General features: G+C 69.6%; 47 protein-coding genes and 1 pseudogene (1 of these 48 cut by a window edge). 23 read left to right on the top strand and 25 right to left on the bottom strand.

Translation table 11 applies throughout. The annotated features are described in order from the left end of the window. Positions 1-78 precede the first annotated feature (78 nt). From ACZ7HQ_RS07185 to ACZ7HQ_RS07175, 3 genes are all read left to right on the top strand, one after another. The gene (locus tag ACZ7HQ_RS07185; RefSeq protein WP_470985856.1) at positions 79-849 is read left to right on the top strand and encodes a DUF4142 domain-containing protein; all 771 of its coding nucleotides are present in this window, start codon (positions 79-81) and stop codon (positions 847-849) included. A gap of 97 nt (positions 850-946) precedes the next feature. After that, positions 947-1,726 carry a TIGR04222 domain-containing membrane protein gene (locus tag ACZ7HQ_RS07180; RefSeq protein ID WP_470985853.1) on the top strand — a complete coding sequence of 260 codons (780 nt, stop codon included), beginning with the start codon at positions 947-949 and terminating at the stop codon, positions 1,724-1,726. 159 nt (positions 1,727-1,885) lie between these two features. Then, positions 1,886-3,535, top strand: a complete 1,650-nt coding sequence (locus ACZ7HQ_RS07175) for an alpha/beta hydrolase (RefSeq protein ID WP_470985850.1) — start codon at positions 1,886-1,888, stop codon at positions 3,533-3,535. A gap of 6 nt (positions 3,536-3,541) precedes the next feature. Here the strand turns inward: ACZ7HQ_RS07175 and hemQ are convergent, their stop codons facing one another. Both hemQ and hemG read right to left on the bottom strand, forming a co-directional pair. Then, complete coding sequence (gene hemQ / locus ACZ7HQ_RS07170; RefSeq protein ID WP_470985848.1) at positions 3,542-4,273, bottom strand: hydrogen peroxide-dependent heme synthase; 732 nt, start codon at positions 4,271-4,273, stop codon at positions 3,542-3,544. A gap of 5 nt (positions 4,274-4,278) precedes the next feature. Next, positions 4,279-5,754: a protoporphyrinogen oxidase gene (gene hemG, locus ACZ7HQ_RS07165; protein WP_470985846.1), complete on the bottom strand. Its 1,476-nt coding sequence runs from the start codon at positions 5,752-5,754 to the stop codon at positions 4,279-4,281. A 158-nt stretch (positions 5,755-5,912) separates the two neighbouring features. Between hemG and ACZ7HQ_RS07160 the strand changes: the two are divergent. Together ACZ7HQ_RS07160 and ACZ7HQ_RS07155 are read left to right on the top strand one after the other, a co-directional pair. Next, positions 5,913-6,876, top strand: a pseudogene (locus ACZ7HQ_RS07160) (DUF4349 domain-containing protein). Positions 6,877-6,922: 46 nt separating this feature from the next. Further along, a complete protein-coding gene (locus tag ACZ7HQ_RS07155; RefSeq protein ID WP_470985843.1) occupies positions 6,923-8,317 on the top strand; it encodes an FAD-dependent oxidoreductase in 1,395 nt (464 codons plus the stop codon). Here ACZ7HQ_RS07155 and ACZ7HQ_RS07150 read toward each other — a convergent pair. Beyond that, positions 8,314-8,583: a hypothetical protein gene (locus ACZ7HQ_RS07150; RefSeq protein WP_470985840.1), complete on the bottom strand. Its 270-nt coding sequence runs from the start codon at positions 8,581-8,583 to the stop codon at positions 8,314-8,316. The two genes, ACZ7HQ_RS07155 and ACZ7HQ_RS07150, sit on opposite strands and share 4 nt — an antisense overlap. Before the next feature lie 91 nt (positions 8,584-8,674). On the opposite strand from ACZ7HQ_RS07150, the gene ACZ7HQ_RS07145 reads away from it, so the two are divergent. Next, entirely contained in the window at positions 8,675-9,499 is an 825-nt protein-coding gene (locus tag ACZ7HQ_RS07145) for a rhomboid family intramembrane serine protease (protein ID WP_470985837.1), read from the top strand. A 1-nt stretch (position 9,500) separates the two neighbouring features. On the opposite strand, the gene hemE is transcribed toward ACZ7HQ_RS07145, so the two are convergent. After that, entirely contained in the window at positions 9,501-10,541 is a 1,041-nt protein-coding gene (hemE, locus tag ACZ7HQ_RS07140) for a uroporphyrinogen decarboxylase (RefSeq protein ID WP_470987118.1), read from the bottom strand. A gap of 104 nt (positions 10,542-10,645) precedes the next feature. Here hemE and ACZ7HQ_RS07135 point away from each other — a divergent pair, with 104 nt between their 5' ends. Together ACZ7HQ_RS07135 and ACZ7HQ_RS07130 are read left to right on the top strand one after the other, a co-directional pair. After that, positions 10,646-11,323 (top strand): DUF3000 domain-containing protein, encoded by a 678-nt coding sequence (locus ACZ7HQ_RS07135; protein WP_470985836.1) that lies wholly within the window; start codon positions 10,646-10,648, stop codon positions 11,321-11,323. 293 nt (positions 11,324-11,616) lie between these two features. Continuing rightward, complete coding sequence (locus tag ACZ7HQ_RS07130; RefSeq protein WP_470985833.1) at positions 11,617-12,273, top strand: LuxR C-terminal-related transcriptional regulator; 657 nt, start codon at positions 11,617-11,619, stop codon at positions 12,271-12,273. 44 nt (positions 12,274-12,317) lie between these two features. Here the strand turns inward: ACZ7HQ_RS07130 and ACZ7HQ_RS07125 are convergent, their stop codons facing one another. Both ACZ7HQ_RS07125 and ACZ7HQ_RS07120 read right to left on the bottom strand, forming a co-directional pair. Continuing rightward, positions 12,318-13,739 (bottom strand): tyrosine-type recombinase/integrase, encoded by a 1,422-nt coding sequence (locus ACZ7HQ_RS07125; RefSeq protein ID WP_470985831.1) that lies wholly within the window; start codon positions 13,737-13,739, stop codon positions 12,318-12,320. Next, positions 13,708-14,178, bottom strand: coding sequence for a helix-turn-helix domain-containing protein (locus tag ACZ7HQ_RS07120; protein WP_470985829.1), 471 nt, complete (start codon positions 14,176-14,178; stop codon positions 13,708-13,710). Before ACZ7HQ_RS07120 ends, ACZ7HQ_RS07125 begins: the two co-directional genes overlap by 32 nt. A 136-nt stretch (positions 14,179-14,314) precedes the next feature. Here ACZ7HQ_RS07120 and ACZ7HQ_RS07115 point away from each other — a divergent pair, with 136 nt between their 5' ends. The 6 genes from ACZ7HQ_RS07115 to ACZ7HQ_RS07090 all read left to right on the top strand — a co-directional run bounded on the left by ACZ7HQ_RS07115 (position 14,315) and on the right by ACZ7HQ_RS07090 (position 19,163). After that, entirely contained in the window at positions 14,315-14,497 is a 183-nt protein-coding gene (locus tag ACZ7HQ_RS07115; RefSeq protein ID WP_470985826.1) for a helix-turn-helix transcriptional regulator, read from the top strand. 65 nt (positions 14,498-14,562) lie between these two features. Beyond that, entirely contained in the window at positions 14,563-15,792 is a 1,230-nt protein-coding gene (locus ACZ7HQ_RS07110) for an AAA family ATPase (protein WP_470985823.1), read from the top strand. Positions 15,793-15,950: 158 nt separating this feature from the next. Continuing rightward, positions 15,951-16,316, top strand: a complete 366-nt coding sequence (locus ACZ7HQ_RS07105; protein ID WP_470985821.1) for a hypothetical protein — start codon at positions 15,951-15,953, stop codon at positions 16,314-16,316. Positions 16,317-16,497: 181 nt separating this feature from the next. Beyond that, positions 16,498-16,839: a hypothetical protein gene (locus ACZ7HQ_RS07100; protein ID WP_470985819.1), complete on the top strand. Its 342-nt coding sequence runs from the start codon at positions 16,498-16,500 to the stop codon at positions 16,837-16,839. A gap of 287 nt (positions 16,840-17,126) precedes the next feature. Then, on the top strand, positions 17,127-18,524 hold the full coding sequence (locus ACZ7HQ_RS07095; protein ID WP_470985817.1) for a phage major capsid protein: 1,398 nt from the start codon (positions 17,127-17,129) through the stop codon (positions 18,522-18,524). A gap of 3 nt (positions 18,525-18,527) precedes the next feature. Beyond that, positions 18,528-19,163: an HK97 family phage prohead protease gene (locus ACZ7HQ_RS07090; RefSeq protein WP_470985815.1), complete on the top strand. Its 636-nt coding sequence runs from the start codon at positions 18,528-18,530 to the stop codon at positions 19,161-19,163. A gap of 741 nt (positions 19,164-19,904) precedes the next feature. On the opposite strand, the gene ACZ7HQ_RS07085 is transcribed toward ACZ7HQ_RS07090, so the two are convergent. Then, entirely contained in the window at positions 19,905-20,108 is a 204-nt protein-coding gene (locus tag ACZ7HQ_RS07085) for a DUF7848 domain-containing protein (protein ID WP_470987117.1), read from the bottom strand. A gap of 515 nt (positions 20,109-20,623) precedes the next feature. Here ACZ7HQ_RS07085 and ACZ7HQ_RS07080 point away from each other — a divergent pair. Continuing rightward, positions 20,624-21,496 (top strand): helix-turn-helix domain-containing protein, encoded by an 873-nt coding sequence (locus ACZ7HQ_RS07080; protein ID WP_470985812.1) that lies wholly within the window; start codon positions 20,624-20,626, stop codon positions 21,494-21,496. Further along, complete coding sequence (locus ACZ7HQ_RS07075) at positions 21,493-21,681, top strand: DUF397 domain-containing protein (RefSeq protein ID WP_470985809.1); 189 nt, start codon at positions 21,493-21,495, stop codon at positions 21,679-21,681. The genes ACZ7HQ_RS07080 and ACZ7HQ_RS07075 overlap by 4 nt, the downstream gene beginning before the upstream one ends. A gap of 489 nt (positions 21,682-22,170) precedes the next feature. On the opposite strand, the gene ACZ7HQ_RS07070 is transcribed toward ACZ7HQ_RS07075, so the two are convergent. After that, the gene (locus tag ACZ7HQ_RS07070; protein WP_470985806.1) at positions 22,171-22,362 is read right to left on the bottom strand and encodes a hypothetical protein; all 192 of its coding nucleotides are present in this window, start codon (positions 22,360-22,362) and stop codon (positions 22,171-22,173) included. Positions 22,363-22,515: 153 nt separating this feature from the next. On the opposite strand from ACZ7HQ_RS07070, the gene ACZ7HQ_RS07065 reads away from it, so the two are divergent. From ACZ7HQ_RS07065 to ACZ7HQ_RS07055, 3 genes are all read left to right on the top strand, one after another. Then, a complete protein-coding gene (locus ACZ7HQ_RS07065) occupies positions 22,516-23,811 on the top strand; it encodes a ribonuclease D (protein WP_470985804.1) in 1,296 nt (431 codons plus the stop codon). Between the two features lie 291 nt (positions 23,812-24,102). Continuing rightward, the gene (locus tag ACZ7HQ_RS07060; RefSeq protein ID WP_470985803.1) at positions 24,103-25,323 is read left to right on the top strand and encodes a thiolase family protein; all 1,221 of its coding nucleotides are present in this window, start codon (positions 24,103-24,105) and stop codon (positions 25,321-25,323) included. Further along, complete coding sequence (locus ACZ7HQ_RS07055) at positions 25,320-27,449, top strand: 3-hydroxyacyl-CoA dehydrogenase NAD-binding domain-containing protein (RefSeq protein ID WP_470985801.1); 2,130 nt, start codon at positions 25,320-25,322, stop codon at positions 27,447-27,449. Before ACZ7HQ_RS07060 ends, ACZ7HQ_RS07055 begins: the two co-directional genes overlap by 4 nt. A gap of 61 nt (positions 27,450-27,510) precedes the next feature. Here the strand turns inward: ACZ7HQ_RS07055 and ACZ7HQ_RS07050 are convergent, their stop codons facing one another. The 7 genes from ACZ7HQ_RS07050 to ACZ7HQ_RS07020 all read right to left on the bottom strand — a co-directional run bounded on the left by ACZ7HQ_RS07050 (position 27,511) and on the right by ACZ7HQ_RS07020 (position 35,846). Next, positions 27,511-27,903 (bottom strand): hypothetical protein, encoded by a 393-nt coding sequence (locus ACZ7HQ_RS07050; protein WP_470987115.1) that lies wholly within the window; start codon positions 27,901-27,903, stop codon positions 27,511-27,513. 10 nt (positions 27,904-27,913) lie between these two features. Beyond that, positions 27,914-28,930 (bottom strand): PLL family lectin, encoded by a 1,017-nt coding sequence (locus ACZ7HQ_RS07045; protein ID WP_470985800.1) that lies wholly within the window; start codon positions 28,928-28,930, stop codon positions 27,914-27,916. 46 nt (positions 28,931-28,976) lie between these two features. Continuing rightward, positions 28,977-30,029 (bottom strand): NlpC/P60 family protein, encoded by a 1,053-nt coding sequence (locus ACZ7HQ_RS07040; protein ID WP_470985799.1) that lies wholly within the window; start codon positions 30,027-30,029, stop codon positions 28,977-28,979. Between the two features lie 38 nt (positions 30,030-30,067). Beyond that, entirely contained in the window at positions 30,068-30,550 is a 483-nt protein-coding gene (locus ACZ7HQ_RS07035) for a poly-gamma-glutamate biosynthesis protein PgsC/CapC (protein ID WP_470985796.1), read from the bottom strand. Further along, positions 30,547-32,124 carry a poly-gamma-glutamate synthase PgsB gene (gene pgsB, locus ACZ7HQ_RS07030; RefSeq protein ID WP_470985794.1) on the bottom strand — a complete coding sequence of 526 codons (1,578 nt, stop codon included), beginning with the start codon at positions 32,122-32,124 and terminating at the stop codon, positions 30,547-30,549. The genes ACZ7HQ_RS07035 and pgsB overlap by 4 nt, the downstream gene beginning before the upstream one ends. 6 nt (positions 32,125-32,130) lie before the next feature. Continuing rightward, positions 32,131-34,419, bottom strand: coding sequence for a HAMP domain-containing protein (locus ACZ7HQ_RS07025; RefSeq protein WP_470987113.1), 2,289 nt, complete (start codon positions 34,417-34,419; stop codon positions 32,131-32,133). Between the two features lie 209 nt (positions 34,420-34,628). Continuing rightward, positions 34,629-35,846 (bottom strand): CapA family protein, encoded by a 1,218-nt coding sequence (locus ACZ7HQ_RS07020; protein ID WP_470985791.1) that lies wholly within the window; start codon positions 35,844-35,846, stop codon positions 34,629-34,631. A gap of 20 nt (positions 35,847-35,866) precedes the next feature. On the opposite strand from ACZ7HQ_RS07020, the gene ACZ7HQ_RS07015 reads away from it, so the two are divergent. Both ACZ7HQ_RS07015 and ACZ7HQ_RS07010 read left to right on the top strand, forming a co-directional pair. Continuing rightward, entirely contained in the window at positions 35,867-36,841 is a 975-nt protein-coding gene (locus tag ACZ7HQ_RS07015) for a hypothetical protein (RefSeq protein ID WP_470985789.1), read from the top strand. Between the two features lie 39 nt (positions 36,842-36,880). Next, entirely contained in the window at positions 36,881-37,297 is a 417-nt protein-coding gene (locus ACZ7HQ_RS07010) for a PIN domain-containing protein (RefSeq protein WP_470985786.1), read from the top strand. A gap of 86 nt (positions 37,298-37,383) precedes the next feature. Here the strand turns inward: ACZ7HQ_RS07010 and ACZ7HQ_RS07005 are convergent, their stop codons facing one another. From ACZ7HQ_RS07005 to ngcE, 10 genes are all read right to left on the bottom strand, one after another. Next, entirely contained in the window at positions 37,384-38,844 is a 1,461-nt protein-coding gene (locus ACZ7HQ_RS07005) for a glycosyltransferase family 39 protein (protein ID WP_470985783.1), read from the bottom strand. Positions 38,845-38,917: 73 nt separating this feature from the next. Beyond that, positions 38,918-40,426 (bottom strand): amino acid permease, encoded by a 1,509-nt coding sequence (locus tag ACZ7HQ_RS07000; protein WP_470987111.1) that lies wholly within the window; start codon positions 40,424-40,426, stop codon positions 38,918-38,920. A gap of 153 nt (positions 40,427-40,579) precedes the next feature. Continuing rightward, positions 40,580-42,508 (bottom strand): 1-deoxy-D-xylulose-5-phosphate synthase, encoded by a 1,929-nt coding sequence (gene dxs / locus ACZ7HQ_RS06995; RefSeq protein ID WP_470985780.1) that lies wholly within the window; start codon positions 42,506-42,508, stop codon positions 40,580-40,582. Between the two features lie 134 nt (positions 42,509-42,642). Then, a complete protein-coding gene (locus ACZ7HQ_RS06990) occupies positions 42,643-43,953 on the bottom strand; it encodes a sugar ABC transporter permease (protein WP_470985777.1) in 1,311 nt (436 codons plus the stop codon). Continuing rightward, positions 43,950-44,750 (bottom strand): ATP-binding cassette domain-containing protein, encoded by an 801-nt coding sequence (locus ACZ7HQ_RS06985; protein WP_470985774.1) that lies wholly within the window; start codon positions 44,748-44,750, stop codon positions 43,950-43,952. Before ACZ7HQ_RS06985 ends, ACZ7HQ_RS06990 begins: the two co-directional genes overlap by 4 nt. Before the next feature lie 213 nt (positions 44,751-44,963). Next, positions 44,964-46,064 (bottom strand): sugar ABC transporter substrate-binding protein, encoded by a 1,101-nt coding sequence (locus ACZ7HQ_RS06980; RefSeq protein WP_470987109.1) that lies wholly within the window; start codon positions 46,062-46,064, stop codon positions 44,964-44,966. A gap of 133 nt (positions 46,065-46,197) precedes the next feature. Beyond that, positions 46,198-47,409, bottom strand: coding sequence for an ROK family transcriptional regulator (locus ACZ7HQ_RS06975; RefSeq protein ID WP_470985772.1), 1,212 nt, complete (start codon positions 47,407-47,409; stop codon positions 46,198-46,200). 186 nt (positions 47,410-47,595) lie between these two features. Beyond that, complete coding sequence (locus ACZ7HQ_RS06970; RefSeq protein WP_470985769.1) at positions 47,596-48,516, bottom strand: carbohydrate ABC transporter permease; 921 nt, start codon at positions 48,514-48,516, stop codon at positions 47,596-47,598. A gap of 15 nt (positions 48,517-48,531) precedes the next feature. Next, positions 48,532-49,467 (bottom strand): carbohydrate ABC transporter permease, encoded by a 936-nt coding sequence (locus ACZ7HQ_RS06965; RefSeq protein ID WP_470985767.1) that lies wholly within the window; start codon positions 49,465-49,467, stop codon positions 48,532-48,534. A gap of 74 nt (positions 49,468-49,541) precedes the next feature. Further along, positions 49,542-50,984 carry an N-acetylglucosamine/diacetylchitobiose ABC transporter substrate-binding protein gene (gene ngcE, locus ACZ7HQ_RS06960; RefSeq protein WP_470985764.1) on the bottom strand — a complete coding sequence of 481 codons (1,443 nt, stop codon included), beginning with the start codon at positions 50,982-50,984 and terminating at the stop codon, positions 49,542-49,544. Positions 50,985-51,346: 362 nt separating this feature from the next. Between ngcE and ACZ7HQ_RS06955 the strand changes: the two genes are divergently transcribed. Beyond that, complete coding sequence (locus ACZ7HQ_RS06955) at positions 51,347-55,150, top strand: GH92 family glycosyl hydrolase (protein WP_470985762.1); 3,804 nt, start codon at positions 51,347-51,349, stop codon at positions 55,148-55,150. 503 nt (positions 55,151-55,653) lie between these two features. Further along, positions 55,654-57,671: the 5' portion of a SpoIIE family protein phosphatase gene (locus ACZ7HQ_RS06950; RefSeq protein ID WP_470987108.1), read on the top strand. The gene runs 670 nt beyond the window's last position; the window shows 2,018 of its 2,688 coding nt (coding positions 1-2,018); its start codon is at positions 55,654-55,656; its stop codon lies off the right edge, out of view.

Here is a 57,671-nt window from a genome sequence, read left to right as displayed (position 1 = left end):
CCCATGGGGAACCCGCAGTAATATGCCAAGCCGCACCACCCCCTGCACACTCGCGTGCGGTGCGCTACAGGAGGCGCCATGCGACCCCGACCCCCGATCAAGGGCCGAGGCATATTCAGCGGCACCGGGCTCGTCATCGCGGCCCTCGCGGCGACCGCGGCGGCGCTGCTCTACCCGCTCTGGTCGTACGCCGGCCGGCAGAGCGCGGCCGGTGCGAGCGTGCTGAGCGCGCAGACCGTCACCACCCCCTTCGGCCCCCTGTCCACGCAGGACCGGGACTTCATCACCAAGGTGCGCCTGGCGGGGCTCTGGGAGCTGCCCGCCGGTGAGCTGGCGGAGCTGAGGGGCACCACGGCCGCCGTGCGCACCGCGGGCCAGCACCTCGTCGACGGCCACACCTCCCTCGACGCGCATGTGCGCACCGTCGCCACCCAGCTCGGCGTACCGCTGCCGAACGAGCCGAACGAGCAGCAGCAACAGTGGCTCGCCACCCTGAGGGCAGCCCGGGGGCAGGACTTCGACCGGCAGTTCGCCGGGATCCTGCGGCTCGCCCACGGCCGGGTGTTCACGCTGGTCGCCCAGGTGCGTGCCGACACCCAGAACTCCCTGGTGCGCGATCTCGCCGACGACGCCAACGCGACCGTCCTGGACCACATCAAGATCGTGGAGGCGACGGGGTACGTCGACTTCGCGGCGCTCGCGAGGGACCTGGCCGCCTCGCCCACCCCGGTGCCGACGCCGCCTGCGGCCGCCCCGGGCGCCGCCGTCGCCGTCCAGCCCTCGCCGAGCGAGTCGTACACCCTGCCGCCCGCCGCCGCCAGTCCGCCGCCGGTGACGAGCGCTCCCTGACCTGGACTCAAAACGGAACGTCACATACCGCTAACACTGTGTCCGGATGATGAACAGGGCATGGTGTTCACCCAGGCCTCTGGCATAGAAACACGTCATGTTCTGGGTCCTTCTGCTCCTTCTGGCCTGGGCTTTCGCCGGTACGGCGTGCACCCGGCTGTGCCTGGCCGCCCTCCGCGCCGCGGCCCTCGACACGGATGCCGCGGCGCCGGACCGGAAGCACGATCTGACGTTGTACGAGGCGGCCTTCCTCTCCGGCGGCCCGGCCCGGGTCGCCGACGTGACCCTGGTCTCCATGGCCCGCCAGCGGCGCCTGCTCCTCGCGCACACCGGCTGGGCCACGGTGGTGGACCCGCGGGGGCACGACGAGATCGAGCAGTCCGTCATAGGCGCCATAGGGCCTGAGGGGCAGTCACGGATCGCGCCCGTGCGGGCGCGGGCGGCCGGCGCCGAGGCCGTGCGGCGGCTCGCCGACCGGCTGGTGCGCGCCGGTCTCGCCGTCCCGGACGGCACCGGTACGACCGTGGGGGCCGCCGTCCGTCAGGTGCGTGCCGCCGCCCTGGCGGTGGCGGCGCTCGGCGTGACCGCACTACTGCTGCCCATCGAGACCGGGACGCCACGGCTGCTGGTCGGACTGTGGTTCGCTCTGCCGCTCGCCCTGTCCCTGAGCTGCCTCGCCATCGCCCGGTTCGAGGTGCACCCGTACTCGCGCTGGGCCTCTCCCGCCGGACAGCGGCTGCTGGGCGCGCTGGCGCGCGGGCCGGCCGGCGACGAGCGGTCGTTCCTCACCTCGGTCGCCGTGCGCGGGATCCGCGCGATCGGCGAGCCGCAGCTGCGCGCCGCCTTCACCCACCGCGATCAGCCCTGGCGGGAGTGAGGGCGCCCACCGGGTCACCGAGGGGCGCACAGGGGGCATTGGCGCCGACACCGGGCCGACGGTGCTTGCCTTCACCGACGGCCGTACGAAATATCCCTTCTGTTGTCGCCGGGCCGTGGCAGCCGTGCCATCGCCGCCGTTGCACCGAAGGGATACGCGATGAGAGCTGCCGCCCTGTACTCGGCCGCCGGGACCCTGCTGCTGACCACCCTGGCCGCGGCCCCGGCGGGCGGCACGCCCTCCGCCACGGCGTCCGGCGTCCCCGGCGCGGCCGAGCGGCGCGGCACCGAGGTGGCGGTGGCCCGCGCCCGGGAGGCCGGCATCGCCTTCGGCGCGTGCTCCTCCGCCGACGTGCCGGACGCGCCGAAGAACCTGCGCTGCGGCACGGTGAACGTGCCCCTCGACTACGCCCGCCCGAACGGCAGGCAGATCACCCTGACCGTCAGCCGGAGCCTGGCCACCCAGAAGGACCCGCACAACAGCAAGCGGAAGGTCCCACGGCAGGGCGCCCTCGTCTACAACCCGGGTGGCCCCGGCGCGTCCGGCATGCTCTTCCCGCTGGTCGGGGTGGCCCCGGAGTGGAAGCGGATCGCCGCCGCCTACGACCTGGTCGGCTACGCCCCGCGCGGCGTGGGCCGTTCGGCGCCGCTGTCCTGCGAGGACCCGAAGCGCTTCTTCAAGGCGCCCACCGCGTCACCGGCGCAGCCGTCGGAGACGTTCAAGCGCGCACGCATCGCCGAGGCCCGGGCGTACGCGCGCGGCTGCGCCCAGCGCGCCGGCGACAGGCTGCGCTTCTACACCTCCCTGAACAACGCCCGGGACCTGGACGTCCTGCGGGCCGCGCTGGGCGAGAACCGGCTGACCTTCGTCGGGGCGTCGTACGGCACCTACTTCGGCGCGCTGTACGCGACGATGTTCCCCGCGCACGTGCGGCGCATGGTGCTGGACTCGGCGGTGGACCCGGACCCGGCCAAGGTCTGGTACCGCAACAACCTCGACCAGTCGGCCGCGTTCGAGGAGCGCTGGGCGGACTTCCGGGACTGGATCGCCCGTCACGACGACGTGTACCGGCTCGGTGACACCGCCGAGAAGGTGCAGCGCAGCTACGACACCGCGCGGGAGCGGCTGGCCGGCAAGGCGGCCGACGGAAAGGTCGGTCCCGGCCAGCTGCAGAACGCGTTCCTGCGGGCCGGCTACTACGACGACTTCTGGCCGGGCCGGGCCCAGGCTCTGTCGGCGTATCTGCACGGCGACCCGAAGCCGCTGGTCCGGCTGGCGGCGCCGGACCTGAAGACGGCCGCGGAGGCGGAGAACGGCAACGCCGTCTACACGGCCGTGGAGTGCAACGACGCGCCCTGGCCGACGGACTGGAAGGTGTGGGACCGGGACAACACCCGGCTCGCCCGGGTGGCACCCTTCGAGACCTGGGACAACGTGTGGATGAACCTGCCGTGCGCCTACTGGCCGGCACCCCGCCAGCAGCCGCTGGACGTGCGGACCGGGCGCGGTGAGCTGCCGCCGGTGCTGATCCTGGCGGCCGAGCGGGACGCGGCGGCGCCGTACCCGGGCGCGCTGGAGATGAACCGGCGGCTGGCCGACTCGGTGCTGGTGACCGAGCGGGACGCGGGGACGCACGGGATCGGGGGCGGCGCCAACAAGTGTGTCAACGCCTACCTCGACGCCTACCTGCTCGAGGGCCGCGTCCCGGTGCGGCGCGCGTCGTGCGCGCCGCACCGGTTGCCTCCGGCGGTGGGACCGGACAAGGACGCCCGGCGGGACGCCCTCAAGGGCAGGAGCGGCCGGCGCTGAGCCTTCTCAGGCCAGCCCCGCCACCAGGTCCGAGATGTCCTTCCTGCGGCCCGTGAAGAACGGGACCTCCTCGCGGACGTGCATGCGGGCCTCGGAGGCGCGCAGGTGGCGCATGAGGTCGACGATGCGGTACAGCTCGTCGGCCTCGAAGGCCAGGAGCCACTCGTAGTCGCCGAGGGAGAACGAGGCGACCGTGTTGGCGCGCACGTCCGGGTAGCCGCGGGCCATCTTGCCGTGGTCGGCGAGCATGCGGCGGCGGTCCTCGTCGGGCAGCAGGTACCAGTCGTAGGAGCGCACGAAGGGGTAGACGCTCACGTAGTTGCGGGGCGTCTCGTCGGCGAGGAACGCCGGGATGTGCGAGCGGTTGAACTCGGCGGGCCGGTGCAGCGCCATGTTCGACCAGACCGGCTCCAGCGCGCGGCCGAGCTTCGTGCGGCGGAAGAGGTTGTACGCCTCCTGGAGCTGGTCGCTGGTCTCGGCGTGCCACCAGATCATGAGGTCGGCGTCGGCGCGCAGGCCGGAGAGGTCGTAGGTGCCGCGGATCGTCACGTCCTTGGCGGCGAGCTGGTCGAACAGCTCCTGGACCTCGTCGGCGTAACCGGCTCGGTCCTCCGGCAGCACGTCCTTCAGCTTGAAGACCGACCACAGGGTGTAGCGGATGACCTCGTTGAGGTCCTTGGCCAGCTTGCCCTTGTTCGGGATCCTGCCGGACTCGGTGGTGGGGGCGTCGTCACTCATGGTCCCTATTCTCCCGCTCCGCCGTGGAGGCTCTGCACCGGGTTGGCCGTGAGCTCCCGGACTCCGCCGAGGTCGCCGTCGAGCTGGTCGACGGCCGCGTACGCGCTCGCGATGCACGCCGGGATGCCGACGCCGTCGTACGGGGCGCCGCACACGGCGAGGCCGGGCAGCTTGGCGACGTGCTCGCGGATGCGGGCCACGCGCGCGTGATGCCCGACCGGGTACTGCGGCAGACCGTCGGTCCAGCGGGTGACGCGGGTCCCGACGGGTACGGCGGCCAGGCCGGTGGCCTCACGCAGGTCGCGCCGGGAGACCTCGACCAGGGCGGCGTCGTCCCGCTGGAGGATCTCGGTCTCGCCGTACCGGCCCACGGACGTGCGCAGGACGACCACGCCGGGGTCCTCCTCGGCGATCCAGCCCCACTTCTGCGAGGCGAACGTCGAGGCCTTGATGGTGCGTCCGTCGACGGGCGGCACGAGGAAGCCGCTGCCCTCGGGCAGGCTCAGGTCCCCGCGCCGGTAGGCGAGGGTGACCAGGGCCATCGAGGCGTACTCGACGGAGGCGAGTTCGGTCGCCGCGGCCGGGGCCTCGGCTCGCAGCAGGCCGGCGGCCGTGTGCGCGGGGACGGCGACGACGACCGCGTCCGCGTACAGCACGCGGTCACCGGCGACGACGCGCCACGCCGGGTCAGTGCCCTGGCCGCCCGGCTCCGCCGTCCCGCTCCGGCGCAGCTCGCGCACCGGCGTCCCGGTGAGGACCTCTCCCCCGCGCGCCCGCACCGACTCGCAGACCGCGAGCGGGAGGCTGCCCACCCCGCCCTCGATGCCCATGAACACGGGCCCGGTCTGCTGGGCGGCGGCGGCCTTCGCCTGGATGTCGCGGACGGCCTCGGTGAGGGACGCGTGGGTGCGGGCGGCCTGGAAGAGCTGCGGGACGGCCGAACGCATCGAGATGCGGTACGCGTCGCCCGCATACACCCCGCCGAGCAGGGGCTCGACCAGGCGGTCGACGACCTCGCGGCCGAGCCGGGCGGCCACGTACTCCCCCACGGCCACGTCGTCGCCGACCTCGGTGCGCGGCAGGTCGGCGTCGCGCTCGATCCGGGCGAGACCCTCGCCGGACAGCACTCCGGAGAGGGCGGCGGCGGTGCCGGGCACGCCCATGACATGACCCTTGGGCATGGGACGCAGGGCGCCCCGGGTCCAGATCGAGGCGGTGGCGGTGGCCGGCGACTGGAGCCGCTCGGTCAGGCCCACCTCGCGCGCGAGGGTCACCGCCTCGGGGCGGCGGGCGAGCATCGACTCGGCACCCAGATCGACCCGCACGCCCGCGATCTCGCCGGGCAGCAGCTTGCCGCCGACCCGGTCCGCAGCCTCCAGCACGGTCACGCGTGTGCCCCGCCCGAGCAGCCGGTGGGCGGCGGCCAGCCCGGCGATTCCGGCTCCGATGACGACGACGTGCCCCGTACCCGTTGCGCTCATGTCCCCCACTCTCTCAGACCCCACTGACACTCCCGGCGCGGCCCGGGCGCCGGGACGAGTCCGGACCGTGACCTCATCGGGACCGGTGCCGCCCAACGTTTCCGAAGGGCCCGGCGTCGAAGGAGCGTCACAGGTCACCGGCCTCGGGGGTACCGCCCATGCGCACATCACGTTCCGCACGCTCCGCCCGGCTCCTGGCCGGTGTCCTGCTCGCCGCCTCCCTCGCGCTCGCCGGGTGCGGCGCCGGGGACGATACGGGCGGCGGTTCGGCGAAGTCCGCCGCGGGCGCCGGGGCACAGCAGACCGGCGCCTCCGGCGGCAGGGCCGAGGGCACCAGGTCCGCCCACGCGACGCCCGCTCCCGCCCCGAGCGCGATCATCCGCACCGCGTCCCTCACCGTCGAGGTCAGGGACGTGCCCAGGGCCCTGGACGAGGCGCGGCGGACCGCCGAGACGGTGGGCGGGTACGTCGGCGAGGAGACCACGGGCCGGGACAGCGACGGCCACGAGCACGCGCGCGTGGTGCTCCGCGTGCCCACCGCGAGGTACGACGAGGTGATCGCCGGCCTGCAGGGCACCGGCCGGCTGGTCGACCGCACGGCCAGGGCCGAGGACGTCACCGACCAGGTCGTGGACGTGGACAGCCGCGTCAGGTCGCAGCGGGCCAGCGTGGACCGGATCCGCGCGCTGATGGGCCGGGCCGACCAGGCTGAGCGATGTGGTCTCGCTGGAGGGCGAGTTGAGCAGCCGCGAGGCCGACCTGGAGGCGCTGCTGGCCCATCAGGCGTCCCTGAAGGACCGTACGAACCTCGCCACGGTCACGCTGTCCCTGTCCGAGACGCCGGTGCGCAAGGCGGCCGGGGGCGGCTCGCCCGGCATCGGGGACGCGCTGTCGGGCGGCTGGCACGCGTTCGTCACGGTGCTGCGCTGGATCGTCCTCGCGCTCGGCGCGGTTCTTCCCTTCGCGGCCTTCGCGGCCCTGCTGACGCTGTTGTGGCTGCGGGTCGTACGGCCCCGGCTGCCGCGCCGCCGGGAGTCCGCGCCGGCGATGACCGCGGTGGGCCCGCTGCCGTCGGCCCGTCCCGTGCCGGAGTCCGCCGGTGAGCGGCCCGACCGGAACTGACCGCCCTCGCGGGACCGGCATGCCCTCGCCCCGTAGCGTGTTCATCATGAGCATGCGCGGTGGGCGGGGCGGGACGGAACGACTGGTCGTGATCGGCGGCGACGCCGCGGGCATGTCCGCGGCGTCGCAGGCGCGCCGGCTGAAGGGGCCGGGGGAACTGGAGATAGTGGCCTTCGAACGCGGCCACTTCACCTCCTTCTCGGCGTGCGGCATCCCCTACTGGGTGGGCGGTGACGTGCCCGAACGGGACCGCCTGATCGCCCGTACGCCCGAGGAACACCGCGCGCGGGACATCGATCTGCGGCTGCGTACCGAGGTCACCGAGATCGACGTGGCCGGGCAGCGGGTACGCGCGCGTGACGTCGACTCCGGCGCCGAGTCGTGGACGTCGTACGACAAGCTCGTCATCGCGACCGGCGCGCGCCCGGTCCGCCCCGACCTGCCGGACATGGACGCCCCCGGCGTGCACGGCGTGCAGACCCTGGACGACGGCCAGGCCCTGCTGGACACGCTGGCACGCACGCGTGGCCGCCGTGCGGTGGTCGTCGGCGCCGGGTACATCGGGGTGGAGATGGCCGAGGCGTTGATCAACCGCGGCTTCGAGGTCACGGTCGTCAACCGGGGCAGGGAACCCATGTCGACGCTCGATCCGGACATGGGCCGCCTGGTGCACCGGGCCATGGAGGGCCTCGGCATCACCATGGTGAACGACGCCGAGGTCACCAAGATCCTCACCGGAGCGGACGGCCGGGCCCGCGCGGTCGCCACGGAGGACGCCGAGTACCCGGCGGACCTGGTGGTCCTCGGCATCGGCGTCCGCCCGGAGACCGCTCTCGCCCGGGCCGCGGGCCTGCCGCTCGGCGCCCACGGCGGACTGCTCACCGACCTCGCGATGCGGGTGCGCGGCCACGAGAACATCTGGGCGGGCGGGGACTGCGTGGAGGTGCTGAACCTGGTCTCCGGCCAGGACCAGTACGTCCCGCTCGGCACCCACGCCAACAAGCACGGCCAGGTCATCGGCAGCAACGTCGGCGGCGGCTACGCGACCTTCCCGGGCGTGGTCGGCACGGCGGTCAGCAAGGTCTGTGACCTGGAGATCGCCCGCACGGGCCTGCGCGAGAAGGACGCGGACCGGGTGGGCCTGCGGTACGAGACCGTCACCATCGAGTCCACCAGCCGCGCCGGCTACTACCCCGGCGCCTCCCCGATGACGGTCAAGATGCTCGCCGAACGCCGCACGGGCCGGCTGCTGGGCGTCCAGATCGTCGGCAGGGAGGGCGCCGCGAAACGCGTCGACATCGCCGCGGTGGCGCTGACCGCGCAGCTGACGGTGGAACAGATGACGGCCCTGGACCTGGGCTACGCCCCGCCGTTCTCCCCGGTGTGGGACCCGGTACTGGTGGCAGCGAGGAAGGCGGCGGCGAAGGTACGCGTCTCCTAGGCCGTTCCGCTGATCCGGGGCAGAGCGGAGACGGCCGCCGGTTGCTCCCCGGAGGGCTTGGCGTGGCCTGCTGAGGCCGCGCGGGCAGACCGCAGCCGGTAGCTGACCGCCTCGTCCAGCGTCACCGGCCGCTGCATCTGCGAGGCGAGCCGCCCCGCCTCCTGACCGAGCCGGGCGACGTCCTCCCAGGGAAGCCGTACGACCAGGGAGATCTCCGCCTCACCGTCGGGCAGTGCATGCATCGGGGGAGTGACTCGTTCGCTCATCGCCTGTCCTCACGTCGGTTGCCAGGAGATACGCACGCCCGCTCCGCGCTGTTCACCGATTCGCGGGCCCCGTCCCGGGCACTACTTCTGTGTGGTCATCCCCGTTCATGACGTGAACCCGGTGCGCCGGACCCCCTGGGTGACGTACGCGCTGATCGCCGCGAACGTCCTCGTGTTCATCACGACGCCCGGCATGGCCGGCTCCGTGGCCGGCGGCAGCGATCTGGCACAGCTGTGCCATCTGCAGGCCTTCATGGACCGCTACGCGGCGGTCCCCACAGAACTGATCCACCATCAGATACCCGGGCTGGTCCCGACGGGAGACGTCGGCGTCGGCGCGCACGGCCCGGGCTGCGTCGTGGCCCCGCCGTCCTACGACAAGTCGCCGCCGCTGTCGGTCTTCACGGCGATGTTCCTGCACGGCAGCTGGCTGCACCTGCTCGGGAACATGCTCTTCCTGCTGATCTTCGGCAACAACGTCGAGGACCGGATGGGCCACATCCGCTTCTTTCTCTTCTACGTCGTCTGCGGCTATGCGGCCGGATACGGCTTCGCGCTGCTCAACGCCACGTCGGGGGATCCGCTGATCGGCGCGTCGGGCGCGATCGCCGGGGTCCTCGGCGCCTACATCGTGCTGTGGCCGCGGGCACGGGTCTGGGTTCTCGTCCCGTTCCTGGTCTTCCTGCCGCTCAGGCTGCCCGCCTGGCTGGTGCTGGGCTTCTGGTTCGTGCTGCAGGCGGTGTACTCGTCCGGGCACGGCCTGTCCGGGGCCGGCACGGTGGCGTACGCGGCGCACGTGGTCGGCTTCGTGGCGGGCATGCTGCTCGCCTGGCCGCTCAAGCCGGGCACGCCACCCCCGCCGGAGCCGCGCGGCCTGCTGTTCGGCAGGCGGGCCCGGCCCCGGTACACGTGGTGACTCAGCGCGCCGTCTGCGTGTGGACGTACTCCACGAGGCGGGTCAGCGCGTCCGGGTCGGTGTTCGGCATGACACCGTGGCCGAGGTTGAAGACGTGGCCCTCCAGACCGGCGGCCGCGTCGAGCACCTCGCGGGCCCTGGTCTCGACGGTGTCCTTGTCGGTGAACAGGACCGTCGGGTCGAGGTTGCCCTGCAGCGCCTTGCCGGGGCCGACGCGGCGCTGGGCCTCGTCCAGCGGGATGCGCCAGTCGGCACCGACGACGTCCGCGCCTGCCTCGCCCATGAGCTTCAGCAGCTCACCGGTGCCGACGCCGAAGTGGATGCGCGGGACGCCGTAGCCGGCGACGGCGTCGAAGACCTTCGCGGAGGCGGGCATGACCGAGCGACGGTAGTCCGCCGGGGCGAGGGCGCCGACCCAGGAGTCGAAGAGCTGGACCGCGCTCGCGCCGGCCTCGATCTGCACCTTCAGGAAGGCGGCCGTGATGTCGGCCAGGCGGTCCAGCAGGTCGGCCCACAGCCCGGGGTCGCCGTACATCATCGCCTTGGCGTTCTCGTACGTGCGCGAGGGGCCGCCCTCGACCAGGTAGCTCGCGAGGGTGAACGGCGCGCCCGCGAAACCGATCAGCGGGGTGGCGCCCAGCTCCTTCGTGAGCAGGCCGATCGCCTCGGTGACGTAGGGCACGTCCTCGGGGCGGAGGTCGCGCAGCCGGGCCAGGTCGGCGCGGGTGCGGATGGGCTCCTCGACGACCGGGCCGACGCCGGGCTTGATGTCCAGGCCGATGCCGATGGCCTTGAGCGGTACGACGATGTCGCTGAAGAAGATCGCCGCGTCCACGTTGTGCCGGCGCACCGGCTGCAAGGTGATCTCGGTGACCAGCTCGGGCCGCATGCAGGATTCGAGCATGGGGATGCCCTCGCGTACCTTGCGGTACTCGGGCAGCGAGCGGCCGGCCTGACGCATGAACCACACCGGGGTGTGCGGCACGGGTTCGCGCCTGCACGCCTTGAGGAAGGCGCTGTCGTACGTCGCTGTCGGCTGCATGCTGTCGTTGGCGGTCACGGGGCAAGTCTCGCACGACGGCGGCGGGCGACGGCGCGGGGTGTCTTGCCCTGCACAAGGCCCCGCTTCCCCTTACTCTTCCCCGCATGGCTGCGGCTCACGGACGAATGTCGGACAGCGCTGACGGATTGGACGACGTGAAGGACACCGAGGAGGCGGACCGACGCTCGAGCACTTCGGGTCCGCCGGCTTTCCGGGCCGCGGTCGACGCCCTGCGCAACTGCCGGCTGCGGCCGCAGGTCGAGGTGGAGCCCACGCCCGCCCCGCAGCGGCTCGCCCCGTACGCGTACGCGCTGGAGTCCGTGGTGGTCGACGGCGACCAGGAGCTCGCCGACGGACGGCTGGTGCTGCTGCACGACCCGGCGGGCCACGACGCCTGGCGCGGAACGTTCCGGCTGGTGACGCTGGTGCGCGCGGAGCTGGAGTCGGAGATGGCGGCCGATCCGCTGCTGCCCGAGGTGTGCTGGTCGTGGCTGACGGGGGCGCTGCAGGCGCGGGGGCTCGGCTACGGCGAACCGAGCGGGACGATCACCCGCGCGAGTTCGCACTACTTCGGCGGGCTCGCCGACCGCCCGTCGGCCTCGCAGATCGAGATCAGGGCGTCCTGGACGCCCCGCGAGGGGCTCGGGGGGGTGCCGGACACGGCCTCCCACCTGGCCTCCTGGTGCGATCTGCTGGCCCAGGTCGCGGGCCTGCCGCCGGCCGGTCCCGGCGACGCCTCGGTGGTGACACTGCCGCAGCGCAGGGGCCCGCAGTCACGGTGATGCCGCGGTGAGCCGACCGCCGGGTACCGGCGGCTTCATCCGCATGGGCGCCTTATTGACCATCCCTTTGTCGATACGGCCACTTTCCGACCCGGAATCGCATCCGCTCGGGCCGACTCGATCTTCGGATGATCGATCGCGTGTCCGAATTGCGCAGATTGTTACTCACTAGATCGTGATCATTCTCTAAAGGCGGCCGAGTTTGCTGCCGAAGACGACTGTGACCTTGAAAGCACGGTTCGTCCCGGCTTCCTCCCCCCAAGCCGGCCCCGTCCCCCCACCCAGGAGGCCTGGTGTCCGTTCTCCTCGAGCAGCCCGCAAGCCTGGTCGCCTACCGCCCGAACAAGCCGACCGCCATGGTGGTCGTGGCCGACCCGCGCGTCCGCTCCACCGTCACCCGCCATCTGTGGGCGCTCGGCGTGCGCGATGTCATCGAGGCGTCGTCCGTCGCGGAGGCCCGCCCCCGCATCGGCAACCCGCGCGACATCTGCGTCGCCGACGTCCACCTGCCCGACGGCTCCGGCCTGACCCTGCTGTCCGAGACCCGCGCCGCGGGCTGGCCCAACGGGCTGGCGCTGTCCGCCGCCGACGACATCGGCGCGGTGCGCAACGCCCTGGCCGGCGGGGTCAAGGGGTACGTCGTCACCGGCACCCGTACCAACATCGGCCTGCCCTCCCGGCCCGGCGCCGCTCCTCTCGGCGCCACCCGGATGCACCGCCGCCCCCCGGGCGCCCCGAGCCACCCGGGCGGCTACCGCGAGCTGTCCGGACGCGAGGTCGAGGTGCTGCGGCTGGTCGCGGAGGGCCAGTCGAACAAGGCGATCGGCGTCTCGATGGGCCTGTCCGCCCTGACCGTCAAGAGCCACCTCGCCCGCATCGCCCGCAAGCTGGGCACCGGCGACCGGGCCGGCATGGTGGCCGTGGCCCTGCGCACCGGGATCATCCACTGAGCCGTCCGGAGCAGCGGACGGCTCACTCACGTGAACCGCACCTTTCACCGGCCTGACTGGTTTACGACCCTCCGACGCCCGTCGACGGAACGTTCCGGCGACGGGTGCCGTCCACACACGGATACCCTTGAACTGTGTGCATCATTGCTCTCACCTGCACCTTTCAGGGTGTTGGAGGGGGTGGCAGGGCACATCGGGGGCACATCGCCTAGGACTGCCTCTACGGCGGCCCTGGTGGTGTCCTCGTCGTCCAGCCAGAGATGTGCGTACGTGTCGAGCGTGATCGACGGCTTCGAGTGGCCGAGCCGCTTCTGAACCGTCTTCACGGATTCGCGATGCTTGATCAGCAAGCTTGCGTAGTAGTGACGGAGGCTGTGCATGGTGGCCCCATCGGGCACCCTGGTCTCCGCCTCTGCGGCCTCAAGCGCCTTGTTGGCACGAGAGACCACTCCGGCCCATATTCGGGCCCAGGGAGAGCGCTGAAAGGGTCGCCCTACCGAGTTCGGGAACACCAGCGTTGCCATGCGCGGCACCGGCTTGCGCGGGTCCGTCCGGTCCCAGACTTCCACCTCCTTGGCTGGGTGCTGGGCGAGATACGCGGCCACAGCTTCCACGGCAGCCGCAGCGACGGGCACCGTCCGCACCGACTCGTGCGTCTTGGGTGGCCCGATGTAGAGGCCCGCGCTGCCCTTCCTGGTGATGTTGCAGAGCTGCTGCTCTACGCGAACTTCACGGCGCAGAAAGTCGATGTGGTGGAGTTCTAGGCCGAACAGCTCGCCCTGTCGGAGCCCAGAGGCAGCGGCCAGGAAGATCAGCGCTCGCTCCCTCGGCGTGGATCCAGCATCGATGAGAGCGCGCACCGCCGCATCACTGGGCGGAACGATCTCCGTACGGGGTCGCTTCGGCAGCCTCACTCCCGTGCACGGCGAAGCCTTGATGATCCCGTCCTCGACGGCCACGGACATCACCGTCTTGATAACGCTGTACGTGTTCTTCAGGCTCACCCACGCCAGAACCTCGGAGCGGTCCTTCATCCACGCCCGGATCTCGGACGGCTTGAGATCGCCGATAGGCCGGCTGCCCAAGGTGGGGTAGATGTGATTTTCCAGCCGCTGACGGACGCTGTCAGCCGTGGTGAGCCGGTGTATGGCGTTCGCCCGCCACCGCTCCGCGACATCCTTGAACGTCTCCCTCCCGGCGGACCGGTCGATGTACTCGCCCCGGTTCAGGTCGGTCTCGACAGCCGCCGCGCGGGCGTCCGCCTCCGGCTTGCGTGTGAAGTTCTCTTTCCGCTGGATCCCCTGGGCGTCCCGGTAGCGAACCTGCCACCGCTTGCCCTTGCCGTGGTCGGCTGACGGGACGAGCTTGCGCGTCTTGCTGGTGTGCTCCGCGCAAGGCTTGTCGTTGGCTGCCGGACGGGATTTGTGCCACCGGTCAACTACTGCGGCCATCTTGATCACCTCCATTCACGACGGCTTGCCCTTGGGGTGCGGGCTGAGAGAAGACGGCCATCCGCTCAAGTGCTTCGCCTGTCAGGTATGGCTGGTTCAGCGCGAGAAGCTCCAGGCGACTGGACGGGGCACTCTGCATGCCTTCGATGTGTAGATCCGTCTCGCCGCGCATCCAGAGCCAGGCAAGGTCCCAGCCGCCCACCACGGCCAGACGAGGGGCGAGCCGCACAGGGCCGCCCTGTGGGTCCTTACGCGGAAGCATCAGCGTGACCGGCGAGACGTTGAGTGCGGCGGCCAGGGCTACCAGTTCGTCAACCGTCACGCGGCGCCCCTGTTTCTCGATCTTGGTGACGGTTGATGCCGTCATAGGGATTCCGAGGTCCGATACCTCCTTGGCGAGTTGCTCTGTCGTCTTGCCGCGCACTGCTCGCATCAGGGACAGGTTCTCGGCCACGCGGGACCCAATGGGACCTGCCTTGCTGTACTTCCGCTCATCTGCCACACAGGCAGAATAGAACCCACTCTGGACGAATGCAAGCCCGCATGGCAGAATGGGCTGAGAACTTACAACTGAATGAAGGGAGCGGGAGATGCAGCAGCCCCCCGCGCTGGCCACCCCGCCGGACGTCGCCGCCTACCTCGGCGTGCCCGTACAGACGCTCGCCCAGTGGCGCTTCCTCTCGAAGGGCCCCAAGTCGATCAAGGTCGGACGCCACGTCCGGTACCGCTGGTCAGACGTCGAGGCGTGGCTGGACAAGAACGCCGCCGCCTGACAACAGACGAATGCCCTCGGCTACAGCACCAGCCGAGGGCATCGTTACAACTGAAAAAGGTTTTCATGACCAGCATACCACCCAACATCCTCCACTACCTGGCCGAACGGGGGGCTGACGACCCGGCAGCTGCCGACCAGATCCGCAGGGAGTTGACGCCGGAGCAGGCCACCCAGTTCGACCAAGTCCTCAACGTGGCGCAGTACCTTCGCGGCCAGGAGAGGGGCCCTGGGTTCGCCGTCCAGTCGCTGGCCGACGTCGCCGACGAGGTGGCAGCGGCAGGCGCCCCGCAATGGCTGTTCCGGCCCGTCATCGTCGCCGGTGACTACGGGATCCTGTCGGCGGAGAAGAAGGCCGGGAAGACGTGGGCGACCCTCGACGCAGCCGTCTCCTGCGCAGCCGGCGGGGCATGGCTCGGCCACTACCCGACCGGCGCCAGCGGCCCCGTCATCGTGTTCTACGGAGAAGGCGGCAAGCGGAAGCTGCTCCGCCGGATCCACGCCATCGGCGCGGCCAAAGGCCTTACCCGCGACGAGGTGAACGCCCTCCCGATCTTCCCGGAGTTCTCGGCGCCCAAGCTCGGCAACCCCGGCGACCTGGAACTGATCCGGCTGGCCATCGCGGAACGGCGGCCAGCACTCGTGATCGTGGATCCGCTGTATCTGTCCGCGTCCGGTGCCAGCGGCAGTGACCTGTACTCGATGGGCGCACTCCTCAACGGCGTCCAGAAGATCACGCAGGCCGCTGGGACGACGCTCCTGATCAGTCACCACTGGAATAAGGGCGGGACAGGCAACGGGCATGATCGCAGCTCGGGAGTCGGCCCGGCCGAATGGGGTCGCTTCCTGATCTCCGTGGCCGCGACCAGTAAGAGCACCGACCCGGTAACCCGCGAGACAACGGCCGTACTCAAGTGGTCGTTCGCGGGTGACGAGATCGCCGACGAGGAGACGACATTCATCCGCCGCGTACGGGCCGACAACCCCGACGACCTGAACAGCGACATGCAGTATGCGATCAGTGTGAGTGAGACCCTTAGCGAGGCCGGGACGGACGACGGATTCAGCCCTGCCGAAAGGAAGACACTCGCGGTACTGCGCTCCGACCAGGCCCTGACGGTGAAGGCGATCGGTGATCTGATCAAGGAGAAGTTCGGCCACGGGCTGACCCGTACGACGATCTCCGAGGCCCTCAACAAGATGGCCAGAGGGGGTGTCGCTGATCAGGTTGGGGGTGTCGGACCCGGCCAGCAGAAGACCTGGATCCTCCTCAACGACATCAACGCAGGTCAGTAGGGGTGTCGGGGTGTCGCGACGCGTCGGACGACACCTGGTGAGGGGGGTGTCGTCGGCGTCGGACCCCCTATAAGGGTCCGCCGTCCGACACCCTCACCCGACAGCTACACCGAAGGCGAAGGTAATAAGGCTTCGGTGAAGACCAAAGGCTAAGGCCCTTGCCCGGTCTGGTCGGCTCAGGGTCCGTCTCCGCTCAACATCAACAAGTGAAACAAATGTTTCAGATGTTGATCAGCCGCTCGAACCCACAACTGAACACAGGAAAGATCATCGTGAACGCAGCCCAGCGCATCAAGATTCAAGCCGAGATCGATTCGGCATGGCTGAACCTCTCCGAGGATGACCGGTACCGGCTCCGCGTCGCCGGGGCAATGTCCGGCCAGAACTTCGTGATCTTCACGCCCGAAGGCGACACGATCACCATGTCCTACGGCGGGGAAGTCTTCGGCGCCGTCGACCGGTCGCTGTTCGATGAGCCCGACGGGCGGTACCAGCCGCAGGACGCCCCCGACGAGGCCCAGTAGTGGAGCCGGCCGACCCCTACCCCGATCTGCTCCCTGTGGCCGTGTGGACGGACTACAGGAGGCGATTCAAGCTCCCTCAGCTGTCCTGCCTACTATGCGACGGACACGGCCTTGACGGCCAGCACGACCCGGCTTGCCCTTACCGGCCGCCGCTGATCAACAACTCAAGAGAGGCAACAACATGAACGACCGCGACGACAACACCACCGGTCCCGACGGCATGCCAAGGCTCGCCGACCTTACGCCGCTCCAGAAGAGGAAGCTGGCGCTCGTCCCGCGCGTCGCAATGCGCTACTTGCCCGAGGACCCGTGGAAGCAGTCTCTGAGGGCCCGGGACGCCGCCGGACAGCTGGACGTGAGGATGCGGCGGGAGGGCGCTGTGGTGTTCTTCCACGTCGATGGTGAGGACTTCGCGTCGGCCGAGTACGACTGGATCATGGACGATTCGATCACCGCGTTCCCCGGAGGCCGATGGGTCTCCACTGCGATCCCTGATCAGATCCCTGATCCGTGGACGGCGTAGTGTAGAGGTAAAGGCCCTCAGTTACTAGACTGGGGGCCTTCCTCTATGGTAAAATTTCAAACAGAATGCCGAGTTAACTGGCAATACGCTTCGGCGGTGAGGACGGGGTTCTCACGGGAGCGCGCCGGTAACTTTGATCGCTGCGGTTGAGCGCCGGTTAGTGCGCCCCTTCGATCAGAGGCTCTACATCACCACGTCTGGAAGATCGCCTGGCGGGGACCAATTGGTCCCAAATACGAGGCTTGATCTCCGGACTTTCCCTCTGTATCGAAGAGAGACAACTGAAAATGGAAAACCGCAACATCGACAGCATGACCCTGGACGAGGTCCGCACCGCCCTGCAAGCCATCCACGACGGCGCAGAAGGCCGCGACCTCACCGACGACGAGCAGAACCGCTGGAATGCCCTCACGGCCCGCGAAACGACCGCTCAGGCCTCCCAGGACCGCGTCCGCCGACTCGCCACCGACCCCCGCAACGTGGAGCGCCACGACACCGGCACCACCAACAGGACGGCCGCCCCGACGGAACGCGATACCGCGATGCGGCACCTCGAATCCGCCGTCCGCTCGAACGTCATGGACGCCGGATCCGCCGAACGCGTGGAAGCGCTGATGGACGCTCGTGAGGGCGGCTCTCTCGCCACACGGTGGGCTGCGGCAGGCTCCGACCCCAACTACCTGTCCGCGTTCTTCAAGGCCCTCAGCGGCGAACGCGGGCATCTTCTGTGGTCGCCGCAGGAGGCCGACGCCTACCGCGCCGTGGAGTCGGTCCGCGCTGAGATGCGTTCCATGCAGGCTGGTGTGACCACGGCTGGTGGCTTCCAGATCCCCACAGTGATCGACCCGGCCATCAGGATCTCCTCGGACGGCTCTGTCAGCCCGATCCGGCAGCTTGCCGAGGTGCGCCGCGAGGTCGGTCAGGAGTTCCGGCCGGTGACCTCGGCGCACGTCACGAACCAGTGGTCGGCTGAGTCCGCTGAGGTGCCGGACAACTCTCCGACCCTCGCGTCTCCCTCAATCAAGGGGTTCAAGACGACGAGCTTCGTGCCGTTCAGTTTCGAGTATCAGTCTGCGTCGTTCGGCGGGGCTATCGCTGATCTGACTCGCCTTCTGGTCGACGGATACGACCAGTTGACCGCTGAGGCGTTCCTGAACGGTAACGGTACTTCGCAGCCTCAGGGTCTGTGGACGGGCCTCAACGGCACCTCCTCGGAGCTTTCGCCGGCTGTCGCGGAGACGTTCAACGCCAACGTCGACGTGTACTCGGTTCAGAACGATCTTGCCCCGCGTTTCCAGTCGAACGCGGTATGGCTGGCCAACATCGCCACGATCAACAAGCTGTCCGAAGCTGAGACGGCAAATGGCTCGCCCCGATACCCCCGTGTCGGTGACGCCGATCCGGTCCTGCTCCGTAAGCGGCTCTACGAGTACTCGAACATGCGTGGCGTAAGCGATATCGACACCGCCGCGACCGCCGACAACCCCGTCTTGATCTATGGGGACATCGCGCGCTGCTACACCATCGTGGACTTCGCCGGCTCGACGGTTGAGCTGGTGCCGCATCTCGTCGGCGCCAACCACCGGCCTACCGGCGAACGCGGGCTTCTGATGTGGTCCCGCGTCGGTGCCGGTGTCGTCATCGCCAACGCTGCAAGGGTCCTGAACGTCGCTACGGCGGCATAGCCCATGGCAGCACGCTGGGAAACGGGCGGTGTGGAAGAGCGCATCGCCCGCGACTTCACCGAAACCACCGGTGACGGTCGCACACTGGTCGGTTACGGGGCGGTGTGGAACAGCCCAACTCTCATCCGTGAGGGCGGAGTTCAGTTCCATGAGCGGATCGCCCCGGGCGCCTTCGCGGACTCGCTGAGCCGGCGAATGCCCCAAATGATGTTCAACCACGGCAGGGACAGTCGGATCGGCTCCCTCCCGATCGGGGCCGTTCAGGTCGCCCGCGAGGATGGCAGGGGCCTTTACGTGGAAGCACAGCTCTTTCGTTCGGAAGCTGCGGAAGCGGTGCGTGAGGCGATTCAGGCTGGCGCGATCACAGGCCAGAGTTTTGCCTTCCGCGTGACCGCCGAGTCGTGGGAAGACAGCAACGGTCGCGCCGTCAGTACGAACGACGCCATGAACAGACTGTACCGAGGTGACGACATGATGCGCACGCTTCGTGCCGTCGACCTGCGTGAGGTTGGCCCTGTCACGACGCCAGCCTACGAAGCTACGTCGGTCGGCGTCAGGTCTGGTGCTGTGCAGCACGCCATGAGTCCTGGTGCCCGTGCCTCGTACCTCCGAACCCTGGTGCTGCGCAGCCTCTCGTAGCACCAGAAGTCAGGTGCCGATCCTCGCCTGACTGCGACAGCCTGTGACCACGGTTCCTCTGCGCCGATAACTGTGGTCACAGGCTTTGTCGTATCTGCATCATCGAATGCATTCGCACTTCATCATCGTTCGTCGCAAGCAATAACAACAATCAAGCGAACTCGAAGATTAATCGAAGCGACTTCAGCCGACAATTGGAACCGACCGAGCGAAGCATTTCCTTGTGCCGAACCGCGAATTGCGCTTGAGTCGACGCGTGAATTGAAATTGAAGCCAGCGCGAAAGTCTCGCACCTCGACCGCGACGCCAGCCGAATTCACGACGCCACGCAGGCTGGAATTCAGGAAAGGTTGAGCCGCGAAAAAGGAATTGCGCCGACGTGAATTCGAATTCGGGTACCTGGGGGCATATCGGCGACGTGATCCACTGGGCCGCTGCGACCCCCGCCCCTTGTGAAAGCTTCTCTCTCCGCTCGAAAAAATTCCACGGATGATCAAGGTCGCTACCTTCGATGCAGGTCAGAGACCCCGTTGACATCCAGGAAGGCAAGGTTGAAGGGTCGTTTCGCCTTCGAATTCTGAAAATGAGGCCGATGGTCGCCCCTGGGTCGTCGGCTGCTCGCTTTCCACCTGATTCGCCCGAACCGAATTCCTTTTATCGACGCCGGCGAGCGCCCGTCCGACCCGAATTCCGGGCCTCGACGCCGTGAATTCGGACGGCAATTCCCCCGTTATTGGCCGCCTATTCGGCGCGCACGACGAACGCCGTCCAGCTGGCCGTCCGCTCGAATTGGGTGTGACCGGAAAGCCCCGTATGTTTCAGGCATGCGAGGTCGACGGCTCTTGCGTCACCTCGTGATGCTAACCACCCACACCCTCGGCATTTCGCGTTATGCAATGGCGGCATATCAGGGTGGCAGCAAATTCGGTGCCTAACGTAGCGCATTACAGAGCGAGTCACGGTGAGGGCTCCTTCCCTGTCGACAGCATGGCCGCTGCCAGACGCATGGCGACAGCGGCCGGGATCACGCCCACGTGTACGTAGGCCCCGCCCCTCCTGGTCACCATCGGCTGAAGGCTGGCCGAGACTCGTTCCGGTACATCAAGTGCCACAAGGGCTTTGCGGAGTGCCTCCGTCGCGTCCGTGGCCGCTTCTCTACCGTCCCGATACGTCTGCATGTCCATCAGCAGTGCCCCCCTGCATGGTTGCGGATCTCATCGGCGTGCCGTGCTGCCACCGTGATATCCCCAGCCTGCCGGGCCGTACACAACTGCTTCCACTCTGTCGCGCAGGCACCGCAGCCTCGCACTGGTGCACAGTCCAACAACCAGGCAGTTGCCCCGACGGGCAGATCGATCGGGCGTCCCTGGGTGGTCTGCTGCTTCATGGCGGGGGGTGCTCCAAGCCTTGGGGGGAGATTGCTGCTTTCTGCCTCCCAACCCTGGGCGCCCGGCGCTACGGTGACTACCCGCGACGACTTCAATACCTGGGGTTTGAAGATGCCTCCCAAGGAACTGGACCCGACGGCGTCCCTCGCGCACTTCCTGGGCGCCAAGGTGCGGAAGCTGCGTACCGAACGTTGCTGGAGTCAGGCAGAGTTGGGCAAACGGGTCTTCGTCGCGGGCAACCGCATCGCGCAAATCGAACTGGCTACGGACCCGCCCAACCGGGCCTTGATCGAGCAGTTAGACCAGGTCTTGGGCGCGGCCGGCGAGCTGATCGACCTGTGGCACCTCTACAGCCAGCAAGCGAACGTCGAGGACTGGGCGACGGTGTTCCTGGCCCGTCAGGCGAAGGCTGTGCACATCGAAGAGTTCTCCAGCGGCGTGATCCCTGGTCTGGTACAGACTCCGGCGTATGCGCGCGTGCTGTTCGAGTCCGGCCAGATCTTCCATGCTGCCGAGGTCGATCTAGACGACGCGACAGCTACTCGCATCGGCCGTCAGCGGATCTTCGAGCGGGACGACCCACCATGGATGTGGATCGTGATCTATGAACCGGTCCTGTACGGCCGCGTAGGCGGCCCCGAGGTGATGGCCGAGCAGCTGGACCGGCTCCTAGTCATGGGCGCCCAGGAACGCGTTCACGTGCAGGTGTTGCGCTACGACAAGGTGGCGCCCGCCGCGCTAGGCGGCAGCCTGACCGTTCTCACGATGCCGGGCGGGGAACAACTCGCTTACACCGAGGGCATCCGAGTGGGCAGAATGACTGATGACGCGGGCGAGGTATCCCGCCAGAAGGTACTTTACGATCAACTTCAGTCCCTGGCTCTCGACCCGCACGAGTCGGCGGCCCTGATCCGTGACGTCATAGAGGAGCGCTGGAAGCAGTGAGCAGCACCGTTCCGAACTGGCACAAGTCGTCCTACAGCAGCGCCAGCCAGGACAACTGCGTCGAAGTGGCCACCAACCAGCCAGCTGCCTACATCCGCGACACGAAAGATCGTGACAGGGGCTTCCTGGCCGTCCACCCCGAAGCATGGTCGGCGTTCGTCGCCCACGTCGGCCAAGAGGACTGAACGCAAGGAGGAGCCTCGGGACGCCACGCGTGTGTAGGCGTCCCGAGGCTCCTCCCCCGTGATCATCTTATCTGTGGGCTCTAGATCTCGCGGCCCGCGTCATCCTCCACTGTGATCTTGAATCTATCCCGTAAGTGCGCTGGCGCTGTTGCGTCTAACGTCGCTTGAACCTGCGTCTCGACGTCGCCCGCGAGCCAAACACCTAGCGTGACAGGAGGCTCACTGAACCTGCTGCCCCGGAAGTGCCACCACACCCCCCGACTAAGCGTACGAGCTGGCGCATAGGTCTCCGAGAGTGCCTGTAAGACCCGGCTGGCGGAGTTCCAGTCGTCGTCACTCTCGGCGACCATTCTCACGTCGGTGAGACTCATTGCGCGTTCTCCTCCTACTAGCGTTTTGGTGCCTCAATCAACGCTAGTAGGACGGCCAAGACGTCGCCTTCCGGTACGCCCCCGCTCCTCAGGGACGTGACCACGCCGACGGCAGGCTTTAGCGGCGGGCGTCCATCTGTCGGTGCACCCGGTTCAGGAGGCGGTGGAGCTGACGGCGCTCGTGACGGTCGACTGACTGCTGGTAGAGGGCTCCGATGACGACGGACAGGCCTTCGAGGCCTTCGGTGTCGCTCTGCGGGATGACCCGGCGCAGGCTGGTGACGAGGCTGTTCGGGAGGGTCCTGGTCACTTTGACCACTTCTTTCGGGGGCACTCGGAGGGCACACGGGTGGGGGAAACGACGAGAATCGGTGAGACTCGCTGTGACGTGTTTTGGCTGGTCACGGAACCAATTGCGCGAACCCGCAGGTCAGGCATCCGGCTGGGCGGATACCCTTGACAGGTGACCGACGCCCAAGACACCGCAGCAGACAGCTCCCTGCGCACCACCGGAGGCACCCCTCCGGACGACGCCGGATCTTCTGTGACGGGGGCGCCGACACCGCTGCTCGAACCCCGCGAGGGCATCCCGCCCGTCGTCGCCGACGAGACCGCGCTCGCCGAAGTGATCGCCGCCTTCGCCGCGGGCTCCGGCCCCGTCGCCGTCGACGCCGAGCGGGCCTCCGGCTACCGCTACGGCCAGCGCGCCTATCTCGTGCAGCTGCGCCGCGAGGGTGCGGGCAGCGCGCTGATCGACCCCGTGGCCTGCCCCGACCTGTCCGGGCTCGGCGAGGCCCTGTCCGGCGTCGAGTGGGTGCTGCACGCGGCCACCCAGGACCTGCCCTGCCTGCGCGAGATAGGCATGGTCCCGACCCGGCTCTTCGACACCGAGCTGGCCGGCCGGATCGCCGGGTTCCCCCGGGTCGGCCTCGGCGCCATGGTCGAGAGTGTCCTCGGTTTCGTCCTGGAGAAGGGTCACTCCGCCGTCGACTGGTCGACCCGGCCGCTCCCCGAGCCGTGGCTCAGGTACGCCACACTCGACGTGGAGCTCCTCGTCGACCTGCGCGACGCCCTGGAGAAGGAACTGGACCGGCAGGGCAAGCTCGACTGGGCCCTGCAGGAGTTCGACGCGATCGCGGCCGCCCCGCCGGCCGAGCCGAGGAAGGACCCCTGGCGGCGGACGTCCGGGATGCACAAGGTGCGCAGGCGCCGGCAGCTCGGTGTCGTACGGGAGCTGTGGGAGACGCGGGACCGTATCGCGCGCCGGCGGGACGTGTCGCCGGGCAAGGTGCTCAGCGACGCCGCCATCGTGGAGGCGGCGCTCGCCCTTCCGGCCAACGTCCACGCGCTCGCGACGCTGAACGGGTTCGGGCACCGGATGGGGCGGCGGCAGCTGGAGCAGTGGCAGGCGGCGGTGGACCGGGCCAGGGCCCTGTCCGAAAGTGCGCTGCCGCAGCCGGGCCAGCAGGTGACCGGGCCCCCGCCGCCGCGGGCATGGGCCGACAAGGACCCCGCCGCCGCGGTTCGTCTGTCCGCGGCCCGGGCGGGGATCACCGCCCTTGCCGAGCGGCTCAGCCTGCCGCAGGAGAATCTGGTGTCCCCGGACACGGTCCGGCGTATCTGCTGGGAGCCGCCGAAGGTCGTCGACGCCGGGTCCGTTCAGGGCGCTCTCGCCGGGTACGGCGCACGGCCGTGGCAGGTCGAGCTGGTGGCGCCGGTACTGGTCGAGGCACTGTCGGCCAAGGGCGCGGGCGCCTAGGGCCTGTCCGCCGGTTCATGCCGGAGTCGCGGGGCCTGGTCCGCCGGACAGGCCCTGGCCCGCGCTGCCCCGCCGCACATCCACGCGGCCCCGTGCCCTGCCGGGGCGCCGGCCGGTGTGACGAGATCAAGCCATACCGCGGCACCACCGGGCCACGTCCCCGGTGTGACCTTCGCCGCTCCCTCCGCCAGGACTGTGCAGCTACGTTACCCACAAGTAGCATGAGCCTGAGCGCGCGCTCAGCGTGCCGCGCAGCAGTAGTGCCACCCCGCACCCTGGAGGAGAGCCATCGTGCCTCGTACCGTCAGGGACGTCGTCTTCGTCGACGGCGTCCGCACCCCGTTCGGCAAGGCGGGCCCGAAGGGCATCTACCACGAGACCCGTGCCGACGACCTCGTCGTGAAGGCGATCCGGGAGCTGCTGCGCCGCAACCCCGGCCTGGACCCGAAGAAGATCGACGAGGTCGCCATCGCCGCGACCACGCAGATCGGTGACCAGGGTCTGACCCTGGGCCGTACCGCCGGAATCCTCGCCGGGCTGCCGCAGTCCGTGCCCGGTTACTCCATCGACCGCATGTGCGCCGGCGCCCTGACCGCCGTGACGACCACCGCCGGTTCGATCGCCTTCGGTGCCTACGACGCCGTCATCGCCGGTGGCGTGGAGCACATGGGCCGCCACCCGATGGGCGAGGGCGTGGACCCGAACCCGCGGTTCGTCTCCGAGAAGCTGGTCGACGAGTCCGCCCTGTTCATGGGCATGACCGCGGAGAACCTGCACGACCGCTACCCGCACATCACCAAGCTGCGCGCCGACGAGTACGCGGTGCGCTCGCAGGAGAAGGCCGCCAAGGCGTACGCCAACGGCAAGATCCAGCAGGACCTGGTGCCGATCTCGGTGCGCCGGACCAACCCCGAGGGCGGCGAGACCGGCTGGGGTCTGGTGACGGCGGACGAGCCGATGCGTCCGGGCACCACCCTGGAGAACCTGTCGGGCCTGAAGACGCCGTTCCGCGTCCACGGCCGGGTCACCGCCGGTAACGCTGCCGGTCTCAACGACGGTGCCACCGCGTCGATCATCGCGAGCGAGGACTTCGCCCGCGAGAACAACCTGCCGGTCAAGATGCGGCTCGTGTCGTACGCCTTCGCGGGCGTCGAGCCGGAGGTCATGGGCTACGGCCCGATCCCGGCGACGGAGAAGGCCCTCGCCAAGGCGGGCCTGTCCATCTCCGACATCGGCCTGTTCGAGATCAACGAGGCCTTCGCCATCCAGGTCCTGGCCTTCCTCGACCACTACGGCATCGCGGACGACGACGAGCGCGTCAACCAGTACGGCGGCGCGATCGCCTTCGGTCACCCGCTCGCCTCCTCCGGCGTCCGTCTGATGACGCAGCTGGCCCGCCAGTTCGAGGAGCAGCCGCAGGTCCGCTACGGCCTGACCACCATGTGCGTCGGCTTCGGCATGGGCGCGACGGTCATCTGGGAGAACCCGCACTTCGACGGAGGCGACAAGTGAGCACCACCGCTGAACTCCTGAAGGGCGCGGCAGAGCTGTTCCCGGACGAGGTCGTCACGCAGGCGCACGTACGCCACTTCGACCTGCCGTCGGGCGCCGGCCGCTTCGCGCTCATCACGCTGGACAACGGCCTCGACCACACCAAGCCGACCACGTTCGGCCCGGCCTCGCTGGCGAACCTCAACGCCGCCATCGACCAGGTCGAGAAGGAGGCGGCCGAGGGCGGGATCGTCGGTGCCGGCATCACCGGCAAGCCGTTCATCTTCGCGGTCGGCGCCGACCTCAAGGGCGTCGAGCTGCTGAAGGAGCACGAGCACGCGCTCGCCATCGGCAAGGGCGGCCACGAGGTCTTCAAGCGCCTGTCCCAGCTGGCCGTTCCCACCTTCGCCTACTACAACGGCGCGGCGATGGGCGGCGGCGTCGAGGTCGGTCTGCACTGCACCTACCGGACCGTCTCCAAGGCGATCCCGGCGTTCTCGCTCCCCGAGGTCTTCCTCGGACTGGTCCCCGGCTGGGGCGGCTGCACCCTGCTGCCGAACCTGATCGGCGCCGACAAGGCCGTCTCGGTCATCATCGAGAACTCCCTGAACCAGAACAAGCAGCTCAAGGGCAAGCAGGTCTTCGAGCTCGGCATCGCCGACGCGATCTTCGAGGGCGCCGACTTCCTGGAGCAGTCGCTGATCTGGACCGCGCAGGTCCTCAAGGGCGACATCGAGGTCGAGCGCCCGGTGATCGACCGCGGCGAGGGCTGGGACCAGGCCGTCGCGAAGGGCCGCTTCATCGCGGACTCCAAGGTGCACGGCGCGGCCCCGGCCGCCTACCGCGCCCTCGACATCATCGCGGCCGCCAAGAACGGCGATCTGCAGCAGGGTTACGACGCCGAGGACCAGGCCCTCGCCGACCTGATCATGGGCGGCGAACTGCGCGCCGGTATCTACGCGTTCAACCTGGTGCAGAAGCGCGGCAAGCGTCCTGCCGGTGCCCCGGACAAGAACCTGGCCCGCCCGGTCACCAAGGTCGGTGTCGTCGGCGCCGGTCTGATGGCCTCGCAGCTCGCGCTGCTCTTCCTGCGCCGCCTGGAGGTGCCGGTCGTACTGACCGACATCGACCAGGAGCGCGTCGACAAGGGTGTGGGCTACGTCCACGCCGAGATCGACAAGCTGCTCGGCAAGGGCCGCATCAACCAGGACAAGGCCAACCGCCTCAAGGCGCTGGTCACCGGTGTGCTGGACAAGGCGGAGGGCTTCTCCGACGCCGACTTCGTCATTGAGGCCGTCTTCGAGGAGATCGGCGTCAAGCAGCAGGTGTTCGCGGAGGTCGAGGCGGTCGCCCCGGCGCACGCGATCCTCGCCACCAACACCTCCTCGCTGTCGGTGACGGAGATGGCGTCGAAGCTCCAGCACCCCGAGCGGGTCGTGGGCTTCCACTTCTTCAACCCCGTGGCGATCCTCCCCCTCCTGGAGATCGTCCGCGGCGAGAAGACCGACGACGCCTCGCTGGCCACGGCCTTCGCCGTCGCCAAGAAGCTGAAGAAGACCGCGGTCCTCACCAAGGACGCCCCGGCGTTCGTCGTGAACCGCATCCTCACCCGCTTCATGGGCGAGATCCAGAACGTCATCGACGAGGGCACCCCGGTCGAGGTCGCCGAGAAGGCGATCGAGCCGCTCGGTCTGCCGATGTCCCCGCTGGTGCTCCTGGAGCTGGTCGGCCCGGCGATCGGCCTGCACGTCTCGGAGACCCTCAACCGGGCCTTCCCGGACCGCTTCACGGTCTCCCCGAACCTCGCGGCCGTCGTCAAGGCGGGCAAGCGCGGCTTCTACGTCTACGACAGCGGCAAGCCGGAGCTGGACCCGGAGGTCGCCGCGCTGCTCAAGCAGGGCGATGTCGTCCTGACCGAGGAGCAGGTCCGCGCCCGTGTCCTGGACGCGGTGGCGCAGGAGATCGGTCTGATGCTGGACGAGGGCGTCGTCGCCGAGGCCCAGGACATCGACCTCTGCCTGATCACGGGCGCCGGCTGGCCCTTCCACCTGGGCGGCATCACGCCGTACCTGGACCGCGAGGGTGTCTCGGAGCGCGTGAACGGCAGGAAGTTCCTGGCTCCGGGCATGGCGAGCGTCCCGGCGTAACGCACCGCGTACGGTCGTACGACGCCCGGCACACCGTGTGGTGTGCCGGGCGTCGGCGTTCTCAGGCCCCGGCCCGGCGGCCGTCCTCGACGTGGACGACGTGCAGCTGTGTGCCGTCCCGGTCGCGCCGGGAGCGGCCGAGGATGCCGACGGCCAGGTGCGAGGGATCGGCGGAGTCGTCCAGCGGGACGAAGGTGACCACGTCCGGGTGGTGGCCGGTCACCAGCCAGCCCTCGCCGTTGTGCAGTTCCAGCACCCGGAAGTCGCCCGCGGGGCCCCCGACCCGTACCGGCCCGAACTCCCGCAGGATCCCGGTGGCCTGGGCGGTGAGGTCCCCGGTGGGGCGTGCGAGCACCACGCACGTGCCGTGCTCGAACAGCACCCACGTCTTTCCGGTGCCGGCCAGCAGACGCCGCCAGGCGTCGATGAGAGTCTCGGTGTCCACGCCGGCCATCATGGCGCACTCACACCTGCCGCCATGCCTCCAGCGCCAGGCCCGGCTCGTTCTTCCGCCGGGTCAGCAGGAGTTGGCCGGTGGACGGGGCCAGCGTTGCCGCCGCCACCCGGCCCTGCGCGTCCGTCGTCACGGACACCGTCGCGTCCACCGGCAGCCGCGGGCCCGACTCGGTCCACCAGGCGCCCGCCGACTCCAGTTCGGTCGGGTAGGCGGCGAAGGCGACACGGCCGCTCGCGGAGCGCTGGGCGAGCAGGGTGCAGTCGTGGCCGTCGAGGTCGCAGCGGACCGCCGAGACCGGGCCGGAACCGGCCGCGGGCAGCAGGGTGACCGGCTTGCTGCCGGGGCGCCAGGCGCACAGGTCGCCGCCCGGGTCGGTGTAGAAGACGGTCGTGCTGTCGGGGGACGTGGCGAGGGCGTGGAGGCCGCCCGGGCCTACCGGGGTCCGCAGGGACTCCGCCAGGACCGGCTCGGCGGCCGGTTCCTCCTGGCGCCAGTACAGGATTCCGTCGGGGACGGCCGCGTACAGCTCGACACGGCCGGACTCCCCCGTCACCGCCGCCAGACCGTCCCGGACGTTCTCGCCCTTCAGGTCCCGCCAGGCCTCCCAGCCGCCCTTCTCCTTCTGGGTGAGCAGCCGCACCCCGCCCCGGCCGTCGGGCACGAAGACATGGGCACGGCCCTCGGCGTCGACGGCGACCGCGGGGGTGCCCGTGCGGTCGCCCTTCTTCAGGGGGTGGCCGATGGGGTTCCAGTCCAGGGCGGCGAGGCGCGGGCGGAAGTGGGTGGAGTGCACCAGGCCCGACTCGCCCTTGACGGTGGGCCGCCAGGAGACCAGATGGGCGTAGCCGTCGGCGCCCCGGCCGACCGCCAGGACGGGGTGCAGCTTCTGGTCGCCGCCGACGGTGCGCGGGGCGGTCCAGGAGCCGCCGGGCTCGCGCTCCGCCCGGCACCGGACGACGTCACCCGACATCTGGTAGACACTGAGCCGGCCGTCTCGGCCGCGCAGGAGCCAGTCGCCGTTCACCGGTTCACTCTAAGCCGTGGGCCGGCGGCGGCCCCCGCCCGCCCGCTCACAGCCGCTTCGCGCTGCGGAACAGCTTGGCGTAGAAGCCGTCGCCGTCCAGGCGCGAGACACCGCCCTGGTCACCGATGGTGGGTCCGTTCTGCTCCTTGCGGCTGGAGATGAAGACCTTGTGGCCCTCGGTGTCCGGGCCCAGGTAGATCGCGGAGTGGTCCATGTGGTTGGCGGTGCGGTGGTCCATCTTGAAGAACAGCAGGTCGCCGGGCTGCAGGACGTCGATGTTCTGCGGCCGTACGTACCAGGGGCTCGGGCCCTGGATCTTGATGATGTCCACGCCCTCCTTGCCGCGGGCCATGCCGTCGGCGGTGCGCGGCAGTCCGTCGCCGTGGTCGTTGTCGGACATCAGCGGGTAGCGGGCCCGGTAGCCGTAGACCAGGCGCAGATAGCCGGAGCAGTCCACGGCGCGCAGGCGGTCCTGCTGCGGGTACTGGGTGACGCCGTCCCGGAAGGTGTACGGGATGCCCAGGTAGTCGTAGAAGTCGGTCTGTTCGGCGCGGTCGACGCCGTCGGCCTTGAGGGGCCCGTAGGTGGCGTGCCCCGCGTACTGGACGCCCTGGTCGTCCTTCTTGGCCGGCGCGCCCACGATGTACTGGAAGGCGAACGCGAAGACGTCGTCCTCCTCGCTGCCGTAGTACTGCTTGAACCAGTCCTTGAACCACTGCTGCTTCTCGGCGCCCTTGGTCCAGGTCTCCGGCATCAGCCGGACCCAGTCGTCGGTGACCACCTTGGTGGTGGTGTTGACCGGTTCGGTGAAGGTCCGCGTCGGGCCCTTGAGGGTGGCCGTGCGGGCGCCGTCCGTGAAGGTGGCGATGACCGCGCCCTTGCCGTCGCGCAGCACCGAGCGCGCCGGGTTGTTCAGCCGTTCCCAGGTCTGTTTGCCGGTCGCCTTGCCCGAGCTGTTCAGGTTCTCGGTGATCGTCTGGGCGGCCGGGAGCTTCGCCTGCTCGTCCTTGCGCAGTTCGTAGGTGAAGTAGGCACTGCCCGCGAGCAGCGCCAGGACCGTCACCGCGTGGACGACGGGGCGGCCTTTGCGCTTCGGCATGGTGGGGGCTCCAGGAGTTGCGTCGGGTACGGACGGGTTCAGGCGGTCGGCATGGCGCCCAGGAGGATGCCGGCGGTCAGGACCACGTAGGTGGCGAGGGAGACCGACGCGACGGACAGCAGGGTCGCGCCCTTGGGCTGGCGGACGAGCTGGTAGCCGATCAGGCCGGGGACGATGAAGCCGAGCGTCTGGTTGGCGTACAGCAGCGGGAACTCCATCTGCAGCACGATGATCACGGTGGCCTGGATGAGCACGCCGCTGAGCACGACGGCCGCGAAGAGCCGCTTGCCGTACAGGATCACGAACTTCTGCAGGAGCAGCGTGGCGAGGTACGTCAGCACGGTGACGCCGACCACCAGGGCGGCCCGCTGGAGGTCCTCGATGAGGGTGAGCGCGAGCCAGCCCGGGGTGATCATGCCGCCCGGCGACAGATTGGTCGTCAGGTAGCACATGAGCGAGAACATCAGGCCCAGGCCGATGCCGATCGCGGCGATCTCGGGGGTGAGGACGGAGGGGATCAACGCTGTTCTCCTGGGCTGTGCCACTGCTGGCTGTCGTCGGCGGAGGGCTGGGGCGGGACGCGGGGTTCGAACAGGCCGCGGGACCCGGGCTCCGGGACCTGTGGTGCGGACTGCTGCCGCGTCCAGGTGTCGTGCCCGTACGCCGGGCCGTACTGCGCCCCGTCCCCCTGTTCTTCGTGCGGGTACGGCTGCCGGGCGTCGCGCTGGACGGGGAGCTGAGGGACGTACGGCTGCTGGTGCTGCGCGTACCGTGCCTCGTACGCCTCCGGGTAGCGCTGGTAGGGGTCGATGCGGGGCACGTACAGCTGCATGGTCTCGACGTGCTCGACCACGGCGGGGGCCGCGTCGGCGCGGCCGGCCGGTGCCGCCGCGGCGGCCGGCTCGTCGGCGCTGTCGTCCGGCGGCAGTTCGGCGAGGTGTTCCAGCAGGATCTCGCCCTGGCCGTGGATGTTGCCGATCGCGACCATGGACGAGTCCGGGCCGAGCATGTCCAGCATCCTGCCCATGAACTCCTCGGGGTCGCGCTTGTCGCCGCCGAGGTCGACGGCGCGCGAGCGGTACTCGGCGGGGATGGCGTCGATGGCCGACTTGGCCGGGTGCCCGATGACGAAGACCCGCTCGGGGTCGAGGTCGGGGATGATCTCGCCCATCTGGCCGTTGCGTTCGACGCGGTCGGGGCGGCAGTTGATGACGACGTTGAGCGGGCGGTGGATGGCGCCGAGGTCGAGCAGCTGGTTGATGTTCATCAGCGTCGACTCGGGGTCGTTGGCCGCGAACACGTTGGCGAAGCGCAGCTTCTTGCCCCCGGGCGTCCGGTAGCGCTCGACGGAGAGGACACCGGGGTCCGGCGGCGCGTCGTACATGCCCTGCAGGGCCGTCTCGCGGTCCACGCCGAGGAGTTCGGCGACGGCGAGGGCGATGGCCACGTTCTCCTTGAAGGTGAACCAGCTGAAGCCGCGCAGCTCCTCGTCGGTGACCGTGTCGGGGTCGGCGTAGATGAGTTTGCAGTTCCGGGCGTCCGCCTCCTCCTGGAGAATGTGGAAGCGGTCCTTCTCGGCGGTGACGCAGATGCCGTCCTCGGGCATCGAGCGGCACAGCGAGCGCGCCACGTCGTCCAGGGTGGGGCCCATCTCGGCGAGGTGGTCCTCGCGGACGTTGCACAGCACACCGATGGTGGAGCGGATCAGCTTGGACTGGTTGATCTCCTGCAGGGCCGGCATGACGGCCATGCACTCGATGACCAGCGCGTCCGGCTTGTACGCGGCGGCCCGCCGCACGATGCCGATCTGCTCGACCACGTTGGCGATGCCGAACTTGCGGTAGACCGGCTCCTCGGTGGCGTCCGGGTGGATGAAGCGGGCGGCGGTGCCGGTGGTCTTGGCGACGGTGACCAGGTCGCCGCCGCGCAGGGCGCCCGCGCACAACCGGGTGATGGAGGACTTGCCGCGGATGCCGTTGACGAGGACCCGGCTGGGGATGTTCTCCAGGTTGACGAAGTGCCGCCGCTGTTCCACGACGCCCGCGGTGACCATTATCGCGCAGCCGATCAGCAGCACGGTGTAGAGGAAGAGCACGGGTGATCAGTTCCTTGTGTACTGCTGGGGCGGATACGGCTGCTGCGGCGCGGGCTGCTTCCGGGCGGACGGCGGGGGCGGGGTGCGGCGGGGCTGCTGCCGGCGCTGGTCCTGCAGTTGCTGCCGGATGAGTTCCAGGGAGCGGGTGACGGCGCCGACCTCGTCGTGGTGCTGCGGGAACAGCACGGTCTTGCGGTCGCCCCCGGCCAGTGCCTCGGCCCGGTCGGCGAGGTTGCGCAGCGGCCGGGCCACCACGATGTGCAGCCAGCCCAGGCAGGCGACGGCCGCGGCGGCACCGAGCAGACCGGCGAGCACGGTGCGGTTCTGGGCGTCGTACTCCGGGATGGCGAGCCGGTCGACGGGCTGCCAGCTGACCACGCTCCAGTGCAGCGACTCGGCCGAGCCGGTGCCGGAGAACGGCGCGGCGGCGGCGATCCGCACCCCGTTCTCGCGGTAGAGCACGCCGCTGGGCTGCGGCTTCTTGCCCAACCGCTCGGCGCTGGCCGCGACGAGGTCCTTCAGGTGGTCGTCGGGCAGCGACTGGAACGCGAGGAAGCCGGTGTTGCCGGCGATGACCTTGTGCTGGTCGTCCACGAGCCGGACCACGCCGAGACCCGGCCGGGTCAGCAGGGCGTTGAAGAACTCGACGCGGAACTCGCCGACCAGCTGGGCCCCGCCCCGGCCGGGTATCTCGGCGGTGGCGACGACCACGGGCTCCTTGCCGCCGCGGCCCAGCAGCCTGAGGGGCTTGCCGGAGACCCGGTCGGACTCGACCACCCTGGGCTTCTTGCCCTCGCGGGCCTGGATCTCACCGTGGGAGTCGACGACGTAGAGGGAGCGGTAGCGCCGGTTCTCGTTGTAGGTGCGTTCCAGCACCGTCTCCATGGCCTCGGGCGAGGTCTTGTCACCGACCAGGGAGGCGACCGACTGCAGGTCCGCGTCGCCCTCGTTGAGCGCGCGGCGCACCCGGTCGCTGAGGGTGTCGGTGCGTTCGCGCTGGTCGTTGACGAGCTGCCGGGGTATCTGAGCCGTGTTGTCCGCCCGGTTGAACAGCAGCATCAGCGGTGCCGCCCAGGCCAGCAGCAGCACCGCGCAGACCGCGAGGAGGGTGCCGGTGCCCACCCGGCGCAGGCCGCGCGGACGCCCGGCCGCTTTGGTGGCGTCGGCGCCCTCGCCGAGCAGCTGGCGGCGCAGCCGTTCCAGGGCGCCTCCGATGCGGTGCGCCTCGCCGTAGCCGGGGACGGTGACAGGCCGGGTGAGGTCGCCGCGGGTGAGCCGGCGGGACTCCAGGAACAGCCGGATGAGCGGGCGCTGGACGGTGCCCAGCAGCACCGCCACGGCCAGGGCGCCGACGACGAGCAGGGCGCCGGCCGCCAGCAGTCCGAACACCGGGGAGCCCGCGGCGGACTCCTCGGTCACCTTGACCATGGCGACCACGGACAGGCCGAGCCCGCCTGCGGTGGTGGCCTCGCCGGGCTGGGCCGCGGCGAGCGTGGCGTATCCGGCGACGGACCGGTCGCCGAGCAGCTTGCCGCCGAGCAGGCTGCCGCTGACGCCCTGGTAGCCGCCGCTGCCGGGTTCCTTGCTGCTGCGCGGGTCCTGCTGTCCCCGGCGGGCGGCCCGCTGGGCGAAGTCCTTCAGCTGCTTGCGGGAGGCCGTGAGGTCCTTGCGGTCGATGCTGTTGCGCGCCGACGCGGGGTCGGCGATGCCGTCGCTGCTGAGGATCGCGCCGCCCGCGTCGACCACGGCGATGGAGCGGAACTGGCCGAGGCTGATGCCGGGGAACTTCAGGTTCCTGGAGGCCACCAGCAGCAGCTGCGGCTTGCCCGGCCAGGTCAGCAGGCCGAAGGAGAGCAGGCGGACCTCGCCGTTCTTCAGCCGGACCATGCGCGGGGCCAGTCCGTTCTCACCGCTGAGGCTGGAGAGGTCCACGTCGGTCAGCGGCACCGTCTCACCGCGGGCCGCGACCAGCTTGCCGGTGCGGATCTCGACGACGGCGGTGCCCATCCACTTCTGGTAGGTGCTGCCGAGCTTGTCGAGGACGGCGTCGCCGGAGACCGGCTGTCCGGCGCTGAACAGCGCCGAGGAGCGGGTGACGTCGGTGACGGACTCGTCGATGGAGGCACGCAGCGCGATCGCGCCGTCCTCGGCGAAGTGCTGCTGGGAGGTCAGCACCGCCCTCGGCACCCCGGTGTCGTCGACACGGCCCAGCACCAGTGCCGTGAGGGCGGCGAGCGTCAGCAGCAGCGCCGAGAGAACCGCGATCGGCGGGCGGATGCCTCCGATGAGCGACATGTCGGCTCGGCGGCGGGCCCGGTGCTGCCGCGCCGTGGGCGATGACGCCACAGAAGGTCCTCTCAGGAATGACGGTCCGGGCGCGTGGATGGTAAGACCGCACCCGGGAAAGTCAGACACGTAAGGGACAGGTGAGGTTGCGGTAAGTCCGACGTGATCTGGGCAACATCGCGCAACCTTGAGACAAGAACGGACAAATCCCCTTCCGTTCAGGGCAGCGGGGTCAGCGGCCTCAGTCCGTCTGCGGCGGCGCCACGGTTCAGCAGGGTGCCCTCGGTGCGCTCGAAGGCCAGCCGGAGCCGGGCCTTCTGGGCGTCCGTGAGGCCGTGGTCGTCGCGGAGGGCGGCCGGCACGTCCAGCAGGCGGTAGTCCCGTGCGTCGTCGTCGGAGTAGGCGGCGGTGCCGCCGTCGCGGACGTTCTCGGCGTCCGGCGGGATCGTCAGCAGCGTCGGCTCGTAGCGCGGCTGGACCTCCCAGTGGCCCTTGCCGCGCTCGGTGAACGTGAACCAGGCGATCACGCCCTCCTCGGTCAGCCCCGTCGGCACCTCGTGCCGGGCGATCAGGTTGCCGAGGCCGTAGCTGATCCAGGTCCCGTCGACCTTCTCCATCGGCTCCACGACGTGCGCGTGGTGGCCGATGACCAGGTTGATGCCGGTCTTCCGGGCTATCTGCCGGGCGAAGGAGATCTGCGAGGCGGACGGTTCCGGGTGGTGCTCGCGGCCCCAGTGCAGGGACAGGATCACCACCTCGGCACCGGCCTTGCGGGCCCGCTGCTCGGCGGCCTTGATCCGGCCCAGGTCCTGCTCGTTGGCCAGCCACGGCTTGTCCTTCGGCAGCGTGTGCGGCTCGTTGAAGCCGTAGGCGAAGGAGATCTGCGCGACCTTGACGCCCTTGACGTCCATGACCAGCGGGGTGTTCGCCTCCTTCTCGGTGCGGGCGGAGCCGGTGTGCTTCACGCCGGCGGCGTCCAGCGCGTCCAGGGTGCGCTTCACGCCGTCGTAGCCGTGGTCGAGGGTGTGGTTGGAGGCGGTGGAGCAGGTGTCGTAACCGATGTCCTTGATCGTCTTCGCCTGCTGCGGCGGCACCTGGAAGTCCGGGAAGCCCTCGAACGGGCCCCCGGCCGGGCCCATCACCGGCTCGAAGTGGCAGATCGCCAGGTCCGCCTTGCTGATCACCGGCTTGATACCGGCCATCATCGGCCCGAAGTCCAGACCGTCCACGCCCTTGCCGGTGCGCTTGGCGTCCTTGCGCGCCTGATCGACCAGCTCGGGGTGCATCAGGATGTCCCCGGAGGCCGCGACGGTGAAGGAGCGCCCGCCGCCCTCGGCGCCGGCGTCGTCCGAGAGGAGACCACAGCCGGTGGTGACGGCGAGGAGGGAGAGCGGGGTCAGCAGGGACAGCAGGGTCCGGCTACGGCGTCTGTTCACCGGGATATCTTGATACAACCATGAGAGGCCATCGCTCACGCGTCATAACGATCGCAACACTTCTGCTCGTCGTCGCCGGTCTCGCCGGCGGTCTCACCGTTCTGCTGCGCACCTCGGGCGGCGGCGACGACCCTGCCGGCCGGCCCACCCCGAAGGGCGCCGAGCAGATCGACCTGGCGCGCGAGGTGGCGGACTACACGAGCCGGTTCGGCCCCGGCCGGGGCTACCGGCACCCCGGCCGGTCCGACCGCGAGGGCATCGCCGCGGCGGTCGGCCTGTTGCTCGACGGTCATCGCGCACAGGCGGAACAGCAGCTTTCGCAACGGGACTTCACGGTACGCACCGTCTTCGACCGGCCTTCCGGGCACCGCTACACCGAGGTGGCCGACCGGACCGACGCCGCCGTGACGCCGCGCGGCTGGGGCCGGATCTACCTCGACCTGGACCATCGCCCGCGCTGGTCGGTCCAGGTCCCGCATCCCGGCTTCGACCTGGGGACCGAGCAGCTGGGCGTGCGGGTGATGCGCGGTGCGCCCGGCGGGGTCCTGGTGATCGCAGGTGCACATCGCAAAGCCGGAGTCGGTAATTCCGCGGATGTGGCGCACCGCCTGGACACCGTCTTCCACGCCATCTGCGCCGAGCTGGCCCGGCGCGGGATGCCCGGGATCCAGGTGCACGGCTTCGCCGCCTCCGCCGCGCCCGACTACGACGTGATCACCTCCACCGGTGCCGGGTCGGCGGGCCGGCAGGACGGCCGCGAACTCGCCGACGCCCTGGGCGGCCACGGCTTCCGGGTGTGCCGGGCCTGGGCGCGGTCCTGTCCGCTGGAGGGCCTGACGAACGTGCAGGGCCAGGTGGCCGACGACGACCATGTGCCGTTCCTGCACGTCGAGTTCTCCCCCGAGGTGCGCGCCGGCGGACGGCCCGCCGAGCGGGCGGCCGACGCGATCGCCGAGATCACACGCCGGTGGGCGGGCGGAGCCGTGACAGACTGAGCCTTGCCACGGACGCGACAAAGCAAGGCTGTCACCGACATGACGGACACCTCGGGCACGACGAACGGCACGGACGGCACGGACGAGCCCCTGTCCCTGCTCCTCGTCGACGGGGCGAATGTCGTCGGATCGGTGCCTGATGGCTGGTGGCGCGACCGGCGTGCGGCCGCCGAGCGGCTGCGCGACCGTCTGGTGCCCTTCGCACGGTCCGGTGTGGACGGCCTGCCCGGCCCGCTGGAGCTGGTCCTGGTGGTGGAGGGCGCGGCCCGGGGCGTGACCCCGGTGCCCGGGGTGCGTGTCGAGGAGGCGTCCGGCAGCGGCGACGACCGCATCGTGGAGCTCGCGGCCTCGGCCGGCGACCGCCCGTGCCTGGTCGTCACGGCCGACCGCGAGCTGCGCCGCCGCGTCCACGAACACGGCGCCCAGGTCACCGGCCCCCGCACCCTCCTGAACTGAGCCCCCCGCACCCCTGCGTCACGCCCCACCCGGCTCCCGCACACCTCGCGGACCCGCCCCGACTCTCCCCGCCCCCTCATGGCACCTCACTCCCCCGGTACCCGGGTGTACAGGACCGCGCCGTCCACGGTGCCCGTCTCCTCGTAGCGGGCGGCCAGCAGGCGGCGCAGGGGTGGCACGCGGTCGGGGGCGTACGGTTTGCCGCGGGAGTCGTCGACGACCAGGGCCGGGGCGTGGGTGTCCAGCTCCCGCCGGAAGACCGGCCAGGCGCCCGCCACCGCGTACTTCTCACCGACGTCGGAACCGTCCCGGCCTCCGCTGTAGTTGGTGAGCAGGCCGGCGGTGAGATAGCGGGTGGCGGGCGTGCGGCCGGCCAGCCAGTACGTCTCCGGGTGCATGCCCCAGACCAGGACGCGGTCGGCGGCGGTGGTGCGCTGCGCGAGGACGCCCGCGACCCGCTGGGCGTGGGCGAGTTCGGGGCGCGGGGCGATCAGGCCCCAGGCGAGGAAGAGGGTGCAGGCTCCGGCCGAGGTCCGCAGCGCGGCCACGCGCCGTTCCGGCGGCAGCACGTGCAGGGCGGCGGTGGCCAGCAGGGCGAGCGGCGGGGTGAGTTGCAGGTAGTAGTGGCCGAAGAAGTGGAAGCCGAGGGTCACGGCGACGGCCGAGGAGCCCAGCCACAGCCACAGGTCCGGCGTCGCGGCGCGGGTGGGGCGCAGGGCCCGTACGACCGGCGGCAGCAGGCCCGCCGAGGCCGCGGCGAGGATCGCGGTGTTGGCCAGGGCGCGCGCGAGGACGTGGAGCTCGGAGCCGGTGAAGGAGGCGTAGGCCGCGGAGCCGGTCACCGTCCAGAACAGGAACCGGGCCGGATCCGTCAGCAGGGCCACGCCCAGCACCGGCAGCGCGCAGCCGGCCACGAGCCGCAGCGCGCCCGCGCGCGGTGCGCCCCGGCGGTGCAGCAGCCAGGCCACCGGCAGCAGCACCGCGCCGCCGGTCTGCTTGGTGAGGAACGCGGCGGCGACGGCGGCCCCGGCCGCACCCCAGCGCCCCCGGTCGGCGCACCACAGGGCGGCGGCCGTGCCGGGCAGTATGAACACCTCGAAGCCGGCGGCCTGCGCGTCCTCGGGGTTGAGACCGACCGACACCAGCAGGTACAGCACCCCGGCGGTCCGGCCCGCGCCGTCGCCCCAGCGGCGCCGGGCGAGCGAGGCCAGGGCCGTGGCGGTGAGCAGCTGGGCGAGGACCGCCAGCACCCGCAGTGAGGTCAGGGAGCCGGAGCCGCACACCGCGAACGCCGCCTCGTACAGCCAGGGCAGCAGCGGCGGTTTGCGGTCCACGACGGTGTCGTACAGCTGCCCGCCCTGGGCCAGCAGCCGCGCCTGTACGGCGAGGTAGCCCTCGTCCGGGTTCCACAGCGGCCGGGCGAAGGACGGCAGCCGGGTGACGCAGGACAGCACCGCGAGGAGCGGCAGCAGCCGCGCCCAGTACGCCGCCCGGGTGACGGTCCTCGTGCCTGCGGTCCGTGCGGGGGCGAGCGGGGCGGCGAGCATGGGCAGCACGCTATCCGGCCGAGCCGCCCCGGCCGAAGCGGGACATACGGGGTCAGAACGGCGAAGGGAACGGTTACGGAGTGTCGCCCGCGGTCTGCTGGGCGGCCTTGTCCCGCAGGGCCAGCCGGCTGTGGGTGCGGCCGTAGAGGAAGTAGACGACGAAGCCGATGACCATCCAGATGGCGAACCGCAGCCAGGTCTCGGCCGGCAGGTTCAGCATCAGCCACAGCGTGGCGCACACCGACAGGATCGGCACGAACGGGACCCACGGGGTGCGGAAGGCGCGCGGCAGGTCCGGGCGGGTCCTGCGCAGGATGATCACGCTGATCGCGACGACGACGAATGCGAAGAGCGTGCCGATGTTCACCAGTTCGGCCAGCTCGCTCAGGCTGGTGAAACCGGCGACGACCGCGATGACCACACCGAGCAGGATGGTCGGCCGGTGCGGGGTCCGGAAACGCGGGTGGACGCGCGAGAAGAAGCGCGGCAGCAGTCCGTCCCGGCTCATCGCGAAGAACACCCGGGTCTGGCCGAGCAGCAGGATCATGCACACGGTGGTCAGGCCGACGGCGGCGCCGAAGCTGATCACACCCGCGAACCACGGGTGCCCGATGGCCTTGAAGGCGTCGGCGAGCGGGGCCTCCACGGACAGCTTCGAGTACTTCTCCATGCCGGTGACGACGACGGACACGGCCACGTACAGCACCGTGCAGATGAGCAGGGAGCCGAGGATGCCGCGTGGCATGTCCCGCTGCGGGTTGCGGGTCTCCTCAGCGGCCGTGGCCACGATGTCGAAGCCGATGAACGCGAAGAACACCACCGAGGCGGCCGTGAAGATGCCCATCACCCCGAAGTTGGCGGGCGCCCAGCCGAACATCAGCTGGATGAGCGGGGCCTTGAGGTTGCCGCCGGCCGGCACCGGCTGGGAGTGCGGGATGAACGGCGTGTAGTTGGCGGACGTGATGAAGAAGGCCCCGGCGATGATCACGATGAGGACCACGGCCACCTTGATGGCGACGACGAGCGAGGTGATGCGGGCCGACAGCTTCATGCCGAGGACGAGGATGCCGGTGAGCACCAGCACCAGCACGGCGGCGAGGATGTCGAACCCGAAACCGGTGGCGTTGTCCCGGCCCGCCAGGTAGCCGGGCAGGTGCCAGCCGGCGTTGTCCAGCAGCGAGCGGATGTAGCCCGACCAGCCGACCGCCACCACCGCCGTGCCGAGGGCGAACTCCAGGACCAGGTCCCAGCCGATGATCCAGGCGGGCAGCTCGCCCAGGGAGGCGTAACTGAACGTGTACGCCGAGCCCGCCACGGGGACCGTGGACGCGAACTCGGCGTAGCAGAGGGCGGCGAGCGCGCAGACCACGCCGGCCACCACGAAGGCCAGGGACACCGCCGGACCGGCGTTGTTCTTGGCGACCTGCCCGGTGAGCACGAAGATGCCCGTGCCGATGATGACACCGACGCCGAAGACGGTCAGATCGAGCGCGGAGAGGGACTTCTTGAGTGAATGCTCGGGTTCCTCGGTGTCCTGGATGGACTGCTCGACGTTCTTCGTCCTGAACAGCGCGCTGCTCACGTCCTGCCTCCCACGCTTGGGGACCTCGCCGGGGTCCGTCATGATCGAGAGGATCGGGATGCGTATGCCCCGGCACTGGCAGGTTCACGCAGACGGGCCGGTTCCGCCACCGCAGAAGGTGGCGTCACCGGCCCGTGAGGGGCGCGTCGCGCGTCAGTCGCGCGCGGGCTCCACCGAGTCGACCTCGGCGGCCGTACGGTCGAACCGGCCGTCCAGCCTGGCGACCAGACCGGTGACCTGGCGGGCGATGTCCGGCGCGGTCAGGCCGATCTCGGCGAGGACCTCGGCGCGGGAGGCGTGGTCGAGGAAGCGCGGCGGGATGCCGAAGTCGCGCAGCGGCACGTCCACGCCGGCGTCGCGCAGGGCCTGGGCGATCGCGGAGCCGACACCGCCGACGCGGCTGTTGTCCTCGACCGTGACGACGACCCGGTGCCGCTCGGCCAGCGGGGCCATGGCCTCGTCGACGGGCTTGACCCAGCGCGGGTCGACGACGGTGGTGGAGATGCCCTGCTTGTCGAGCAGGCCGGCGATCTCCAGGCACATCGGGGCGAGGGCGCCCACGGAGACCAGCAGCACGTCCGGCGTGTCGGTGCCGGGCTCGCGCAGCACGTCCATCCCGCCGACACGGCCCACGGCGGGTACGGCGGGGCCGACGGCGCCCTTGGAGAAGCGCACCACGGTCGGCGCGTCCGTCACCTCGACGGCCTCCCGCAGCTGCGCCCGCACCTGCTCGGCGTCGCGCGGCGCGGCGAGCCTGAGGCCCGGTACGACCTGCAGGATCGACATGTCCCACATGCCGTTGTGCGAGGCACCGTCCGTTCCGGTGACACCGGCGCGGTCCAGCACGAACGTCACCCCGCACTTGTGCAGGGCCACGTCCATCAGCACCTGGTCGAAGGCGCGGTTGAGGAAGGTGGCGTACACGGCGAAGACGGGGTGCACCCCGCCGTGCGCGAGTCCGGCGGCCGACACGGCCGCGTGCTGCTCGGCGATCCCGACGTCGTACACCCGTTCGGGGAACCGCTTGGCGAACCTGTCCAGGCCGACGGGCTGGAGCATGGCGGCGGTGATGGCGACGATGTCCTCGCGCTCCTCGCCGAGCCTGACCATCTCGTCGCCGAAGACGGAGGTCCAGTCGGCGCCGGAGCTCGCGATCGGCAGGCCGGTGTCCGGGTGGATCTTGCCGACGGCGTGGAACCGGTCGGCCTCGTCCTGCAGGGCCGGCTGGTAGCCGCGCCCCTTCTCGGTCAGGCAGTGCACGATGACCGGCCCGCCGAACCGCTTCGCCCGCGCCAGCGCGGACTCCAGCGCCTCGATGTCGTGCCCGTCGATCGGGCCGACGTACTTCAGGCCGAGGTCCTCGAACATGCCCTGCGGGGCGATGAAGTCCTTCAGGCCCTTCTTGGCGCCGTGCAGGGTCTCGTACAGCGGCCTGCCGACGACCGGGGTCCGCTCCAGCACCTCCTTGGTGCGGGCGAGGAAGCGCTCGTACCCGTCAGTCGTGCGGAGCGTCGCCAGGTGGTTGGCGAGGCCGCCGATGGTCGGGGCGTACGACCGCTCGTTGTCGTTGACGACGATGACGAGGGGGCGGTCCTTGGCGTCGGCGATGTTGTTCAGCGCCTCCCAGGCCATACCGCCGGTCAGGGCCCCGTCACCGATGACGGCGACGACATGGCTGTCGCGCCTCTTGAGCTGGTTGGCCTTGGCGATGCCGTCCGCCCAGCCGAGGACCGTGGAGGCGTGGCTGTTCTCGATGACGTCGTGCTCGGACTCGGCCTGCGAGGGGTAGCCCGACAGGCCGCCCTTCATCTTGAGCCTGGAGAAGTCCTGCCGGCCGGTGAGCAGCTTGTGCACGTAGGACTGGTGGCCGGTGTCCCACAGGACCCTGTCCTTCGGGGACTCGAAGACGCGGTGCAGGGCGATGGTCAGCTCCACCACACCGAGGTTGGGACCCAGGTGCCCGCCGGTCTTGGAGACCTCCTGCACGAGGAAGGTCCGGATCTCCTCCGCCAGCTGGTCCAGCTCCTCCAGGCTGAGCCGGTCCAGATCGCGCGGTCCCCTGATGCGGGTCAGCAGCGGCACCCGTGCCTCCTTGCAGTAGAGCTGATCGAGCTTTCGCCGGGCTCGCCCGAGTCTAATGTTCATGCTTTGCACGACACGACAGCGCCCGGCACCTTTCGAAGTGCCGGGCGCTGTCGACCTACGAAGACCAGGCGTTATGCACGCCCTGCCGTCTTCTGCGTCTTACGGGTGATGGAGTCGATCACCACCGTGGTGAGAAGCACAGCCGCAGTGATCATGTACTTCACCGGCTCGGCGATGGACTCCAGCTGGAGACCGTACTGGATCGACACGATCACCAGCACACCGAGCAGCGCGTTCCACGTACGGCCACGCCCGCCGAAGAGCGACGTACCACCGATGACGGCCGCCGCGATGGCGTTCATCAGCAGGTCACCGGTACCGGCGCTCTGGTTGGCAGACGCGATCTTCGAGGCCAGGAAGAGACCGCCGATCGCCGCGAAACCGCCCGAGATGGCGAACACGGAGATCCGCACCGCCGTCACGTTGATGCCCGCACGCCGGGACGCCTCCACGCTGCCACCGAGCGCGAAGATCTTGCGGCCGTACGAGGTGCGCCGCAGCACGAAGTCCGTGGCGATCAGGAAGGCCAGGAAGATCACGGTGGCCAGCGGCAGGCCCTTGTACTGGTTGTACATGTAGGCCGCGGCGAAGGAGACCACGGCGAGCAGCGCGGTCCGCAGGATCGTGTCGCTGAGCGGCCGGAACGGGATGCCCGCGGCCTCCCGGCGCCGGTTGCTGAAGAAGGAGGTGAGGAAGAACACGGCGACCACGACGGCGGCGAGCCCGTAGGCGGCGGCCACGTCGGAGAAGAAGTACGTGGTCAGCTTGCCGACCAGGCCGTTCGGGTCGAGGTTGATCGTGCCGTCCGCGCCCAGCACCTTCAGCATGAAGCCCAGCCAGAACAGCAGGCCGGCCAGGGTGACGGCGAAGGCGGGGGCGCCGAGCACCGCGAAGAAGAAGCCGTGCAGCGCGCCGATGGCGATACCGGCGACGATCGCGACGAGCACGGCCGCCCACTCGGGCCAGCCCTGGTTCACCGCGAGAACGGCGGCGAGGGCGCTGGCCGCACCGCTGACGGAGCCGACCGACAGGTCGATCTCGCCGAGCAGCAGCACGAAGACGATGCCGACCGAGATCATGCCCGTGCCGACCATCGTGACGGTGATGTCACTGATGTTCTGCGCGGAGAGGAACTCCGAGTTCAGCAGCTGGAAGATGACGCAGATGATCGCGAGGCCCAGCACGACCGGGAGGGAGCCCAGCTCACCGGCCTTCATCTTGCGCTTGAACTCGTGCCAGTAGCCGAGCAGGCCCTCTTCCTGCACCAGCAGGCGCGGGTCGACGGCGGTGACCGCGGCGGCCGCGGCCTCGGGGTTCTCGACGACGGGGTCGTCCTGCGACGACGTCTCGTCGACGTTCGCGGAGGTCTTGTCGATGCTCACTTGGAAACCTCCCCGTTCGCGCCGGAGGTGCGGGCCGCACGGCGGGTCACTGCGTTGTCGGTGGCGCCGGTGATGGCGGAGATGATCTCCTCCTGCGAGGTCGTCTTGACCTCGAAGACGCCGTTGTTGCGGCCGAGGCGCAGCACGGCGACCTTGTCGGCCACCGCCTTCACGTCCGCCATGTTGTGGCTGATGAGGATGACGGCGTGGCCGCGCTCGCGCAGGCGCTCGACCAGGTCGAGGACCTGGGCGGTCTGCTCGACGCCGAGGGCGGCGGTGGGCTCGTCGAGGATCACCAGCTTGGGCTCGCCGAGCATGGAGCGGGCGATGGCCACGGTCTGGCGCTGACCGCCGGACAGCGAGGCGATCGGGATGCGGACGCTGGGGATGCGGATCGACAGCGTGGTCAGCAGCTCCCGGGAGCGGCGCTCCATCTCGACCTCGTCCAGGACGCCCCACTTCCGCAGCTCACGGCCGAGGAACAGGTTGCCGACGACGTCGATGTTGTCGCACAGTGCGAGGTCCTGGTAGACCGTCGCGATGCCCAGTGTCTGGGCGTCGTGGGGGCGGTTGATGGTGACGGGCTTGCCGTCCCACTCGATGACACCCTCGTCGATCGGGTGCACGCCGGCGATCGTCTTGACCAGCGTGGACTTTCCGGCGCCGTTGTCGCCGACCAGGGCGACCACTTCACCGGCGTGGACCTCAAGCTCTACGTCGGTGAGCGCCTGAACGGCACCGAACCGCTTGGAGACCCCGCGCAACGCCAGCACGGGCGTAGCGGACACGTGAACCATCTCCTTCGCCGCCTGACCCGGCGGGAGGTTGTGCAGAAATCTGGGTGGGTGGGCGGGGGGACCCGCCGCTGGGTGTTCCGTCCGGCGCCCCGCGCCGAGCTTGCGGGGCTGTATGAGTGCGCGGGACGCCGGAGGAGCCGGGGGGCGGTCAGTCGGCTTCCCTACGGGCATTCAAGGACGAACGCCCGTTTCGGGGAAGGGACTTGACGCCGCTTACTTGAGGCCGAGCTTGGCGCAGGCCGCCTTGTAGTCGGCGGTGCAGATGTCACCGACGGTGTAGACGCCGTCCTTGATGACGGTGTCCTTGATGTTGTCCTTGGTCAGCGCGGTGACCGGGACGAGCACCGAGGGGACGTTCTTCTGGGAGGTGCTGGAGACCTTGTCCTTGGCGACGGAGTCCAGCGACTTGCCCTGGGCGAGGTAGACGGCCATCGTGGCGGCGGCGTCGGCCTCGGGGGCGTACGGCTTGTAGACGCTCATGTACTGCGTACCGGCGACGATGCGCTGCACACCGGCGAGCTCGGCGTCCTGGCCGGTGACCGGGACCTTGATGCCGGCGGAGCTGAGGGCGGTGATGATACCGCCGGCCATGCCGTCGTTGGCGGAGTAGACGCCGGCGATCTTGTCCTTGCCGACCGCGGAGATCGCCGCCTCCATCTCGGAGTTGGCGTTGTCCGGCGACCACTCCTTGGTGTCGTACTCCTTGGCGATGGTGACCTTGCCGTTGAGCACCTTGTGGGCGCCCGCCTTGAACTGGGCGGCGTTCGGGTCGGTGACCGAGCCGTTGACCATGACGATCTTGGAGGACTTGCCGGCCTTGCTGCCCAGCGCCGTCAGCAGGGCCTGGCCCTGCGTCTCGCCGACCTTCTCGTTGTCGAACGAGGTGTAGGCGCTGATCGGGCCCTCGGCCAGGCGGTCGTAGGCGACGACCTTGATGCCGGCGTCCACGGCCTTCTGCACGGAGTTCTGGATGGCCTTGGCGTCCACCGCGTCCACGATCAGGACGTCCACCTTGTTGGTGATCATGGTGTCGACCTGCTGGGCCTGCAGGTTCGCGTCCTGGTGGGCGTTGTTGTACGAGACGGTGGCCTTGCCGTTCGTCAGCTCGCTGATCTTCTTCTCGATCAGCGGCTTGTCGAACTTCTCGTAACGCGCGGTCTTGTTCTCCGGAAGCAGGAGACCGACCTTGATGTTGTCGCCCTTCTTCGACGACGAGGAGGAAGAGCTGCCGCCCTTCGACTCCTTGGCACTGCCACAGGCGGCGAGCGAGACGGCCATGGCACCAGCAGCAACGGCGAAGGCCGCACGACGCATACGCGTGTTCACTTCAGAAACCTCCCTGACGAGGCCGCGTCGTTGCGGCCGAGGTGGCTGGAAGTCAACTCGGCCACACGTGCGACGTCAAGAAGTAAATCCTTAACGAGATGGCAACGGTGCCATCCGTTCTCTAAGTGAAGGCGGGGGCGGCGGCCTGCAGCGCACTGGTGACAGACCCGTCCAGAAGTGTCGAATCGCCCATCTCGCTGAGAGCGAGAGCGAGCGCCCCGAGCACCTCCGCACGGCCCCCGAGTGCCCCCGGGAGAACGGACAGTTGACGCGCCGCACTGGGGATGGCGTAGCGGCCCACGGACTCCCTGATCGGCCCGAGCACCAGCTCACCGGCCTCGGCGAGATCACCGCCCAGGACCACCCGGCTCGGGTTCAGAAGATTGCAGAGATTGGCCACTCCACTGCCGATGTGGCGGCCGACGTCGGCGATCACCCGACGACAGCCCGGATCACCGTCCCTGGCCAGCCGTACGACGCCTTCCATCGTCAGGTCGGGGCCGTGGCTGGGCTGGAGCAGCGGGAGCACATAGCGTGCGGCCGCGAAGGTCTCCAGGCAGCCGCGGTTCCCGCAACGGCAGACCGGGCCGGATTCATCGAGTGTAATATGTCCGATTTCTCCGGCTGTGCCACCCGGGCCGCGGTAGATCTTCCCGTCGATCACCAGACCGGCACCCACACCGCTCGCGACCTTGATGTACGCGAGGTCCCGGACGCCCTTGCCACTGCCCCAGACCAGCTCACCGAGGGCGCCGAGGTTGGCGTCGTTGTCCACGTGCACGGGCACGCCGAGCCGCTCGCGCAGCTCCTCGGCGGGCTTGGTGCCGCCCCAGCCGGGCAGGATCGCGGTGGACCCCAGCGTGCCCGACTCCACGTCGATCGGGCCAGGCACGCCGAGGCCCACGCCGGCCACCTTGGACCGGTTCACGCCCGTTGCTGCGATCAGGCGACTGACCAGCTCCTCCGCCCGGTCGAAGCCCTGCGCGGCGGAGGCGTCGACGTCCAGCGGCTCGGCCTCCTCGGCCAGCACCTGATGAGCGAGGTTGCCGATCGCGACCCGCAGATGGGTGTGCCCGAAGTCGACGCCGATCACGATCCCGGCGTCCCCGCTCAAGCTGACGCTACGGGCCCGCCGCCCGCCCGCCGACGTGGGCGTGACCTCGACCGTTCCGCCGTCCTTCAGCTCCCGCACGATGTTGGAGACGGTCGCCGCGGACAGACCGGTCGTCCGCGCGATCTCCGCCTGCGTGAGGGATCCGGCCAGGCGTACGGCCCGTACAACCCGCTCCAGGTTGGCTCGGTGCAGCGATGACTGCGACCCTGGAGTCTCCACGACGACCTCCTGAGCGCGGGGCCGCTTCGGCGAGGCCCCGCGTATGTCCAACTAGTGAACTCTAAGCTGAGCCGTTCGGGGTTGCTTACGTCAAGAGGTTGAACCGTTTCCGGGTACCCGGACACGCGCGCGCACGCCGTCCCGGGGCCGGAACGGCGTGCACACGGACGGTCGCGGAGCGTGCCGCTACTTCAGGGTGGCCGAGGTCAGACCCGCCTGCACCTGGCGCTGGAAGGACAGGTAGACGACCAGCATCGGGATCATCGCGATCGTCACACCCGCGAAGAGAACTGGCAGGTCGGAGGCGTACCCCTGCTGCTGTTGCAGCTGGATCAGACCCTGGGTGAGGACATAGCGCTCGGGGTCGGAGCCGCTCTGCGGCTGCATCAGCACCGTGGGCAGGATGAACTGGTTCCACTGGCCCAGGGTGTTGAAGATCCCCACGCTGATCAGGCCGGGCTTGGCCATCGGCAGCATCACCTGGAAGAAGGTCCTGGTGTGCGAGGCGCCGTCCAGGATCGCCGCCTCGAAGACCGCCGTGGGCAGGGTCCGGAAGAAGGCGTGCATGAAGAAGACCGTGAACGGCATCGAGTAGGCGATGTAGACCAGGATCAGGCCCTGGTAGGTGTTCAGCATGTCCAGCCGCTTGACCATGAAGAACAGCGGGACGAGGGCCAGGAACACCGGGAACATGGCGCCGGCGACGAAGAAGTAGTACAGCAGCCGGTTGCCCCAGAACCGGTACCGCGCAAGCACGTACGCCGCCATCGAGCCGAAGAGCATGGTCAGCGGCACGGAGAACACCAGGACGATCACGGTGTTCAGGAAGTAGTCCCCGATGCCCTTGTTCCAGGCCCGCCGGAAGACGTCGGGGGACCAGTCGTGCGGCCAGCCGAAGGCCGAGCCGCCGATCTGGGCGTCGCTCTTGAAGGAGCTGAGCACCAGCCACAGCAGCGGCAGCACGATCAGCAGCGCCCACAGGGCGAGGAATCCGTGCGAGAAGACGTTCAGTACGACGCCCTCGCCGCGCCGGTCGCCGGGCCGCACGGGCACCTTGGTCACGGGCCCGTCGGCCGGCGCCGCAGCGGTCTCCTTGAGTGCAGTCATCGTCGATACTCCCGCTCAGAACTCGATGCGCTCACGGCGGGTGGCGCGCAGCGTGACCACGGACAGGATCAGGGTGAGCAGCAGCATGACCACGCCCATGGCGCAGGCGTAGCCGCTCTTCCCGTAGTAGAGGAAGTTGCGCATCATCACCGTCGACATCACATCGCTGTGATGGTCGGGACCGCCGCCGTACGCGCCCATGTTCTGGGTCATCGAGGACACCAGGACGAACATGTCCATGGCGACAATGCCCAGATAGACCCAGGCGGTCTGCACGGTGTCCCACAGCAGCGGCAGGGTGATGCGGAAGAAGGACTGGTTACGGCTCGCGCCGTCGATCAGGGCGGCCTCGTAGATGTCCCTCGGGATGGACTGCATGGCGGCCGAGAACAGCACGAGATAGAAGCCCACGCCCTGCCAGATCACGGCCACCATGAGCGCCCACAGCACCAGGTGCGGCTCGTTCAGCCATTCGATCGGGTTGTCGGCGTCGACCAGGCCGGCCTTGATCAGCACACCGTTGAGCAGACCGCCGCCGTCACTGCGGTACACCGCGTTGAACAGCACGGCGAGAATCGCCAGGGACAGCACCTGCGGGAAGAAATAGACGATTTTGTAGAACTTCGATCCCGCGACGCCCTGCACCCCGCCGGCCCTGCTGCGGCCGCCCGCGTTCAGCATGAAGGCGAAGAACAGGGCGAGCAGAATGGTGATCACCGGGATGAAGACCAGGAACTGGATGTTGTGCCAGATCGCCTCCAGGAACACGTCGTCCTGGAACAGCGCCTTGTAGTTGTCGAGACCGACGAAGTCAAAGGTCTGCGACTGCCCCTTCCAGTCGGTCAGTGAATAGCCGAACGTCTGGATGTACGGCCAGATCACGAAGATCAGATAGAGCGCCACGGGGACGAGGAGAAATCCCGTGACGAACCGGTACTGCCCTTTGCGCATACCTGCCCCTGGTGTGCCGGACCGGACCGGGAGTCACGAGTGTCCCCGGTCCGGAATCCGATCGTCGAGCGAGCTCAGCTGTGGACGTTCTTCTTGCTGGCCGGGTCCTTGGCCTGCTTGTCCACCGCTGCCTGACACCTCTTCAGCCACTCCTTCGGCTGAATCCGCTTGGCCATGAGCTCATTGGACGCGTTCTGGATCGCCGTGTCCATCTCGCTGTACCAGTCGGGGTACAGATACCGGAAGGTGTGGGAGCCGGCCGCTTTGGAGGCCTCCACCGTGGACTGCGTACCGGGCCGCAGTTTGACGCTGGGGTCGACGCCGTCCTGGAGAATCGTCAGGGAGTTCGCCTCCTTGGCGAACAGCGTCGCCCATTCCTTGGACAGCATCCGCCGCATGAACTCCTTGGCGCCCGGCAGGTTCGCCGCCTTCGCCGGAATGATGAAGGGCTCACCGGAGCCGGCCCGGATCGCCTCGAACGGCATCTTGCTGCCGGACAGCAGCGGCATCGGCAGGAACTTCATGTCGAAGTCCGTCGGCGTCTGCTTCAGCTGTTCGTTCTCCAGCCAGGAACCGCAGGTGATGAACGCGGCCTTGTACTGGTTCCACCGGGTCTGCGACTCGGTGTGGGTCAGGCCGTTGGTGCCGGGCATCAACAGGCCCTTCTCCACGACCTCGTAGATCGCCTCGATGCCCGCCTGGGCCGCGTCGGAGCCGACGAACGCCTTCGGGTCGAGGTTGTCGATCGCCTTGACGGCGTCGAGGCCGCCCTTCTTGGCGATGAGGTCCATGATGGCGACGTTGATGTAGTACGGGTACTTGCCCTGGTGCGCGAGGCCGCCGATGCCCGCCTTCTTGGCGTCCTGGCAGATGGCGAGGAAGTCGTCCCAGGTCTTCGGCGGCTCCCAGCCCTTCTCCTTGAAGAGCTTGCCGGAGTACCAGAGACCCCACACGGTGTAGATGTAGTTGAGGGCGACGACCTTGCCCTCCTGGATGCCCGGGTCGAGCGTGCCGGGGATCAGGGTGTCACGGACCTTCTTGCCCGGCTCGTCGACCGACGGCGCGTCGAGGACCTCGGAGAGGTCGAGCAGTGAGCCGTTCTTGTACAGGACGTCGACCTTGATCTGCTGGGCGCCCGAGTCGTCCACGATGTCCGGCGGGTTGCCGGCGTTGAAGCGCGGCTGGAGCTTGCCGGTGATCTCCTGGGTGCCGGTGTGGGTCGAGGTGATGCCGAGCTTCTTGCCGAAGTCGGCCTCCCACGCCTTGGCGTAGTCGTCGCCGTATCCGCCCTTGAAGACGACGACGTCGAGCTTGCTGCCGCTCTTGGCGCCGAAGGGGTTGTCCTTGGACGTCTTTCCCTTGGTGTTGCCCTCGTCGGAACTGCCGCCGCCCCCGCCGCTCGCGCAGGCGGACAGCAGCCCCATGCCCGGGGCCGCGACCAGGCCGAGTGCGGCGGACCGCTTGATCAGATCACGACGGCCGACACCTTCGGCACCGTGGTTCGAGGTGGATCCCATGCTCAAGTCCTCGCCTTCTCCAGGACTCAGGCGGTGAACCGGATCCTCCCCGGCACCGCGGTCGGGTAGTGCTGGGTCGTGCAGGGGTGGTGCAGGGTCGTGCGGGAAACGCCGACAGGTATAGTCCACTTTCGGTCGGCTGAGCAAGATCGAATGCAGGGTTGGCGACGGGTCTTTTCCGAGTTGAGACCTCACGGACATATGAGCGACCCGTGTGCGGCCCGACGGAAAAAGTCACGGCATAAGTCCCTGAATGCCACACCCAACACCCTTGACATCACGGGCCACTTGACGCCCTACTGGTTCCTGCGTCCCGAAGCTGACAACGTTGTCCGGAGGGGGCGCAGGAGGGGAATCCGTAGATGCAGCGGAGAACTCGGCACAGATGGGGCCCGGCGGCCGTCCTCACGGCCGCCTTTGTCATGGCCGTCGGTGCACAGGGCGCGGCGGTCGCCCTGCCCGCCAAGGCTCCTGCCGCCGACCGGGAGTTCGCCTCCTCGTTCGAGCCGGGCGATCCGGCCCCGGACTGGCTGAACACGGTGGACACCGGCCCGGACGGCACCAGGCGGGCCTCGGGGGTCGACGGCGGCTACAGCACCGGCATTCCGGGCAATGTCACCGACCATGTCACCGACGTCCGGGCGAGCGGCGAGAACACGGGCGCCGGCGAGGTGAAGGAGAACCTGGTCGACGGCGAGCCGGGCACCAAGTGGCTGACCTTCGCGCCCACCGGCTGGGCGGAGTTCGACCTCGACAAGCCCATCAAGCTGGTGACGTACGCGCTGACCTCGGCCAACGACTACGCCGAGCGCGACCCGAGGGACTGGACGCTGCTCGGTTCCACCGACGGCAAGGACTGGAAGACCGTCGACACCCGCTCGGGCGAAAGCTTCTCGGAGCGTTTCCGGACCAAGTCCTACGACCTGGCCGAACCGGCGGAGTACCAGCACTTCCGGCTGGAGGTGACGGCGAACAACGGCGCGTCGGACATCCTGCAGCTCGCCGACGTCCAGTTCTCCACCGGGGGCGGGGGCGGCCCGGTGCCGCAGGACATGCTGAGCCTGGTCGACAAGGGCCCGACCGGATCGCCCACGGCCAAGGCACGGGCCGGGTTCACCGGAAAGAGGGCCCTGCGCTACGCCGGACGGCACACGGGGGGCGGCCGGGCGTACTCGTACAACAAGGTCTTCGACGTGAACGTGAAGGTCGCCGATGACACCCGGCTGTCGTACCGGATCTTCCCGTCGATGGCCGACGGCGACCGGGACTACGACGCCACGAACGTCTCCCTGGACCTGGCCTTCACGGACGGCACCTATCTGAGCGACCTGGGCGCGCTGGACCAGCACGGCTTCCCGCTGTCGCCGCGCGGGCAGGGCGCGTCGAAGTCGCTGTACGTCAACCAGTGGAACAACGTGGCCGCGGGGATCGGCTCGGTGGCGGCCGGCAAGACGGTGGACCGCATCCTCGTGGCGTACGACTCCCCCGCCGGCCCGGCGAAGTTCCGGGGCTGGATCGACGACGTGGCGCTGAGGCCCGTACCGCCCGAGAAGCCGAAGGCGCATCTGTCGGACTATGCGCTGACCACGCGCGGCACCAACTCCAGCGGCAGCTTCTCGCGCGGCAACAACTTCCCGGCGACGGCTCTTCCCCATGGTTTCAACTTCTGGACGCCGGTGACCAACGCGTCCTCGCTGAGCTGGCTGTACGAGTACGCACGTGCGAACAACGACGACAACCTGCCGACCATCCAGGCGTTCAGCGCGAGCCATGAGCCGAGCCCGTGGATGGGTGACCGGCAGACCTTCCAGGTGATGCCGTCGGCCGCCTCCGGCACCCCGGACACCGGCCGTGCGGCGCGCGAGCTGCCGTTCCGGCACGAGAACGAGACCGCGCGGCCGTACTACTACGGGGTCCGTTTCGAGAACGGTCTCAGGGCCGAGATGACCCCGACCGACCATGCGGCGGTGCTGCGCTTCACCTACCCCGGCGACGACGCGAGCGTGCTGTTCGACAACGTCACCGAGCAGGCGGGACTCACACTCGATGAGGAGAACGGGACCGTCACCGGTTACTCCGACGTGAAGTCGGGGCTGTCGACGGGCGCGACCCGGCTGTTCGTGTACGGCGTGTTCGACAAGCCGGTGACGGACGGCGGATCGAGCGGGGTGAAGGGCTACCTGCGCTTCGACGCGGGCGCCGGCCACACGGTCATCCTGCGCCTGGCGACCTCGCTCATCAGCATCGACCAGGCCAAGGACAACCTGCGCCAGGAGATCCCGGACGGCACCTCCTTCGACACGGTCAGGGACCGGGCGCAGCGCACCTGGGACAAGCTGCTCGGCAAGGTCGAGGTGGAGGGCGCGAGTCCGGACCAGCTGACCACGCTGTACTCCAGCATGTACCGGCTGTACCTGTACCCGAACTCGGGCTTCGAGAAGGTCGGGGACAAGGACCAGTACGCCTCGCCCTTCTCGCCGATGCAGAGCCAGGACACCCCGACCCACACCGGCGCGAAGATCGTCGACGGCAGGGTGTACGTCAACAACGGCTTCTGGGACACCTACCGGACCACATGGCCGGCCTACTCCTTCCTGACCCCTTCCCGGGCGGGCGAGATGGTCGACGGGTTCGTGCAGCAGTACAAGGACGGCGGCTGGACCTCACGCTGGTCCTCGCCCGGGTACGCGGACCTGATGACCGGCACCTCCTCGGACGTGGCGTTCGCCGACGCGTACGTGAAGGGCGTGCGGTTCGACGCCGGGGCGGCCTACGACGCGGCCCTGAAGAACGCGACCGTGGTCCCGCCGATGTCGGGCGTGGGCCGCAAGGGCATGAGCACCTCACCGTTCCTCGGGTACACCAGCACCGCCACCACCGAGGGCCTGTCCTGGGCGATGGAGGGGTACGTCAACGACTACGGCATCGCGAAGATGGGCGAGGCCCTGTACAGGAAGACGGGCGAGAAGCACTACCAGGAGGAGTCCGCGTACTTCCTCAACCGCGCCCGGGACTACGTGAACCTGTTCGACTCCAAGGCGGGCTTCTTCCAGGGCCGTGACGCCAGGGGGAACTGGCGGCTGGACTCCTCGAAGTACGATCCGCGTGTGTGGGGCTACGACTACACGGAGACCAACGGCTGGGGCTACGCCTTCAGCGTGCCGCAGGACAGCCGGGGCCTGGCCAACCTGTACGGCGGCCGGCAGGCCCTCGCCGAGAAACTCGACGCGTTCTTCTCCACCCCGGAGACCGCCTCGCCGGACTTCGTCGGCTCCTACGGCGGCGTCATCCACGAGATGACCGAGGCACGGGACGTCCGGATGGGCATGCTCGGGCAGTCCAACCAGGTCGCGCACCATGTGTCGTACATGTACGACGCGGCCGGCGAGCCGTGGAAGACGCAGGCGACGGTCCGCGAGATCCTCTCCCGGCTCTACTCCGGCAGCGAGATCGGGCAGGGCTACCACGGCGACGAGGACAACGGCGAGCAGTCGGGCTGGTACCTGTTCTCTTCGCTCGGCTTCTACCCGCTGGTGATGGGCAGCGGCGAGTACTCCATCGGCTCCCCGCTGTTCACGAAGGTGACCGTGCACCTGGAGAACGGCCGCGACCTGGTCGTCAAGGCACCGGGGAACAGCGCGAAGAACGTCTACGTCCAGGGGGTGACGTTCAACGGACGCCCCTGGACGTCCACGTCGCTCCCCCACTCGCTGCTGTCCAGGGGCGGGGTGCTGGAGTTCTTCATGGGGGCGAAGCCGTCGACCTGGGGCACGGGCAAGAACGCCGCCCCGGTCTCCGTCACCCAGGACGACAAGGTGCCGGCGCCCCGGGCGGACGTCCTGAAGGGGGACGGGCCGCTCTTCGACAACACGTCGGCGACGGATGCCACGGTCACCTCCGTGGACCTGCCGGTCGACGGAGCCGTGAAGCCCCTCCAGTACACGCTGACCTCGTCGGCCGACCACACGAGGGCGCCGACCGGCTGGACCCTCCAGGGCTCCACGGACGGCAGCACATGGCGGACCCTGGACCACCGCTCCGGCGAGGCGTTCACCTGGGACCGCCAGACCCGCGCGTTCACCATCGCCGCGCCGGGCAGCTACCCGAAGTACCGGCTCGTCCTGGACGGTGAGTCGACACTGGCGGAGGTGGAGCTGCTGGCCTGACGCGGGCCCTTCCTCCTTCGTGGGCGGGTCGCGCACCACCGGTCGCACCAGCCGCAGGGTGAGTAACGTGCGCCACCCGTACCACGAAGGTTGCGCAGTCCCCGTCAGACACACACCGGCCTCACCCGGTCGGGCTACTCCAAGTGGGTTGACATCGTTGTCCGTTCGCACGGTAGAGTCATGCACAGACCATCGGACAACGTTGTCGCGCCGCAGCGGCCACTTTCGAGCCGACACCACCCGGGCGGGGCGCCAACCCCCCTCACCCGCCCGGCTCGCGGACCCGGTCGGCACCGCCACCGGGTCCGCCCGAGCACCCCTCGCCGGGTCCGCTCGGCCGATGCCGGCGAGACGGCCGGGGCCAAATGCGACCCCTGTGACCTGCGAGGCGGCGAAATGTGAGGTCCATCTCGTGGACCGGCGTAGTCAACGGCCGCTTACGGTGCTAGAAATGCCGCATGTCGGACCGTTTCGCCCGATTCGGGCGTAAGTCATGGCGCTCCATGGTCCGCGGCGGACCGCGAAGCGTCGCCGGACAGGTCTTCCTCCTGCAGATCGCACTGGTGGTCCTGCTCGTGGTCTGCGGCGTCATCGCTCTCGTCATGCAGTCGGAACGCGACACCAGCACGGAGGCAAAGCGCCGCTCCATAGCCGTGGCGCAGACCTTCGCGCACTCCCCTGGCATCCTCCAGGCGCTGCGCGCCCCGGACCCGTCGAAGGTGCTCCAGCCGCTCACCGAGGCGGGCCGCAAGTCCGCGGGCGTCGACTTCATCGTGGTGATGGACACCAAGGGCATCCGCTACACCCACCCCATCCCGAGCAAGATCGGTCACCGGTTCGTGGGCCGGATCGGACCCTCGCTGGCCGGAAAGGTCTACACGGAGAGCGTCCACGGCCCGCTCGGCCATGAGGTCCAGGCCACCGTTCCCATCGACGACGCCCGCGGCAGGGTCACGGCCCTGGTCTCCGCCGGGCTGAAGGTGAAGAACGTGACCAACGAGGTGGACCGGCAGCTGCCGATCATCCTGGCCGCCGGAGCCGGCGCGCTCGTGGTCACGACCGCCGGTACGGCGCTGGTGGGCAGGAGGCTCCGGCGGCAGACCCACAGCCTGGCGCCGGACGAGATGACCCGTATGTACGAGCACCACGACACGGTGCTGCACTCGGTGCGGGAGGGCGTGCTCATCGTCGACGCCCAGCGGCGGATCCTGCTCGCCAACGACGAGGCCCGGCGTCTGCTGGAGCTGCCCCACGACGCCGAGGGGCGCACCGTGCGTGAGCTGCCGGGCCTCGACCCGGCGATGACGGAGCTGCTGGTCTCCGGACGGGAGGCCGGCGACGAGGTGCACTTCGCCGGAGGCCGGCTGCTGGCGGTCAACCAGCGGGCCACCGACCGCGCGGGAGGCCCCGGGGGAACCGTGGTGACGCTCCGCGACTCGACCGAGCTGCAGGCGGTGTCCGGGCGGGCGGAGGTCGCCCGGGAGCGCCTGGAGCTGCTGTACGACGCGGGACTGGGCATCGGCACCACCCTCGACGTGGTCCGCACGGCCGACGAGCTGGCGCGGGTCGCCGTCCCCCGCTTCGCCGACTTCGTCACCGTGGACATCGCCGACGCCGTGCTGCACGGCGAGGAGCCGGGCCCGACCGCGACGGACATGCGGCGCGTGACCGTGGGCGGCATCCGGGACGACCATCCGCTCTACGAGAAGGGCCGGCTGATCGACTTCCTGCCGTCCACCCCGCAGGCGCGCGGCTACGACGCCGGGCACTCCGAGCTGGTGCCCGACCTGTCGGCCGCGCGGGACTGGCAGGCGCAGGACCCGGAGCGCGCCCGGCAGATCGTGGAGTTCGGCATCCACTCGCTCGTCACCGCCCCCATCCAGGCCCGCGGTGTGGTGCTGGGCATGGTCAACTTCTGGCGCTCCAAGCGGGAGCCCTTCGACCAGGAGGAACTGTCGCTGGCGGAGGAGCTGGTGGCGCGCGCGGCCGTGAGCATCGACAACGCCCGCCGGTACGCCCGTGAGCACGCCGTCGCGGTCACCCTCCAGCGCAGTCTGCTGCCGCGCACACTGCCCGAGCAGAGCGCCCTCGACGTGAGCTACCGCTATCTGCCCGCCCAGTCGGGCGTGAGCGGGGACTGGTTCGACGTGATCCCGCTGCCGGGCAGCCGGGTGGCGCTGGCCGTCGGCGACGTGGTCGGGCACGGCCTGCACGCCGCCGCCACGATGGGCCGGCTGCGCACCGCGGTGCACAACTTCTCCACGCTCGACCTGCCGCCCGACGAGCTGCTCAGCCATCTGGACGACCTGGTCGGCCGCATCGACCAGCACGAGGGCTCCCCGGAGTCGCCCGGCGAGATCGTGGGCGCCACCTGCCTGTACGCGATCTACGACCCCGTGACGCGCCGCTGTGTCATGGCCCGCGCGGGGCACCTGGCACCGGCGCTGATCCACCCCGACGGCAGCGTCACCTTTCCGGAGGTGCCGGCCGGGCCGCCGCTGGGCCTGGGCGGCATGCCGTT

Source organism: Streptomyces sp. NPDC037290 (assembly GCF_055603245.1).
Note: the sequence above shows the minus strand (reverse complement) of the source record. Positions and strands in the feature narration are given on the sequence as shown.

What these genes read in the sequence shown, in the direction of transcription:
- ACZ7HQ_RS07135 (WP_470985836.1), top strand. Translation starts at nt 10,646, where the DNA reads ATGGCTGCGGCTCACGGACGAATGTCGGACAGCGCTGACGGATTGGAC.
- ACZ7HQ_RS07015 (WP_470985789.1), top strand. Translation starts at nt 35,867, where the DNA reads ATGAGAGGCCATCGCTCACGCGTCATAACGATCGCAACACTTCTGCTC.
- ACZ7HQ_RS07110 (WP_470985823.1), top strand. Translation starts at nt 14,563, where the DNA reads ATGACCAGCATACCACCCAACATCCTCCACTACCTGGCCGAACGGGGG.
- ACZ7HQ_RS07125 (WP_470985831.1), bottom strand. Translation starts at nt 13,739, where the DNA reads ATGGAGGTGATCAAGATGGCCGCAGTAGTTGACCGGTGGCACAAATCC.
- ngcE (WP_470985764.1), bottom strand. Translation starts at nt 50,984, where the DNA reads ATGGGATCCACCTCGAACCACGGTGCCGAAGGTGTCGGCCGTCGTGAT.
- ACZ7HQ_RS07185 (WP_470985856.1), top strand. Translation starts at nt 79, where the DNA reads ATGCGACCCCGACCCCCGATCAAGGGCCGAGGCATATTCAGCGGCACC.
- ACZ7HQ_RS07115 (WP_470985826.1), top strand. Translation starts at nt 14,315, where the DNA reads ATGCAGCAGCCCCCCGCGCTGGCCACCCCGCCGGACGTCGCCGCCTAC.
- ACZ7HQ_RS07090 (WP_470985815.1), top strand. Translation starts at nt 18,528, where the DNA reads ATGGCAGCACGCTGGGAAACGGGCGGTGTGGAAGAGCGCATCGCCCGC.
- ACZ7HQ_RS07150 (WP_470985840.1), bottom strand. Translation starts at nt 8,583, where the DNA reads ATGAGCGAACGAGTCACTCCCCCGATGCATGCACTGCCCGACGGTGAG.
- ACZ7HQ_RS06985 (WP_470985774.1), bottom strand. Translation starts at nt 44,750, where the DNA reads ATGGTTCACGTGTCCGCTACGCCCGTGCTGGCGTTGCGCGGGGTCTCC.
- ACZ7HQ_RS07175 (WP_470985850.1), top strand. Translation starts at nt 1,886, where the DNA reads ATGAGAGCTGCCGCCCTGTACTCGGCCGCCGGGACCCTGCTGCTGACC.
- ACZ7HQ_RS06980 (WP_470987109.1), bottom strand. Translation starts at nt 46,064, where the DNA reads ATGCGTCGTGCGGCCTTCGCCGTTGCTGCTGGTGCCATGGCCGTCTCG.
- ACZ7HQ_RS07010 (WP_470985786.1), top strand. Translation starts at nt 36,881, where the DNA reads ATGACGGACACCTCGGGCACGACGAACGGCACGGACGGCACGGACGAG.
- ACZ7HQ_RS07085 (WP_470987117.1), bottom strand. Translation starts at nt 20,108, where the DNA reads ATGCGCTACGTTAGGCACCGAATTTGCTGCCACCCTGATATGCCGCCA.
- ACZ7HQ_RS07155 (WP_470985843.1), top strand. Translation starts at nt 6,923, where the DNA reads ATGAGCATGCGCGGTGGGCGGGGCGGGACGGAACGACTGGTCGTGATC.
- hemE (WP_470987118.1), bottom strand. Translation starts at nt 10,541, where the DNA reads ATGCAGCCGACAGCGACGTACGACAGCGCCTTCCTCAAGGCGTGCAGG.
- ACZ7HQ_RS07025 (WP_470987113.1), bottom strand. Translation starts at nt 34,419, where the DNA reads ATGTCGCTCATCGGAGGCATCCGCCCGCCGATCGCGGTTCTCTCGGCG.
- ACZ7HQ_RS06965 (WP_470985767.1), bottom strand. Translation starts at nt 49,467, where the DNA reads ATGCGCAAAGGGCAGTACCGGTTCGTCACGGGATTTCTCCTCGTCCCC.
- hemQ (WP_470985848.1), bottom strand. Translation starts at nt 4,273, where the DNA reads ATGAGTGACGACGCCCCCACCACCGAGTCCGGCAGGATCCCGAACAAG.
- ACZ7HQ_RS06970 (WP_470985769.1), bottom strand. Translation starts at nt 48,516, where the DNA reads ATGACTGCACTCAAGGAGACCGCTGCGGCGCCGGCCGACGGGCCCGTG.
- ACZ7HQ_RS07100 (WP_470985819.1), top strand. Translation starts at nt 16,498, where the DNA reads ATGAACGACCGCGACGACAACACCACCGGTCCCGACGGCATGCCAAGG.
- ACZ7HQ_RS07180 (WP_470985853.1), top strand. Translation starts at nt 947, where the DNA reads ATGTTCTGGGTCCTTCTGCTCCTTCTGGCCTGGGCTTTCGCCGGTACG.
- ACZ7HQ_RS07095 (WP_470985817.1), top strand. Translation starts at nt 17,127, where the DNA reads ATGGAAAACCGCAACATCGACAGCATGACCCTGGACGAGGTCCGCACC.
- ACZ7HQ_RS07040 (WP_470985799.1), bottom strand. Translation starts at nt 30,029, where the DNA reads ATGCCGAAGCGCAAAGGCCGCCCCGTCGTCCACGCGGTGACGGTCCTG.
- ACZ7HQ_RS06955 (WP_470985762.1), top strand. Translation starts at nt 51,347, where the DNA reads ATGCAGCGGAGAACTCGGCACAGATGGGGCCCGGCGGCCGTCCTCACG.
- ACZ7HQ_RS07050 (WP_470987115.1), bottom strand. Translation starts at nt 27,903, where the DNA reads ATGGCCGGCGTGGACACCGAGACTCTCATCGACGCCTGGCGGCGTCTG.
- hemG (WP_470985846.1), bottom strand. Translation starts at nt 5,754, where the DNA reads ATGAGCGCAACGGGTACGGGGCACGTCGTCGTCATCGGAGCCGGAATC.
- ACZ7HQ_RS07005 (WP_470985783.1), bottom strand. Translation starts at nt 38,844, where the DNA reads ATGCTCGCCGCCCCGCTCGCCCCCGCACGGACCGCAGGCACGAGGACC.